The 57,671-nt window shown below is 69.9% G+C and carries 49 protein-coding genes, 1 tRNA gene and 2 pseudogenes (2 of these 52 only partly in view); 38 read left to right on the top strand and 14 right to left on the bottom strand.

Annotated features, from left to right (window positions below; all coding sequences use genetic code 11):
- Positions 1–753 carry the 3' portion of a mitochondrial fission ELM1 family protein gene (locus tag LQ222_RS07240; RefSeq protein WP_230165449.1) on the top strand. It extends 177 nt beyond the left edge of the window, so only the last 753 of its 930 coding nucleotides appear in the window; the start codon falls outside the window, past its left edge; its stop codon occupies positions 751–753.
- On the opposite strand, the gene LQ222_RS07235 is transcribed toward LQ222_RS07240, so the two are convergent.
- Positions 754–1,218, bottom strand: coding sequence for a CAP domain-containing protein (locus tag LQ222_RS07235; RefSeq protein WP_230165448.1), 465 nt, complete (start codon positions 1,216–1,218; stop codon positions 754–756).
- 262 nt (positions 1,219–1,480) lie between these two features.
- Positions 1,481–2,377, bottom strand: a complete 897-nt coding sequence (speB, locus tag LQ222_RS07230) for an agmatinase (RefSeq protein ID WP_230165447.1) — start codon at positions 2,375–2,377, stop codon at positions 1,481–1,483.
- 66 nt (positions 2,378–2,443) lie between these two features.
- Here speB and LQ222_RS07225 point away from each other — a divergent pair, with 66 nt between their 5' ends.
- The 4 genes from LQ222_RS07225 to LQ222_RS07210 all read left to right on the top strand — a co-directional run bounded on the left by LQ222_RS07225 (position 2,444) and on the right by LQ222_RS07210 (position 8,457).
- Complete coding sequence (locus LQ222_RS07225; RefSeq protein WP_230165446.1) at positions 2,444–3,610, top strand: pyridoxal phosphate-dependent aminotransferase; 1,167 nt, start codon at positions 2,444–2,446, stop codon at positions 3,608–3,610.
- Between the two features lie 135 nt (positions 3,611–3,745).
- Positions 3,746–6,814 carry a hypothetical protein gene (locus tag LQ222_RS07220; RefSeq protein ID WP_230165445.1) on the top strand — a complete coding sequence of 1,023 codons (3,069 nt, stop codon included), beginning with the start codon at positions 3,746–3,748 and terminating at the stop codon, positions 6,812–6,814.
- A 66-nt stretch (positions 6,815–6,880) separates the two neighbouring features.
- Positions 6,881–7,075, top strand: a complete 195-nt coding sequence (locus LQ222_RS07215) for a hypothetical protein (RefSeq protein ID WP_230165443.1) — start codon at positions 6,881–6,883, stop codon at positions 7,073–7,075.
- A complete protein-coding gene (locus tag LQ222_RS07210) occupies positions 7,072–8,457 on the top strand; it encodes an amidase (protein WP_230165442.1) in 1,386 nt (461 codons plus the stop codon). Before LQ222_RS07215 ends, LQ222_RS07210 begins: the two co-directional genes overlap by 4 nt.
- Here the strand turns inward: LQ222_RS07210 and LQ222_RS07205 are convergent, their stop codons facing one another.
- Positions 8,458–9,240: an RMD1 family protein gene (locus LQ222_RS07205; protein ID WP_230165441.1), complete on the bottom strand. Its 783-nt coding sequence runs from the start codon at positions 9,238–9,240 to the stop codon at positions 8,458–8,460.
- A 193-nt stretch (positions 9,241–9,433) separates the two neighbouring features.
- Here LQ222_RS07205 and LQ222_RS07200 point away from each other — a divergent pair, with 193 nt between their 5' ends.
- Together LQ222_RS07200 and LQ222_RS07195 are read left to right on the top strand one after the other, a co-directional pair.
- Positions 9,434–11,887: a recombinase gene (locus LQ222_RS07200; RefSeq protein WP_230165440.1), complete on the top strand. Its 2,454-nt coding sequence runs from the start codon at positions 9,434–9,436 to the stop codon at positions 11,885–11,887.
- Between the two features lie 199 nt (positions 11,888–12,086).
- Entirely contained in the window at positions 12,087–12,686 is a 600-nt protein-coding gene (locus tag LQ222_RS07195; RefSeq protein WP_230165439.1) for a HupE/UreJ family protein, read from the top strand.
- 249 nt (positions 12,687–12,935) lie between these two features.
- On the opposite strand, the gene LQ222_RS07190 is transcribed toward LQ222_RS07195, so the two are convergent.
- The gene (locus tag LQ222_RS07190; protein WP_230165438.1) at positions 12,936–14,141 is read right to left on the bottom strand and encodes an MFS transporter; all 1,206 of its coding nucleotides are present in this window, start codon (positions 14,139–14,141) and stop codon (positions 12,936–12,938) included.
- 95 nt (positions 14,142–14,236) lie between these two features.
- Here LQ222_RS07190 and LQ222_RS07185 point away from each other — a divergent pair, with 95 nt between their 5' ends.
- The 3 genes from LQ222_RS07185 to LQ222_RS07175 all read left to right on the top strand — a co-directional run bounded on the left by LQ222_RS07185 (position 14,237) and on the right by LQ222_RS07175 (position 16,337).
- Positions 14,237–14,695, top strand: a complete 459-nt coding sequence (locus tag LQ222_RS07185; protein ID WP_230165437.1) for a MaoC family dehydratase — start codon at positions 14,237–14,239, stop codon at positions 14,693–14,695.
- Between the two features lie 143 nt (positions 14,696–14,838).
- Positions 14,839–15,549, top strand: coding sequence for a metal-dependent hydrolase (locus LQ222_RS07180; protein WP_230165436.1), 711 nt, complete (start codon positions 14,839–14,841; stop codon positions 15,547–15,549).
- Positions 15,546–16,337, top strand: coding sequence for an enoyl-CoA hydratase/isomerase family protein (locus tag LQ222_RS07175; protein ID WP_230165435.1), 792 nt, complete (start codon positions 15,546–15,548; stop codon positions 16,335–16,337). Before LQ222_RS07180 ends, LQ222_RS07175 begins: the two co-directional genes overlap by 4 nt.
- A 65-nt stretch (positions 16,338–16,402) precedes the next feature.
- On the opposite strand, the gene LQ222_RS07170 is transcribed toward LQ222_RS07175, so the two are convergent.
- Together LQ222_RS07170 and LQ222_RS07165 are read right to left on the bottom strand one after the other, a co-directional pair.
- Entirely contained in the window at positions 16,403–18,490 is a 2,088-nt protein-coding gene (locus LQ222_RS07170) for a tetratricopeptide repeat protein (RefSeq protein ID WP_230165433.1), read from the bottom strand.
- A 438-nt stretch (positions 18,491–18,928) separates the two neighbouring features.
- Positions 18,929–20,899: a DUF6212 domain-containing protein gene (locus tag LQ222_RS07165; RefSeq protein ID WP_230165431.1), complete on the bottom strand. Its 1,971-nt coding sequence runs from the start codon at positions 20,897–20,899 to the stop codon at positions 18,929–18,931.
- Positions 20,900–21,054: 155 nt separating this feature from the next.
- Here LQ222_RS07165 and LQ222_RS07160 point away from each other — a divergent pair, with 155 nt between their 5' ends.
- A complete protein-coding gene (locus LQ222_RS07160) occupies positions 21,055–23,574 on the top strand; it encodes a glycosyltransferase (RefSeq protein ID WP_308071571.1) in 2,520 nt (839 codons plus the stop codon).
- Positions 23,575–23,617: 43 nt separating this feature from the next.
- On the top strand, positions 23,618–24,763 hold the full coding sequence (locus tag LQ222_RS07155) for a DUF563 domain-containing protein (RefSeq protein WP_230165429.1): 1,146 nt from the start codon (positions 23,618–23,620) through the stop codon (positions 24,761–24,763).
- Positions 24,764–25,760: 997 nt separating this feature from the next.
- Here LQ222_RS07155 and LQ222_RS07150 read toward each other — a convergent pair.
- From LQ222_RS07150 to LQ222_RS07130, 5 genes are all read right to left on the bottom strand, one after another.
- Positions 25,761–26,978, bottom strand: a complete 1,218-nt coding sequence (locus tag LQ222_RS07150; protein WP_230165428.1) for a glycosyltransferase — start codon at positions 26,976–26,978, stop codon at positions 25,761–25,763.
- A gap of 7 nt (positions 26,979–26,985) precedes the next feature.
- Positions 26,986–28,446, bottom strand: a complete 1,461-nt coding sequence (locus LQ222_RS07145) for a hypothetical protein (protein ID WP_230165427.1) — start codon at positions 28,444–28,446, stop codon at positions 26,986–26,988.
- Between the two features lie 362 nt (positions 28,447–28,808).
- On the bottom strand, positions 28,809–29,789 hold the full coding sequence (locus LQ222_RS07140) for a tripartite tricarboxylate transporter substrate binding protein (RefSeq protein WP_230165426.1): 981 nt from the start codon (positions 29,787–29,789) through the stop codon (positions 28,809–28,811).
- A gap of 29 nt (positions 29,790–29,818) precedes the next feature.
- A complete protein-coding gene (locus tag LQ222_RS07135; RefSeq protein ID WP_230165425.1) occupies positions 29,819–31,315 on the bottom strand; it encodes a tripartite tricarboxylate transporter permease in 1,497 nt (498 codons plus the stop codon).
- Between the two features lie 4 nt (positions 31,316–31,319).
- Positions 31,320–31,805, bottom strand: a complete 486-nt coding sequence (locus LQ222_RS07130; protein WP_230165424.1) for a tripartite tricarboxylate transporter TctB family protein — start codon at positions 31,803–31,805, stop codon at positions 31,320–31,322.
- A 429-nt stretch (positions 31,806–32,234) separates the two neighbouring features.
- Between LQ222_RS07130 and LQ222_RS07125 the strand changes: the two genes are divergently transcribed.
- The 7 genes from LQ222_RS07125 to LQ222_RS07095 all read left to right on the top strand — a co-directional run bounded on the left by LQ222_RS07125 (position 32,235) and on the right by LQ222_RS07095 (position 39,879).
- Positions 32,235–33,863: a thiamine pyrophosphate-requiring protein gene (locus LQ222_RS07125; protein ID WP_230165423.1), complete on the top strand. Its 1,629-nt coding sequence runs from the start codon at positions 32,235–32,237 to the stop codon at positions 33,861–33,863.
- Positions 33,864–33,921: 58 nt separating this feature from the next.
- Positions 33,922–34,968, top strand: a complete 1,047-nt coding sequence (locus tag LQ222_RS07120; RefSeq protein ID WP_230165422.1) for an ABC transporter ATP-binding protein — start codon at positions 33,922–33,924, stop codon at positions 34,966–34,968.
- A gap of 36 nt (positions 34,969–35,004) precedes the next feature.
- Positions 35,005–36,336, top strand: coding sequence for an ABC transporter substrate-binding protein (locus tag LQ222_RS07115; RefSeq protein ID WP_230165420.1), 1,332 nt, complete (start codon positions 35,005–35,007; stop codon positions 36,334–36,336).
- A gap of 59 nt (positions 36,337–36,395) precedes the next feature.
- Positions 36,396–37,352: a carbohydrate ABC transporter permease gene (locus tag LQ222_RS07110; RefSeq protein ID WP_230165419.1), complete on the top strand. Its 957-nt coding sequence runs from the start codon at positions 36,396–36,398 to the stop codon at positions 37,350–37,352.
- A 10-nt stretch (positions 37,353–37,362) separates the two neighbouring features.
- Positions 37,363–38,262 (top strand): carbohydrate ABC transporter permease, encoded by a 900-nt coding sequence (locus tag LQ222_RS07105; protein WP_230165417.1) that lies wholly within the window; start codon positions 37,363–37,365, stop codon positions 38,260–38,262.
- Between the two features lie 28 nt (positions 38,263–38,290).
- Positions 38,291–39,334 (top strand): C-terminal binding protein, encoded by a 1,044-nt coding sequence (locus tag LQ222_RS07100; RefSeq protein WP_230165415.1) that lies wholly within the window; start codon positions 38,291–38,293, stop codon positions 39,332–39,334.
- A 131-nt stretch (positions 39,335–39,465) separates the two neighbouring features.
- Positions 39,466–39,879 carry a DUF3830 family protein gene (locus tag LQ222_RS07095; protein WP_230165414.1) on the top strand — a complete coding sequence of 138 codons (414 nt, stop codon included), beginning with the start codon at positions 39,466–39,468 and terminating at the stop codon, positions 39,877–39,879.
- Between the two features lie 13 nt (positions 39,880–39,892).
- On the opposite strand, the gene LQ222_RS07090 is transcribed toward LQ222_RS07095, so the two are convergent.
- A tRNA-Gln gene (locus LQ222_RS07090) sits at positions 39,893–39,966 on the bottom strand.
- Positions 39,967–40,055: 89 nt separating this feature from the next.
- On the opposite strand from LQ222_RS07090, the gene LQ222_RS07085 reads away from it, so the two are divergent.
- From LQ222_RS07085 to LQ222_RS07035, 11 genes are all read left to right on the top strand, one after another.
- The gene (locus tag LQ222_RS07085; protein ID WP_230165412.1) at positions 40,056–40,583 is read left to right on the top strand and encodes a hypothetical protein; all 528 of its coding nucleotides are present in this window, start codon (positions 40,056–40,058) and stop codon (positions 40,581–40,583) included.
- 92 nt (positions 40,584–40,675) lie between these two features.
- Entirely contained in the window at positions 40,676–41,731 is a 1,056-nt protein-coding gene (locus tag LQ222_RS07080; protein WP_230165410.1) for a Ppx/GppA phosphatase family protein, read from the top strand.
- Between the two features lie 56 nt (positions 41,732–41,787).
- Positions 41,788–42,468, top strand: a complete 681-nt coding sequence (locus tag LQ222_RS07075; RefSeq protein ID WP_230165409.1) for an RlmE family RNA methyltransferase — start codon at positions 41,788–41,790, stop codon at positions 42,466–42,468.
- Positions 42,469–42,816: 348 nt separating this feature from the next.
- Positions 42,817–43,518, top strand: a complete 702-nt coding sequence (locus LQ222_RS07070) for a hypothetical protein (RefSeq protein WP_230165408.1) — start codon at positions 42,817–42,819, stop codon at positions 43,516–43,518.
- A 60-nt stretch (positions 43,519–43,578) separates the two neighbouring features.
- Complete coding sequence (locus LQ222_RS07065; protein WP_230165407.1) at positions 43,579–44,424, top strand: hypothetical protein; 846 nt, start codon at positions 43,579–43,581, stop codon at positions 44,422–44,424.
- Between the two features lie 212 nt (positions 44,425–44,636).
- On the top strand, positions 44,637–44,876 hold the full coding sequence (locus LQ222_RS07060) for a type II toxin-antitoxin system ParD family antitoxin (protein ID WP_230165406.1): 240 nt from the start codon (positions 44,637–44,639) through the stop codon (positions 44,874–44,876).
- Positions 44,873–45,220, top strand: coding sequence for a type II toxin-antitoxin system RelE/ParE family toxin (locus tag LQ222_RS07055; protein ID WP_230165405.1), 348 nt, complete (start codon positions 44,873–44,875; stop codon positions 45,218–45,220). Before LQ222_RS07060 ends, LQ222_RS07055 begins: the two co-directional genes overlap by 4 nt.
- Before the next feature lie 150 nt (positions 45,221–45,370).
- Positions 45,371–46,876 carry an IMP dehydrogenase gene (gene guaB, locus LQ222_RS07050; RefSeq protein ID WP_230165404.1) on the top strand — a complete coding sequence of 502 codons (1,506 nt, stop codon included), beginning with the start codon at positions 45,371–45,373 and terminating at the stop codon, positions 46,874–46,876.
- A 156-nt stretch (positions 46,877–47,032) separates the two neighbouring features.
- Positions 47,033–47,710, top strand: coding sequence for a haloacid dehalogenase type II (locus tag LQ222_RS07045; RefSeq protein WP_230165403.1), 678 nt, complete (start codon positions 47,033–47,035; stop codon positions 47,708–47,710).
- Positions 47,707–49,050 (top strand): RsmB/NOP family class I SAM-dependent RNA methyltransferase, encoded by a 1,344-nt coding sequence (locus LQ222_RS07040; RefSeq protein WP_230165401.1) that lies wholly within the window; start codon positions 47,707–47,709, stop codon positions 49,048–49,050. Before LQ222_RS07045 ends, LQ222_RS07040 begins: the two co-directional genes overlap by 4 nt.
- Positions 49,047–49,604: a GNAT family N-acetyltransferase gene (locus LQ222_RS07035; RefSeq protein WP_230165399.1), complete on the top strand. Its 558-nt coding sequence runs from the start codon at positions 49,047–49,049 to the stop codon at positions 49,602–49,604. Before LQ222_RS07040 ends, LQ222_RS07035 begins: the two co-directional genes overlap by 4 nt.
- Before the next feature lie 21 nt (positions 49,605–49,625).
- Here the strand turns inward: LQ222_RS07035 and LQ222_RS07030 are convergent, their stop codons facing one another.
- Positions 49,626–49,808, bottom strand: a complete 183-nt coding sequence (locus LQ222_RS07030; protein ID WP_230165398.1) for a DUF3309 domain-containing protein — start codon at positions 49,806–49,808, stop codon at positions 49,626–49,628.
- A 97-nt stretch (positions 49,809–49,905) separates the two neighbouring features.
- Between LQ222_RS07030 and guaA the strand changes: the two genes are divergently transcribed.
- The 5 genes and pseudogenes from guaA to LQ222_RS07005 form a co-directional block, all read left to right on the top strand.
- On the top strand, positions 49,906–51,486 hold the full coding sequence (guaA, locus tag LQ222_RS07025) for a glutamine-hydrolyzing GMP synthase (protein WP_230165397.1): 1,581 nt from the start codon (positions 49,906–49,908) through the stop codon (positions 51,484–51,486).
- A gap of 317 nt (positions 51,487–51,803) precedes the next feature.
- A pseudogene (locus LQ222_RS07020) lies at positions 51,804–52,559 on the top strand (tyrosine-type recombinase/integrase); the annotation flags it as partial.
- 51 nt (positions 52,560–52,610) lie between these two features.
- On the top strand, positions 52,611–53,528 hold the full coding sequence (locus tag LQ222_RS07015) for an IS1595 family transposase (RefSeq protein ID WP_230165395.1): 918 nt from the start codon (positions 52,611–52,613) through the stop codon (positions 53,526–53,528).
- On the top strand, positions 53,525–54,484 hold the full coding sequence (gene dinD / locus LQ222_RS07010; protein ID WP_230165394.1) for a DNA damage-inducible protein D: 960 nt from the start codon (positions 53,525–53,527) through the stop codon (positions 54,482–54,484). The genes LQ222_RS07015 and dinD overlap by 4 nt, the downstream gene beginning before the upstream one ends.
- Positions 54,485–54,504: 20 nt before the next feature.
- Positions 54,505–55,050 (top strand): annotated as a pseudogene (locus LQ222_RS07005) (tyrosine-type recombinase/integrase); the annotation flags it as partial.
- Here the strand turns inward: LQ222_RS07005 and LQ222_RS07000 are convergent.
- Positions 55,016–55,294, bottom strand: coding sequence for an AlpA family transcriptional regulator (locus LQ222_RS07000; protein ID WP_230165393.1), 279 nt, complete (start codon positions 55,292–55,294; stop codon positions 55,016–55,018). The pseudogene LQ222_RS07005 and the gene LQ222_RS07000 sit on opposite strands and share 35 nt — an antisense overlap.
- 233 nt (positions 55,295–55,527) lie before the next feature.
- Here LQ222_RS07000 and LQ222_RS06995 point away from each other — a divergent pair, with 233 nt between their 5' ends.
- From LQ222_RS06995 to LQ222_RS06985, 3 genes are all read left to right on the top strand, one after another.
- Complete coding sequence (locus tag LQ222_RS06995; RefSeq protein ID WP_230165391.1) at positions 55,528–56,496, top strand: ArdC family protein; 969 nt, start codon at positions 55,528–55,530, stop codon at positions 56,494–56,496.
- On the top strand, positions 56,493–56,909 hold the full coding sequence (locus tag LQ222_RS06990; RefSeq protein WP_230165389.1) for a hypothetical protein: 417 nt from the start codon (positions 56,493–56,495) through the stop codon (positions 56,907–56,909). The genes LQ222_RS06995 and LQ222_RS06990 overlap by 4 nt, the downstream gene beginning before the upstream one ends.
- 76 nt (positions 56,910–56,985) lie before the next feature.
- Positions 56,986–57,671: the beginning of a ParB N-terminal domain-containing protein gene (locus LQ222_RS06985; RefSeq protein ID WP_230165387.1), read on the top strand. The gene runs 1,435 nt beyond the window's last position; 686 of the gene's 2,121 nt are visible here — the first part of the coding sequence; it begins with the start codon at positions 56,986–56,988; the stop codon falls past the right edge of the window.

Raw genomic sequence — 57,671 nt, 5'->3', positions numbered from 1 at the left:
GCCTTTGCGGGGCCATGGCCGGAACTGGTGGTCTCGGCCGGCCGGCGCTCCGCCCCGGTGGCCCTGTGGCTGGCCGCGCGCGGCGTGCGCACCGTCCACTGCATGCGCCCGCGCTTCGGCGAGGCGCGCTTCGACCTGCTGGTCGCCGGGCGCCACGACACCCCGCCGGCGGCGGCGAACATCCTGCCCATCCTGGGCGCCACGCACCGCATGTCGCCCACCCGCCTGGCTGCCGCGCGGGCGGAATTCTCCACCTTCGCCGATCAGCCCCGCCCGCGCGTGGCCTTGCTGCTGGGCGGCCCGCCGCGCGCCGAGGGCATGGCGCCCGCCACCGCCGCCGCCATCGCCGCCTCCGTCGCCGGCTTCGCGGGCAGCGTGCTGGCCACCGGGTCGCGCCGCACCGGCCGCGCGGCCGAGGACGCCGTGGCGGCCGCGCTGGCGCCCGTGCCGTATCGCCTGCATCGCTGGGGGGATGCCGGGGCGAACCCCTATGCCGGGATGCTCGCCTGGGCCGATGCGGTGGTGGTGACGGGGGATTCCGTCTCGATGCTGTCGGAATCGCTCGCCACCGCCGTGCCGGTGTTCATCGCCGATCCGGGTGGGCTGGGGCCGCGGCACCGGCGCCTGCACGGCAGCCTGCTGGCCGCCGGCCAGGCGCGGCTGCTGGCCGATGCCCCCGCGCCCTTCGCACGCGCCGCGCTGGACGAGACCGGGCGCGTCGTGGCCGCCATCCGTGACCGCGGCCTGGCCTGATCAGCGCGGCGCGGCCAGCACCATGGTCCAGAAATACCGCGGGATATTGCCCGCCATCATCCCCGGCCCCGCCGCGAAGCCGAGCCCGACCTGCGTGACATCGGCGGCCAGGATGTTGTCGCGATGCCCCGCGCTGCCCATCCAGCCGGCCATCGCCTGGCGCAGGTCAGGGTAGCCGGCGCCGACATTCTCCCGCGTGCTGCGCCAGGCATAGCCCGCCCGCGTCACGCGCGCCGCCGGGTCGGATCCGTCGCCGCCGCGATGCGTCAGCTGGTCGCGCCGCAGCATGTCGATGGCATGCGCCAGCGCCGCGCGCGACAGTCGCGCATCGAGCGTCAGCGGCGCGCGGCCGGCGCGGGCGCGGATGGCATTGACCTCCGCCAGCATGGCCTGTTGCAGCGCCGGGTCGGCAGCCTGCGCGGGCAGCGCCAGCAGCATCGCGACAAGCAGGATGATCGCCTTCACGCCCGGTTCCTCGATCGACGCCTCATGCGCCGGTAACGCACGGCGTGCCGATGGCATTCCGATGGCGGCGTCGTTCGCGCGGCGCGGGCGGCCTGTGGTGGCGGTACGGCCAGGCGATGGCAGGCGCCGCTGGCCGTCCGTGGGCCCGTAGCGCGCCAACGGCGGCAGTGTGCCCGGCGCCCATGCGCCAGCCGCGGCGCCAGCCATGGCCGCATCGTGAACCGGCCTGCACAGATCGGCCTGGCCGGCGGTTGGCCTGCCCTCAACCCCGTGCCGCGAGCAGCGCCAGGTATTCCCACCCCATCGTCGCCGCCGCCAGCGCGGTGATCTCGGCCACGTCATAGGCCGGCGCGACCTCGACCACATCGGCACCGCGGAAGTCGATGCCGGCCAGGCGCCGCAGGATGCCCTGCGCCTGCCAGGTCGCCAGCCCGCCGACCTCCGGCGTGCCGGTGCCCGGCGCGAAGGCGGGGTCGAGCCCGTCGATGTCGAAGGACAGGTAGGCCGGCCCGTCGCCCACCACCGCGCGCACCTGCGCGGCGATGGCGGCCGGCGTGCTCTCGTGCACGTCCTGCGCCGGCACGATCGTCACCCCCTGGCCGCGCGTCCAGTCGAACATCTCGGGCCAGGCGGGCGCGCGGATGCCGATCTGGATCATGCGCTTCGGCGCCACGAGGCCCTCGGTGATGGCGTGCCAGAACACCGAACCATGCGCGAAGGACTGGCCGAAATTGTCCTCCGACGTGTCCAGATGCGCGTCGATATGCACCAGGCCGACCGGCTGGCCGATGCGCTTCACCAGGGCGCGCAGCAGCGGCAGGGTCACGCCGTGTTCGCCGCCGAAGGCCAGCAGGTGGTTCAGCCCGGCGGCCTGCGCCTCGATGCGCGCCAGGCTGGCCGGGATGTCGCCCAGCGCGATCTCGAATTCGCCGAGGTCCGACAGGTCGAGCCCGGCGGGGTCGACGCCGGTGACCGGGTGGCGCCCGTCAGTCAGCATGCGCGCCGCGGCGCGGATGGCGCGCGGGCCGTCGCGCGTGCCGGCGCGGTTGGTGGTGCCGATATCCAGCGGGATGCCGGCGACGCAGACCGCCGCGCCGCGGTCGCCCGCCCGCGCACCGAGGAAGGCATGGGGGGCGGCGAAGGTGATGGGCGTGTTCATGGCGCGCTCCATGCCCGCCGGCGGGGCGGCCTGTCCAGCGGGCTCTGCGCCGGCTAGATGCGCCCCATGACGCCCTTCGCCCCCGCCCCGCGCCCCGCCCTCGATGCCATCGAGGGATCATTGATCCGCGAGGTCTCGGAGGCCGGGCGCGGCATCCCCGGCCTGATCCGCCTGTTCTTCGGCGAGCCCGACACGGTGACGCCGGATTTCATCCGCGACGCCGCCAAGGCCGCGCTGGATGCCGGGGAGACCTTCTACGCCCCCAATGCCGGCATCGCGCCGCTGCGCGAGGCGGTGGCGCGCTACCTCACGCGCCATGGCCGCCCGGTGGGCGCGGATCGCGTCGCCATCACCGCCTCCGGCGTCAATGCGCTGATGCTGGTGGCGCAGGCGCTGCTCGACCCCGGCGACCGCGTGGTCATCCCGATGCCGGCCTGGCCGAACATGGACGGCATCGCCCGCGTGCTGGGCGCGCAGGTCGCGCCGGTCGAACTGCGGATCGAAAACGGCGTCTGGCGCGCCGACCTCGATGAACTGCTGGTGGCGATCACGCCGGCCACGCGCATGGTCTTCCTCAACAGCCCGGGCAACCCGACGGGCTGGACGCTGACCGCCGAGGAACAGCGCATCATCCTCGATCATTGCCGGCGCACCGGCACCTGGATCCTGGCCGATGACGTCTATGAACGCCTGTATTTCGCCGGCGATGCCGCGCCGTCCTTCCTGTCGATCGCGACCGACCAGGACCGGGTGGTGTCGGTCAATTCCTTCAGCAAGTCGTGGTCGATGACCGGCTGGCGGCTGGGCTGGATCGTCGCCCCGCCGGCGCTGATGGACGCGATCGCCAAGCTGAACGAGTTCAACATGTCCTCGGCCCCCACCTTCGTGCAGCATGCGGGTGTCGTGGCGCTGGACCAGGGCGATGGCTTCGTGGCGCAGACGCAGGCGCGCTACCGGGCGGCGCGGGACCTGGCGCATGCCATCCTGTCCGCCGTGCCGGGCGTGACCGCGCCGCGGCCGGATGGCGCGATGTACCTGTTCCTGCGCGTGGCGGGCTGCACCGACAGCGTCGCGCTGGCGACATCCCTGCTGCGGTCGGCGGGCGTCGGCCTGGCCCCCGGCGCGGCCTTCGGCGCGGGCGGGGAGGGCCATCTGCGCCTGTGCTTCGCGCAGAGCGAGGACCGCCTGCGCACCGCCTGCACGCGCCTGGCGCAGGCGCTGCGGCCGGGCTGACGGCGCCTGCACACCTTGTGTGCGCCACATCACGGCAGCGTGAAATCATTCATGACACGCCGGCCCTGCAACGGGCATCCTGCACCGTGACGATGGCGTATCGGGCGCCCTCATCACGCAGGACGGAGCGTCTCCATGGCCGTGTTCGCCTTCAGCGCGCTGACCAACCGGCAGCACATCGCGTATGACCCCGCGGTCGATGTGCTGAACATCGACGTGGTGGGCGCGACCGCCGCCAAGGTGCGCTTCGTGCAGGTCGGCGCCAATATCGCCGTCACCTTCGGGGCAAAGACGATCTACCTTGATGGTGTCAGCCTGGCACAGCTCGATTCCGACCTGTTCGCCTTCGCCGGTGGGGGCGACCTGCTGGTGGGCGATGGGCAGCCGGGGCGCTTCGATGATTTCCTCGGCGCCGACTACAGCGGCGTGCCGGCGCTGGCCGGCGGCATCCTGCAGATCCAGGGGCTGGAGGGCGCCGACCTGATCGCCGGCGGTGCCCTGGGCGACCTGCTGGTCGGCAATGGCGCGATGACGCTGCTGACGCATGTGTCGCGTGTCGGGACCACCGGCGCGCCGACCGCGAGCTTCGCGCCCACCATCTCCGCCGATGGCCGCTTCGTGGCCTTCGAGGGCGGCTGGACCGGGTTCGGCAGCACCAGCAACAGCGCGACCGACGTGCTGGTCAAGGACATGACCACCGGCACGGTCACGAACGAACACAAATCCGCCGCCGGCGTGGCGGGGCTGTCGGGTTCGGGCGATGCGGTGATCTCCGCGGATGGCGGCTCGCTCGCCTTCGTCAGCACGTCGCAGCTGCTTTCGCCGGCCGGCACGCCGAGCAACACGGTGTTCGTCGCGAGCACCACCTCCGCCGCGATCGAGGCGGTCTCGCGCAGCGCGGGCGGCGTGCTGGGCAACCTGGGTGGCGCCGCGCCGGACCTGTCGGGCGACGGGCGCTTCGTGGTGTTCGAAAGCCGGTCGTCCAACCTGGTCGCCGGCGGCAACAGCAGCTTCGAGGACATCTTCCTCAAGGACCGCGACACGGGGGCGATCACGCGCGTCTCGACCAGCCTGGCCGGCACCGACGGCAATGGCGAGAGCCGCTTCGCCAAGATCTCCGTCGATGGCCGCTACGTCGTGTTCCAGAGCGCCGCGAGCAACCTCACCGCCGGCGATACGAACGCACGGATCGACATCTTCCTGTTCGACCGCACGACCGGCACGCGCACCAACCTGACCGAGGCGACCGCCGGGCAGTTCGACAGCCTGCGCCCCGACGTGGCCTTCTCCGACGGCTATGGCGGCGTCGTGGTGTTCGACACCACCAAGGCGCTGGAGGCCGGCGACACCAACAACGCGAACGACGTCTATGCCTACGACATCGCGACCGGCGTCTTCACGCGCGTGTCCGAGACCGCCTCGGGCGGGCAGGTGGCGCTCGGCAGCCAGGATGCCTCGGTCTCGGGCGATGGGCGCTTCGTGGTGTTCCGGTCCTTCTCGGACGGGCTGGTGCCGGGCGACACCAACGGCTTCGCCGACGTGTTCGTGAAGGACCTGTTCACCGGCGCGATCGCGCTGGTCTCGCGCACCGCCACCACGCAGGCGAACCAGGCGAGCGGCGCGCCGCAGATCTCATTGGGTGGCGACTGGATCGTCTTTGAATCCGGCGCGTCCAGCCTGGCCGGCACCGACGGCAACGGCACGCTGAGCGACATCTACCGCGTGTCGAACCCGCTGCTGTTCGACACGCTGCGCGGCGCGGCGGGCGACGATACCTATGTGATCAACCGCAAGGACGTGATCGTCGAACTTGCCAATGGCGGCATCGACAAGGTCGAGAGCTCGATCAACTACACGCTGGGTGCCAATATCGAGAACCTGACGCTGACCGGGCGCGCCAACCTGCTGGGCATCGGCAATGGCGCCAACAACATCATCGCCGGCAATGCCGGCAACAACCGCCTGCTCGGGCAGGCTGGCAACGACACGCTGAATGGCGGGCTGGGCAACGATACGCTGGAAGGCAGCATCGGCAACGACCGGCTGCAGGGCGACGGCGGCACGGACAGCCTGGTGGGCGGCAATGACAACGACACGCTCGATGGCGGCACCGGCACCGATACCGCGTTCGGCGGGACGGGAAATGACCTGTACGTGGTCGATGACGTCACCGACATCGTCAGCGAGGCGGGCGCCGCGAGCAACGGCAGCGACACCATCCAATCCTCGGTGAGCTGGACGCTCGAATTCGCGCCGACGATCGAACACCTGGTCCTGACCGGCACGGCCGGCCTCGGCGGCGCCGGCAATGCGGTGGCCAATATCATCATCGGCAATGCGGGTGCCAACGAACTCAGCGGCGCCGACGGCAACGATACGCTGCGCGGCGAGGGCGGCATCGACACGCTGGTGGGCGGCAACGCGGATGACGTGCTGGATGGCGGCGCCGGCGGCGATTCCATGGCCGGGGGCAATGGCAACGACCTCTACATCGCCGACGACAGCATCGACATCACGATAGAACTGGCCGGCCCCGCGGGCGGGATCGACACCATCCAGTCCTCCGTGAACTGGGTGCTGCAGGCCAATTTCGAGCACCTCACGCTGACCGGGATTGCGAGTTTCGGTCGCGGAAACCAGGCCGCCAACATCATCACCGGCACGGCCTTGACCAATTCGCTGGTCGGCGACGCCGGCAACGACACCATCGAGGGCGGCGGCGGCGGCGATTTCCTGACCGGCGGCGCGGGTTCGGACCGGCTGACCGGTGGCACGGGCGTGGACAGGTTCACCTTCGACAGCCGTATCGGCAGCGACATCGTGACCGACTTCGTCTCGGGGGCCGACCGCCTCTCGGTCAGGATGGCCGCCATCGCGATCGGCGATGGCGATACCTTGGTCGAAGGCACGGTGGTGAGGGGCGCGCCGGGGGGCTTCGGCGTGGGGGCGGAAGTGGTGGTCTTCACCGCCAATGGCGGCGCGCTGGACGCTGCCGGCGCCGCGGCGCGCATCGGGTCGGCCACCGGCGCCTATGCGGTCGGTGACAGCAGGCTGTTCGCGATCGACGATGGCGTGTCGAGCGCGCTGTTCCTGTTCACCGCGGCGGATGCGAATGCCGCGGTCTCGGCTGGCGAGCTGTCGCTGGTCGCGACGCTGCAGGGCACGGCGGCGACGGCGCTGACGGACTACGTGTTCTTCCTCTGACCACCGGGCTTCCCCCGCGCGCGGGGGCGTCCATACTGCGGGCTCCCCGTGCAGGAGCCCGCCGCCATGCCCGACCCGATGGACAAGCCGCAATTCGACGCGCTGATGGCGCGCCACGGCATCCCGCTGACCGCGGCCGAGCGCGAGGGCATCCGCGCCGTCTCCGGCCACATCCTGGCCATGGCCGCGCGCGTGCGCACCCCGCGCGAGGCCGGCGCCGAGATGGCCGTGACCTTCGCGCCGCGGGCGGCCACGCCATGATCCCGACCATCGCCGAGGCCGCGCGGCAGATCGCGGCGAGGCAGCTCTCGCCGGTCGAGTTCATGAAGGACCGCCTCGCGCGCGCGCAGGCGCTGAACCCGCAGATCCACGCCTTCATCCGCTTCACGCCCGACGTCGCGCTGGCGCAGGCCAAGGCCGCCGAGGCACGGCAGATGGCCGGTGCGCTGCGCGGTCCCCTCGATGGCATCCCGATCGCGCACAAGGACATCTACGAGACCGCCGGCATCCCCACCACGGCGCATTCGCGCGTGCTGGAACACCACGTGCCCGCGCAGGATGCCGCCGCGGTGCGCGCCTGGGCGGATGCCGGGGCGGTGTCGCTCGGCAAGCTCGCGACGCACGAATTCGCCTGGGGCGGGCCGTCCTTCGACCTGCCGTGGCCGCCGGCGCGCAACCCCTGGGATACGGCGCGCTTCACCTCGGGCTCGTCGTCCGGCACCGGGGCGGCGGTGGCCGCCGGCGTGATCCTGGGCGGCACGGGCTCGGATACCGGCGGGTCGATCCGCGGCCCGGCCGCGCTGTGCGGCACGGCCGGCATCAAGCCGACCTATGGGCTGTGCTCGCGCACCGGCGTGCTGCCGCTGTCGCACAGCCTGGACACGGTCGGGCCGCTGGCCTGGACGGTCGAGGATTGCGCCATCCTGCTCGATGCCCTGACCGGCCATGACCCGGCCGACCCATCCAGCGCGAAGCGGCCGAAGCCCGACCTGCTGTCGGGGCTGAATGGCGGCGTGAAGGGGCTGCGGATCGGCGTGATCCGGCATTTCCACGAAGCCGATTTCCCGGTCAGCGCGGGTGTCGCCGCCGGCATCGCCGATGTGGCGCGGGTGCTGGAAGCGCAGGGCGCCACCGTCAGCACCGTGACGCTGCCGCCGCTGCAGGATTTCAACGCCGCCGGCTGGCTGATCCTGGCCGCCGATGCCTTCGCCGTGCACGAGCCCTGGCTTCGCACGCGGTTCCGCGACTATGGCGAATACCTGCGCGAGCGCCTGGCGCTGGCCGGCACCATCACCGCCGCCGACTACCTGCAGGCGCAACGCCGCCGGCGGGAATTGTGCGATGCCGTGGCGACGGCGATGGAAGGCTGCGACCTGCTGCTGACCGCGGCGCAGCCGTCCGAGGCGCCGCTCATCACCGTGCCCGGCAAGTGGACGTCCTTCGAGGTCGCCAACTTCACCATCCCCTTCAACCTGACCGGCCAGCCGGCGCTGACGGTCTGCGCCGGCTTCGGCGAACACGGCCTGCCGGTCGGCGCGCAGCTGGTCGGCCGGCCCTTCGAGGATGCGACGGTGCTGCGCGCCGGCCATGCCTACGAGAGCGCCACGACATGGCGGTCGCGCCGGCCCGCCATGGCGGGGTGATCAGCGCAGGAAGATCGGCTTCACCGCGTATTCCCACAGGGTGAAGACCACCTCGATCGCCACCAGGATCACCACGGCCGCCTCCAGCCCCAGGGCACGGCGGCCGTGGATCAGCGACAGCACGCCCTCGGTGGTGTCGCCGATCAGCGACAGCTTCCGGTCCAGCGCGGCCGAGCGTTCCTTCAATTCATACTCGTCCGCCAGGCGCGCATGCAGGCGCTCCAGCGTGGGGTGGTCCCACAGCAGTTCGGGCTTGTCCTCGGCCTCGACGCGCGCGGTGGTGCGGCTGCGCGCGGCCAGCGCATGGCCGATCTGCCGGTGCAGCGCGCGCGAGGAGGCGGCCAGCCGCCCCTCGGTCTTAAGCGTGGTCACCACCGGCTCCAGCCGGTCCAGCGCGGCCGCCAGCAGCGCCTCCTGGTGCGCCAGCGCCGCCGACTTGGCCAGCGCATCCGCCACCACCGCCAGCCGCGGCACGGACAGGTCGCGCAGGCGGATCACGCCGTCGGCGTCGATGCCATCCTGCTCGGCGCCGGCCTCGATCGTCGCCTTTTCCTCGATCGGGGCGGGCAGCGGCGCCGTCAGGCGCGGCTTGAGCATGTCGATCACCGCGGCCTCCTGCGCGGCGGTGGCGCCGAAGAAGACCACCGCGCCCCAGCGGAAGGCGAAGGCGGTGAAGCCCTCGGGCGTGGCAAGCGGGACCGGGTCGGCGAGCGGCGCGCCCTCGCGCGGCAGGCCGCGATGATCGAGGCGTTCGCCGAGCAGCAGCGCGCGGGCCTGGGTCATGGTCAGGCCCGCCAGCGGCATGCGTCCGGCGCCCCGGGTGTGCCGCTGATGGGCGAAACGGTGGGCGGGACGGCGGTCATGCGGGGCCTCGGCGGGCGTGGGGGGCGGCCCGGATTGCCGGGCATGCGCTGCCCATGAGGCAGCGTCGCCAAGATGTAGTGCAGGATCGGCCTTCGGATGTCCATATAATGGGGTGCCCCGGCCGATCCGCCGGCTGGTGGCCGAGGAGATGATGGACGGTTTCGCCCCCGCGCCGGCACCGCCGCCGGCGCCCGCCACGCTCGCGCCCCCGCCGGGCGGCGCCTTCGGCATCGCGCCGGTGCCGGCACGCGGTTTCGATCCCGGCATGGGCCTGGCGGTCGCGCGGCGCACCGTGCTGCGCGCCGAGGACCAGGAGGATTTCGGCCGTGTCGCCGCGCGCGTCGCCGCCGGCAACATGGGCCTGCTGGGGCGCGCCCTGACCGCCGCCGACCTGGCCGAGCAGGCGCAGCTTCGCAATGCCATCGCCGCCGGCGCGCTGGTCACCTCGGGGCGGCACCTGCAGCACGGCGACACCAGCCAGCCGCGGCGCAACATGGAGGTCTTCACCAACTGCGCCACCGCCGGCGCGTCGTTCACCAAGTTCTACCTGCTGCTGAACGGCGCCGGGGTGGGGCGCGCCTATGACGATGCGTTGTGCCCGGTGGATTGGGCGCAGGCGCCGGACGTGCTGCTGTATCTCGCGCCCACCCACCCCGACTGGCCGCAGGGGCGCGCCGCGCTGCACCGCTTCGGCGTCGAATTCGGCCTGCTGCGCTGGGGCATGGGCCCCGACGCCTTCGGCGACATCGAGGAAGCCGACGTGCGCGGCTTCCTGGCGCGCGAATTGGTGCACGACCTGGCGCGCGTGCCGGCGGATGCGGTGCGCCACCGCATCGCCGACACGCGCGAGGGCTGGGCGCGCGCGGTCGAGATCCTGGAAGGGATGGCCCACCAGGGCGCACGCGGGCGCACGCTGCTGCTCGACCTGTCGGAGATCCGCCCGCTCGGCCAGCCGATCCAGGGGATGCAGGGGCGGCCTGCCTCCGGCCCGCTTGCGTTGCTGCGCGCCTTCATCATGCTGCGCCGCGACGTCATCGAGGCGGCGCGCGACAGCCAGGCGATGCACCCCTGGGAACAGGCGTTGCGCGCCGACCACATCCTGTCCACCGAGGTGCAGGTCGGCGGCGCCCGCCGTGCCGCCCGCATGGCGACGAAATCCTGGCGCGACCCCGGCGCGCTGCGCTTCGTGCGGCTGAAGGCGGAGGGCGGGCTCTGGACCGCGAACCACTCGCTGATGGTCGATGCGGAATTCTGGGACCGCGCCGCGCGCACGGATGACGAACCGCTGACCCGCCATGCGCGCGCGCTGTTCGATGCCGCCACGGCCTGTGCCTACGTGAATGGCGAACCGGGCTTCATCAACGGCGACCGGCTGGAGGATGCGCGCACCGGCTTCGCGCGGCAGAAGCCCGCCACGGCCGAGGCCGGTTCGTCGCGCTATCGCGTGCAGGACGGCGCGCCCTTGCTGGCCGATGTGGCGCGCCGCGCCGCCACCGCGCATTTCCCGGTGACCACCAACCCCTGCGGCGAGGTCGTGCTGCACGTCACCGGCGGCTATTGCGTGATCGCGGACTTCGCACCGCTGCTGGCCTGCCCGGTGGCGCTCGACACGCTGGCGCCCGGCGCCGTGCCGCCGGATGTCGCGCGCGACTGGGATGCGCGGGTGGAAGCCGCGATCCGCCTCGGCGTGCGCCTCCTGATCCGGGTGAACCGGATGGATGCGCTCTATGCCGCCGAGGTCGCGCGCACCAACCGCATCGGCATCGGCCCGACCGGGCTGCATGAATGGGCCTGGGCGCGCTTCGGCCTGGCCTTCCGCGACCTGCTCGACGACGCGCGCGCGCAACCCTTCTGGGACGCGCTGGCGCATCTGTCGGATGCCGCGAAGCAGGAGGCGACGTCCTATGCCGCGGCGCTCGGCATGGCCGCGCCCGCGACGGTCACCACCATCAAGCCGGCCGGCACCACCAGCAAACTGTTCGGCCTGACCGAGGGCGCGCACCTGCCGGCGCGGCGGCAATACCTGCGCTGGGTGCAGTTCCGCGGCGGGCCGGACGGCCAGGGCGGCTGGCTGCCCGGCGGCGATCCGCTGATCGCGGACTATGCCGCGCGCGGCTATCCGGTGCGTGCGCTGGAGACCTTCCCGGGTGTCTCGATCGTCGGCTTCCCGACGCTGCCGCTGATCCAGCGCCTGGGCATCGGCGATCGCCTGGTCACCGCACCGGAAGCCACGCCCGCCGAACAGTATCGCTGGCTGATGCTGCTGGAACGCCACTGGATCGGCACGCAGCGCGGCAACCAGGTCTCCTACACGCTGAAGATCGCGACCGATCGCGTCGGGCTGGAGGAGTTCCGCGCCATCCTGCGTGCCCACCAGCCGCATCTGCGCTGCTGCGCCGTGCTGCCGTCGCGGCCCGACCGCGACCTCGGCTACGAATACCTGCCCGAGGAGGAGGTCGATGCCGACCGCTTCCGCGCCATCGCGGCCGCCATCGACGATCCCGGCGTGGCCGAGGCGGTCGACCTCGCGCGGCTGCAATGCGAGGCTGGGGTCTGCCCGATCTGAAGCCGATTGCCGATCGGATGTTCCCCGCCGGTCGGCAGCCGCTTCAGCGCCGCCAGGGCCGGCCGCACCATGGCGAAGGCGACAGGCCGGCGCAGCGGTTCCTGCGCGCGCATCGCCCGCCTGCGGCGCGCCGGCGCGCGGCGAACCGGCTCTTGCCGCACCGCCCGCGCGGGGGGACGATGCGGCAAAGGAGACCGCCATGCCCTATCGCCTCGCCCTGGTCCTTGCCCTCGCGCCGCTGCCCGCGCTCGCGCACCACCCGATGGGCGGGGAGGTGCCCTCCACGCTGTGGCAGGGCTTCGCCTCGGGCATCGGGCATCCGGTGATCGGGCTGGACCACCTGGCCTTCCTGCTCGCGGCGGGGGTGCTGGCGGCCACGCTCGGCGCGCGTCGCGGCTCGCTGGCGGTGCTGGCCTTCGTGCTGGGCGGCCTGGGCGGCAGCCTGGCGCATGTCGCCGGCATCGGCTTCGGCCCGGTCGAGGCGCTGGTGGGGCTGAGCGTCGTCGCGGTGGGCCTGGCGCTGCTGTGGCGCGGCGTGCCGGCGGCGCTGGTGCCGGCCGGCTTCGCGCTGGCCGGCCTGGCGCATGGCCATGCCTTCGCGGAGGCGATCATCGGTGCCGAGCAGGGCCCGCTGGTGGCCTACCTGCTGGCGCTGGCGCTGACGCAGGCGGCGATCGGGCTCGGCGCGATGCTGGTGGCGCGGCGGATCGGCGCCGATGCGCCGCGGCTGCGCCTGCCGGTCGGCGCGGTCGCGACCGTCGCCGGGCTGGTCTTCCTGGCCGGCGCGCTGGCGGCCTGAAGGACCGTTTGGGAATGCGTCGCTCGGCAGCCTCGCGCCAGGCCGTGCGCCCGGCGCGCCGGAGGGGGACGCCCGCGACCGCGTCGGGCGGCGCGACGATGCGCCCTCGCGGGCGTGGAACAGCGCGCACCCCTCGCGCGGCTGCACGCAGGAGGCGCTGGTGAGCACCGGCGGCGCCGGCCCGTTCATGGGCTTCGCGATCGACTGAGGCGGGCGGTCGAGAGCCTCGGCCGCCCGCGTCACGCCACATCACGCGGCCCGGCCGAACCACCGCACGGCGGCGAAGCCCGCCAGCACGACCAGCGCGACCTGGCCGAAGGCGAGCCCCCAGGCCAGCGCGCCGGTGCCGCCGGCGGCATCCAGCACCACGCCGGTGAGCAACGGCCCGGCGAAGCCGCCGGCATACCCGGCCATGGAATGCAGCCCCATGGTGGCGCCGCGGATCGCCGGGTCGGCGGCCTGCACCGTGCCCGCGGTCAGCGCCGAACTGTCGAGGTAGATCGCCGCGTTCCAGGCGAGGACGAAGCCCACCACGACCAGCGGCGACGATCCCATCGCGAAGCCCGTGACGGCCGCGAAGCCGGCGCCGCCCAGCATGGCGACCGCCACGACGCGCCCGCGGCCGAGCCGCACCGATGCCTCGTTGCCCCATAGCGACACCGCGATGCCGAGCAGCCCGGCCAGGGTGAACAGCATGGTCGGCCCTGGCAGCCAGGCCGGCGGCGCGTGGATGGCGAAGGACGCGGCCAGGAAGGCGACGGCCCAGGCGCGCAGCACCGCCATCTCCAGCGTGTGCACGCAATAGCCGGCGATCCAGGCCATGGCGCGGCGATTCGCCAGCACGGGGCGGAAATCCAGCAGCCGGCCGCCGCCGGCGCGCGGCGGGGGCGGCGTGTCGGGCAGGATCAGCAGCGCGATGGCGAAGGCGCCGGCGGCCAGCACGCCGCCCAGCAGGAAGGCCGCAGCCGGTCCCGCCAGCGCGGCGGCGGCGCCCGCCAACGCAAAGGACATCGCGCCCGCAACGCCCACCCCCGCCGCATGCCAGCCCACCGCGCGCGACTGCGCGGCGCCGGACAAGGGATCGGCGATCGCCTTCAACCCCGGCATATAGGCGCCGGCCCAGCCGATGCCGGCGAGGGCGCGGAAGGCCAGCGCGCTCCAGAACCCGTCGGCCAGCAACCCGAAGCCCAGATGCGCGAGCGCCGTCGCCCCCGTGCCCACCAGGTAGATGCGCCGCGCCGGCACGCGGTCGGTCAGCGCCAGCAGCACCGGCACCGCCGGCACATAGGCGGCGAAGAAAATGCCGATCAGCCAGCCTGCCTCGGTCCCGCTCAGCGACCAGGCGTCGATGTAGCCCGGCAGCAGCGCGGGCAGCGTGAAGGCGCCGATCTGCGTCAGCACCTGCGCGGTGACCATGGCGGCGATGAAGCGTGGCGTGCCGGGGGCAAGGGCCATGCGCGACGCTACGGCGCCCGCGCGCGGGCCGGAAGCGGGGTTGATCCCCGCCGCGCCGCGCCCGACACTCCGCCCGCACATGCAGGAGGAAACGGATGCGCGTGGTGGAGACGCCCGAGGCGCTGAAGGCGCTGGCCGGCCAGGAACTCGGCGTCGGCGAGTGGCTGGAGGTGACGCAGGAGATGATCGACCGCTTCGCCGATGTCACCGGCGACCACCAGTGGATCCATGTGGATGTGGAGCGCGCGCGCACGCAGATGCCCGGCGGCAAGACCATCGCGCATGGCTACCTGCTGCTGTCGCTGCTGCCGAAGCTCGGGGCGGGGGTCTACAAGGTGGCCTGGCCGTCGCGCACGCTGAACTACGGGTCGGACAAGGTGCGCATCGTGAACCCGGTGCAGGCCGGCGACCGCGTGCGGCTGCGCCAGGCGCTGGTCAATGTCGAGGACGGCGCCAGTGGCACCCACCGCATCGTGGTGCGCCAGACCATGGAGATCGAGGGCAAGGAGAAGCCGGCCCTGGTCGCCGACACCATTCGCATGACCTTCCCCTGAGAGCCTTCCTCGGGAACGCGCCTGTCGGCGCATCCTGAAGTCCGGCACCGGCCCGCTCCCCCGCCCGGCCACCCACGTCAGTATCCTCGAAAGGCTGGCCGGGCGGCGGAGCGGGCCTTCCCAAGCAGACGGAACCCCACGCGATGAAGATCACCTGGTTCGGCCATTCCGCCTTCCGGCTGGAATTCGGCACCTCGGTCGTGATGATCGACCCCTTCCTGACCGGCAACCCGTCCTTCGGCGGCGATGCCGAGGCCGCCAGCGCGGGCGCCACGCACGTGCTGCTGACGCACGGCCATGGCGACCACATCGGCGACACGGTGGCGATCTGCAAGCGCACCGGCGCCAAGCTGGTCACCAACTTCGACCTGGCGATGTATCTGGCGCGGCAGGGGCTCACGGCGCTCGACCCGATGAACACCGGCGGCACCACGGACCAGGGGGACTTCACCGTCTCGCTCACCCCGGCGCTGCATTCCTCGGGCGAACTCGATGCCAATGGCGTCTCGCATGCGCTGGGGCTGCCCAACGGCATCGTGGTCAGCCCGAAGGACAAGGCGGAGCCCGTGGTCTATCACCTGGGCGATACCGACCTGTTCTCCGACATGGCGCTGATCGACGAGATGTATCGCCCCTCGGTCGCCATGGTGTGCTGCGGGGACCGCTTCACCATGGGCCCGCGCGGCGCGGCGATGGCGGTGAAGCGCTTCCTGCCGTCGGTGCGTGTCGCGATCCCGTGCCACTACGCGACCTTCGGGATGCTGCTGCCCGATGCCACCGGCTTCGTGCGGGAGATGGAAGGCGCCAATGCCCGCGTGCTGGTGCCCGAGATCGGCAAGGCCTTCACGGCATGACCGCGCTGCCCGGGATCGAGGACCTGACCGTCCTGCGCGTCGATGTCGCCGAGGGCGTCGCGACCGTCACCATCGACCGCGCGCCGGTGAACGCGCAGAACGGCGTCTTCCGCGAGGAGATCGTGCGCGTCTTCGACGTGCTGCACGGCAGCGATGCGGTGCGCGCCATCGTGCTGACCGGCGCGGGCAAGACCTTCTCGGCCGGCGCGGACCTCAAGGACCGTCCGGATGCGTCGCGCCCCGGTGCCTTCCCGCGCCATTCCCGCGCGGTGCGCGCCGGCTTCGACTGCGTGATGGAATGCTCCAAGCCGGTGATCGCGGCGGTGAATGGTGCCGCGATCGGTGCCGGCTGCGTGCTGGCGCTGGTCTGCGACATCATCCTGGTGGCCGATGATGCCTTCATGTCGATGACCGAGGTCGATGTCGGCCTGGCCGGCGGCGTGGCGCATGTGCTGCGCCATTTCGGCCAGTCCGATGCGCGGATGTTCCTGCTGACCGCGCGGCGGCTGTCGGGCACCGAGCTGGTCCGCATGAACGTGGCCTCCGGCTGCTTCCCGAAGGCCGATCTGCTGCCCGCGGCGCAGGCCATGGCGCGCGAGATCGCGGGCAAGGTGCCGCTGGCGGTCGAGGCGGCGAAGCGTGCCTTCACGCTGAACGAATACATGCCGCTGCGCGAAGGCTACGTCTACGAGCAGACGCAGACCGCGCTGCTGGCCAAGACCGAGGACACGCAGGAGGCGCTGGCGGCCTTCGCGCAGAAGCGCAAGCCGGTGTTCAAGGGGCGCTGAGGGCGTGTTGCGGAAGCTGCCGTTCGGCGCGTCCCCGAAGGGTCGCTGAGCGCCGGCGCCGGGCGTCAGAACCGGCGCAGCGCCGCGGCCTCCGCCGGGTCGCGCGCCATGACGCGGTGCGCCGCCGGCGCCCGCGCCAGGCACAGGCGCCGCACGATCGCGGGCGCCTCGGCGATCGCCGACGCGGTGGCGCGCGCGAGCAGCCCGGGGCCGGACAGCAGCCACGGATGCTCCTCGTCACCCCGGGCGAGCGCAGTCACCACCAGGCTCGCGGCCCGCACGACAACGGCCTGCCCGGCCACCGCGCCCAGCAGCGTGGTGTCGGGGGCACCCCAGGCGCCGAGCGTCGCGAAGAACCCGGCACCCGCGCCCTCGGTGGTGCCGAGCGGCGCCAGCGCGCGCGCGCCTGGCGGCACCGACCAGCCGCCGACCGCGGCGAGCCAGCACAGCCGGGCCAGGTCGGCGCGCACCACGCCGGGCGCCGCGCGGCGCCAGGCCTGCCGACCTAGGGCGCCGAACTGCGCCTCGACCAGCGCGGCGCCGCCGATCAGGTCCAGCTCGACCCGTTCAAGCCCGGGATTGGCGGCCTGCCAGGTATCGGCCGCGGCTTCGCAGGGCGCCGGGCCGCGCGGGCGCAGCCACAGCAGGCGCGCCGGGATGGCGTCGGGCCCTGGCGGCGGCGACGCATCGAGCGCGCCCGACTGGCGCAGCGCGATCAGCAGGGCCAGTGCCGCTGCCGTCGAATCGGGTTGCTCGCGGACCAGCATCAGCAGCGGCAGGATCCGCGCCGCCGGCGGCAGGGGCAGGATGTCGCGCAACGCGGCGCTCCCGACACGGTCGAGCCTGAACTCCAGTGCGATCTGGCCGGTCTCGGTCTGGCTCGGATTGCGGGATCGGCCCTGGCTGGCGCGCAGCGGCGCTTCCGCGCGCGCCTGCCGCGCCAGCCAGGCGCGCGCACCGTCGTGGTCCATGCGCATCGCGGCGATGCGGGCCAGCCCGTCCAGCGCGCCGCTGTCCTCGGGCAGCAGGCCCAGCAGCGCCCCATGCGCGGCCTCGGCGGCGGCCGCGTTGTAGTCGGATTCGGCCGACAGCGCCGACAGGCGATGCAGCGTGGCCTGCTGCGCCGGCGTGGCGGGCGCGGCGGCATCCAGTGCGACGGCGCGCTCGGCCGGGGTGCCGAATTGCAGTTCCAGCCGGCACCAGGCTTCCCATCGCCCGAAGCGGCCAGGGTCTTCGGCGACAAGGCTCCCGCGCAGCAGGTCGCGTGCGGCGTCCGGGCGGGCCTGCGCGCGCAGCACCGCGGCGCACGCGCCGAGCAGGTCGACGTGCCGCCCGAAGCGCGCCTCGGCGGCATCGAGGGTCGCGGCGGCCTCGGCCACCTGGTGCAGGCGCAGCTGGCACTGCACCAGGCCCGTGACGGCGCTCATCGAGGCCGGATCCGTCGCGATGGCGTGCCGGAAACTCTCGGCTGCCGCCTCAGGGGTATCGGTCGCGAGCAGCAGGTAGCCGCGCAGCACCGCGATGCCGCGCGCCTGCGGGTCGCGCGCCTGCGCCTCGTCGAGCAGGCGCTGCGCCGCGGCGTGGTCCTGGGCCGCCAGCGCCGCCTGCGTCAGCGCCAGCAGCGGCGCGGCGTTCCCCGGGTCGTGGTCGGCGGCGCTGCGCAGGGCGGCGCCTTCGGTGCGCCGGTCGCCCGCCGCCGCGGCGGCCTGCGCCAGGGCCATCCAGGCCGGTGCGAAGCCGGGGTCACGTTCGGTCGCGCTGCGGGCGGCCTCGATCGCACGGGCGAGGTTGCCGGCCAGGCGGGCCTGCTGGGAGATCGCGACCAGCGCCCGCAGAGGGTCGCGCAGATGCGGCGCCGCGGTCTCGAAATGCGCCAGTGCCGCGGCATGCTGCCCCTTGGCCGCCTTGGCCCAGCCGGCTTCCATATGCGCGGAGTGATTGGTGGGCGCGGCTTCCAGGATGGCCGTCACCGCCGCGATCGCGGCATCGATCCGGCCGGACTGCGTCAGCGTGCCGGTGTGTTCGAGTTGCGGCTGGAGCCGGCCGGGCGCCATCGCCATGGCCTGTTCGAACAACCCGAGGGCATCGTCGAAACGGCGTTCGCGCCGCGCGTCGCGCGCTGCGGCCATGATGTCATCGAGGGACTGGCTCATGTCCGGGCCGCCGTGTTTTTCATCGACCGTCCGCGGAGGCGCTCCCGGACGCGCATGGAGGCGCGCCGCCGACGATCGTTCCCGCCCCGAGGCGCCGTCCAGGATACCGGTGCGGGTTGCCGGATGGCGGTGCGGGCCGGCATACGCGAACGGTCTCGCAGGCCTGCGGCGTCCGGTGATGCGTCAGGCTGCGCCACGGCCGGTGCGGGCCGGGCGGGGCGTCGGGTCGCCGCAGCCTGGCGCGATCTGCGGCGCCGCCGCGGTGGGGACGGGCACAGGGGCGTCTCCTCGATACGTTCGGCACTGCCCTGCGGTGGCGCAGGCAAGCTGCGCGAACCCGGTGCGAAAACGTTACGGAACGCGGCAGCGAGGGTCAAATGCGCCGTGCGGCACATCGCGGGCTGTGGTGCGGCGCATCCAAGGTCGCGGCGGTGCGGCTCAACCACCCGCCATCGGATCCGCGGCCAACCGCTCCGCCAGCCGGGCCGCCGCCGAGGCGCAGGCACCGGCCTCGTCGGCCTCCAGCACCTCCTGCACGATGCGCGGCATGCTGCCGGCCAGCGCCGCGACCAGCGTGCCATCGCGGCCCGGCGCCACCAGGTCCAGGCCGATCACCGCGCCATCCGTCACGACCAGCACGAACTTGTCGCCATAGGCGTCGCTCTCGGTGCCCGGCCAGGTTTCGAAGGCGCGCGGCCAGGATGGCGCGCGGCGGAATTCCAGGATGACGTTCGGGCCCGCGATGCCGAACTTGAACTTCAATTCGCGCCAGCGCTCGCCGCGGAAGGCAAGGCCGCGCAGGCGCAGGTCGAGCAGCTCCCACCCGCTGCCGCTCTGGCGCGCATCGAGCACCACCTCGGCGAAGCCCGCGACGCGCTCCATGTCCTGGGCGGGCGCGGTCAGCAGCCCGGCACCGCCGCCGCCCGGCGCCTCGGCAGGCGCGCGCGGCTGGGCAGGCAGAGAGGTCTCGCGCGGGTAGGCGCCTTCGAAGGCGCGCAGCGGCGGGGCGGTGATCACCCGGGCCACCGGCGCGGCGGCGGGCGGCAGCGCGGATGGCGCGGCAGCGCCCGGCAGACGCGGGAAGATGACCGGCGGCAGCAGGGTCAGCGTGGCCGCACCGGTGCCGCGAAACTCCAGTGCGAGCACGGGCGCGCCCTGCGGGACATGCAGCGCGATCGGGCGGGCCTCGCCAGGCACCAGCACGCGCCATCCGGTCGCCGCATCGGCGCCCTCCAGCACCAGCCGCGCCTCGAGCGCCGCGCCTTCCAGCGCGATGTCGCAGCGCACCGCGGCGCCATCTGCCGGCAGCGCGCCCAGGGCGATGCGCGTGGCGCCCCAGGCCTCGGGCAGGTCGATCCGCAATGCGTGATCGCCCGCCGGGCCAAGGCTGCCGGGCCCGTCCAGCCGGGCCTCCGCCAGCGCCTGGCACGGCGCGAGGCGCGGAATGCCCGGCGGCGCATCGTCCTGCCAGGCCGCCCAGTCGATATGCAGCGGCTGCACCAGCCGCGCGCCGGGCGGCAGCGTCGCGACGATGAGCGCAGGCTCGCCGGGCAGCGAAACCGCCCGCGACAACGGCACCACGCCGGGCGCCCCGGTCGCGGCTTCGCGCGCGGCCAGTCGCAGCAGCAGGGTCTCGGGCCGGCCGGGCAGGGGTTCGGGCGTCTCGAGCTGCAGCCAGCCCTCCGCCAGGGCCCCGGCCGGCACCCGCCAGGCGGCCAGGATCCGGCCGGATTCGGCGCCGATCACCTGGACCGCCAGGTCCGCCGTCGCGCCGCCGGCCAGGTGGAGCGACAGGCTCGCGATGCCGGCGGTCCTGAGCCCAGGCTCGACCAGCAGCGGGCTGTCGCCGGAGGCGAGCGGCAGCGCGGGCCCCTGCGTATCAGGCAGGGCTTCGAGGCGGTGCTCCGGCGTGGGCGGCGGGTGGCCGCCCAGCGTGGTCAGCAACGCCGCGACCGCGCCGCGCAGGTCCTCGGCCTCGGCCCGCAGGGCCGCGACCTGCTGTTCCAGCGCGCAGACCTGGCGCGCGGCGTGGTCCGCGGTGCCCAGCACGGCCGCCAGCAGCCCCGGCAGGGCGGCCAGCCCACTTTCGGCCACCACCACCAGCGGGGCGGGCATGCCATGGCGCGGCCACCATTCGACCAGGGTCGCCATGCCGCGCGGGGTTGGCGTGACCAGGCCGATCACCGTGGCCGGGGCATGGTCGATCGTCACCAGCGCCTCGTCGGCGGCCGGGCGGCCCAGCCGCAGCGTGATGCCATCGGCGCTGAATTCGGCACGGCACAGCCGGGCCCCGACATCGTGCAGCGCCACGCCGTCGGGCAGCCTGCTGTCGGCGATGATCAGCGGCCGGCCGTCGAACAGCGCAGCGAGCTCGTGCCGCGGCGCCCGCAGCTCGGGCAGGGCGATCACGGCGCTGCCACGGCGCTGCGCCGCCGCGCTGCGGTTGCATGAAGCGCGTTCAACACACGTGCTAACCACATGCTATTGTTTGCCACAGCAATTGTTGCCACTTCTGCCCCCACTGCCGATGCTGCGCCGGGTTTGCGCAAGCCGGAGACGCCGGAATGGACGGAACTCGTTTCGCCGACACGATGGACTGTGATATTGCCGTTATTGTTCCGCTTTTTCGGCAGCCCGCGCTGTTTTCGGAGGCAATCGCGTCGGTCCTGGGCCAAATATCGCCTCCGATACTTCGCATCGTCATCGTGCTCGATGGCTGTGTTTATCGGCAGTCGCTGGAAGTCGCAACGGCCTGGGCGCGGGCCAACCCATCGCGCATCGTCATCCTGCCGCAGGCGAATGGCGGCGTGGCGGCCGCGCGCAACGCCGGGACGCGCTTCGCGCTCGAAGCCTGGCCGGACTGCCGCGCGCTGTTCTTCCTGGACGCCGACAACCGCATCGGGCCGCACATGCTGCGCCGCGCCTGGGACGCGCTGGCGGACGCACCGCCCGAGGTCGGCTGGGTCTATCCGGATTTCGACCTGTTCGGCATCGCCGGCGCCTGGTCGACCGCCGGGCGGCACCACCTGCTCCAGCACCTCAGCGAAAATGTCTGCGACGCCGCGGTGCTGGTGCGCCGCGATGTCTGCGCGGCCGGCATCGCCTTCGACGAGACGCTGAAGGCCGGCTTCGAGGATTGGGACTTCTTCCTGCGCGCCGCCGGCGCCGGCTTCCGCGGCGCCCACCTGCCGCAGGCCGGCTTCCAGTACCGCCGCCGGCCCGAGAGCATGCTGCGCGACGCGCGGCGCGACGGCGCCGCCCTGTTCGCCGCGTTGCAGGCGCGCCATCCGGCCCTGTATGCGCCACGCCGCGTGCTGGAACTCGAAGCCGCCGAGGCTCCGCGCTTCGCGGTCTTCACCGCGCAGGGCGCGCTGGCCTGCCTGGATCCGGTGGCGATGGACGCGCCGGGGCCGCCGCAACCGCTGCTGGACCGCCTGGCCGCGGCACGCCGCGCGCCGGGGCGCGAACACGCGCCGGCACTGTGCGTCTTCGCCGCGCAGGGCGCGATCGAGGCGCTGCGCGATGCCGGACTGCTGCGCGCGACCCTCGCGCATGCCGAACGCCTGACCGAGGCGGCGCCGCTGTGCAGCGTGACGCTCTATCCCGCCGCGGACGGGCGCCTGGGGCTCGAGCCCGAGATCGGGCCGGCGATCGACGCGGCGCAACTGATCGTCGCGCGCAGCGCCGCCCTGCCGGCGCGCGTGAACGACGCACCGCTGGCGGCGATGGCGATGCGCGGCCTGGCGGCATCGATCCCGGCGGCGGTGCCGCCACCCGGCGGCGCGCTGGCGATCGGCGAGGCGATCGCGGCCGGCTTCGCGCAGGCCCTGGCCGGCCAGCCGCCATCGCGCATCTGGCGCCCCGATGGGCGGGTGGGGCGCGACCAGGCGGCCCGGCGCGTCGCGCGGTCGGCGCTGCGCGCCTGGCCGCTGCTGCCCCTGGAGCCCGACCCGGTGCGGCGCGACATCGCCTTCGTCACGCCGGTCTTCGACCTGGGCGGGGTGGAGCGCGTGCTGGCCTGCCTGGCGACCGAATTGCGCGCGCTGGGCTGCCGGACCCACCTGGTGGTGACCGGGGCGGAGCGCATTGCCCGCCCGCCCGCCGGCGCCTTCGACGGGGTGGTGCTGCTGCCCGCCTTCGACAGCGAACGCCATGGCGGCGGGCGCAACGCCTATGCCGGCGCCGCGACGTCGCTGCTGGCGGAGGATTCCGAGGAAGCCGACGCGCTGATGGGCCTGCTGGCGCCGATGCAGGCGGTGGTGACGACGCATGCCTTCGCCGGCCACGCGCTGGCCGGGCGGCTGCGGCGGATGGGCGTGCGCACCGCCTGCGCGCTGCACCTGGCCGAGCGCGGGCGCTTCGGCGAGCCGATCGGCAACCCGCACAGCGCGCTGGCCTATGAACATGCCTATGACCTGTTCATCGCGCATTCGCGCCGGCTCGCGACCTGGTGCGCGGCGGCGGGCGTGCCGGCCGAGAAGGTCGTGACGCTGGAGAACGCGCCGGGCTACCCGGGCGATGCCGAACGGATCGCGGCGGCGCGCGCGGCGCGGCAGGCGCGCGCGCCGGGGCCGCTGCGCGCGCTGTTCCTGGGGCGGCTGGACCGGCAGAAGGGGCCGGACCGGCTGCCGGCGATCATGGCGGCGACCGGGGCGGCGGTGGAATGGCGGGTGGTGGGGCGCGCGGTGCTGGACGAACCGCCGGTGCTGCCGGTGCCGGTGGAACCGCCGGTGAGCACGCCGGCGGCGCTGGATGCGCTGTATGCCTGGGCGGATGTGCTGGTGATGCCCTCGCGCTTCGAAGGGGTGCCGCTGACGGTGCTGGAGGCGCAGCGGATGGGGTGCATCCCGGTGGTGACGGATGTGGGCGGGGTGCGGGAGGCGGTGGAGGATGGGGTGGATGGGGTGGTGGTGCGGGATGGGGGGGATGGGGAGGTGCAACGGGCAGTCGTGTGCGAATTGCTGAGGCTCAGGCAGGAAGATACGTTGGACCTTGCGGAAGGCTGCATCTTGCGCGCGAATGCGCGCTCTTGGATGTTCGAGGCTAAGCGCCTGCTAACATCATTGACGCCATCGCTGGGGTAGTCGGCGATTGTGGTAGTGATTTTGAAAGAACACGAGGATTCAGATGAACGAGTTATTCGTTTCTATTCTCGGAGATGTTAATATTCCGACTTATGAGTGCGACATTACAATTTTAAAAAATAAAGAAAAAAAGAATATCCCATCTGTTTTAACTGGATTTCTAGAGCCGGCGGGGCTGATCCCAGCGTATGCGATGCTTCAACTAAAGCCAAGAATAGCTGATATTGCCCCGGTTGGTATGGCGTTGCTAAGAGATTGTTACGTACTTCCGTCCGGAGTGATCTTGACTGGTGATAGAAAGGTCATTGTCGAGTCAATTTATCCTATGAGCGTAACTGAATTCAGTGATCGAATTCACGTGCCCGATCAAGAAGCAATTAGCGACATCAAAGAACAGAGACGAGATAAAATTGTTGAGTTGGATCAGGCGATTCATTGTCGTGAGATTGGAGAGGGTGGCTATTATCATTGGCTGACCGCTGTAATGCCGAGAATGAATTTGGCGCGAACTATAATTCCGGATGCTTCGATACCGTATTTGGTTGAGGCGTGGAAGGAGTTTGCGGCTGATTGGTTGGCGTTTGCATTTCCGGATTTTCGTGTGCAGCGCTCGGCCGGACGAGCCCTTTTTGTTAGGCGGCTACACTATCCCCTGCCAGCGCAAATTGGATCATCGCACTTTACAAGAAACAAGTATTTGATTGAAATATTTAGAGAAAATGTGCTTGCTAAGCTGCGTAGACATGCAGAGACCGACTCGCAAGTGATCAAGCGCGCGTATATCTCACGAAACGATGCGCCAATGAGAAAAATAGCAAATGAAAATTATGTTATGAATTTGCTAGAAAAGTTAGATTTCCAGAATATTCGCCTGGACGGAATGTCAGTACCTCAACAAATTAGACTATTTTGTGACGCAGAAATTATAATTGGTCCGCATGGGGCGGGTCTATCCAATATAATTTTTTCAGACAAGAAATCCTCTTTGATTGAAATACTGGGCGTGCAGCGAGTTTGGCCCACCCACCGTGTTTTGACGTCTTTCTCTGGTGCCTTTTACGCGCCTTATGTTGCAAGCTATTACGATGCTGGCCAGACGCCCGAGCGGGGGATCGGCAATGAAGATATCAAAATAGACGCTGATTGCCTCGCGCAGTTTGTGAGTGCGGTTTTGGGGCGCGAACCGTGAAGGCTCTAGTAGTGCTGTTCGGCATGAACCGTTGCGCAGCAAAAACTCAGAGATCTATAGAGGAAAATTTGATGGCACCATTGAGGAGTGTCGTAAGTTCGCACAAAATAATATACTGTCTTCATGCTCCGACGAGCGTAAAAAATCCTAGGACTGGGGAGTTGGTGAACGATAACCAAATTTATTCGGACTTGCCAACGGAGGCAGACGCGTTAATAACCTGCCGCGATTTCGGGGGGCAAATCGAAAAGAAGCTTACGTGCGCCCAAAAATTTTCTGATATATTCGACAATAATTGGTATTCAACGCGCGCATTGTTAAATCAACTTCAGACAATAGAGACAGCTTGGCGTCTATATCCTCTATTTTGTGGAGATGAATTCGATTTCTTTGTATTTGCGCGGCCAGATTTATTGTATTTAGATCAGTTTCCGTTTGCGGATTTGGCTCCGGCTCTCCTGGGGGACGCAAACGTAGTGGCGCTGCCGGTTTGGCATAGTTACGGCGGATTCAACGATCGTTTTGCGGTAGCGAGCCGCTTAGGTGCCCAAGCCTATGCAACGCGGGGAAGCATTCTCGAGGAAAGTTGCCGAATACGCGGTGGGCTGCATTCAGAGTCACTGCTCCGTCATGCGCTAACAAGATCAAACACGAAAGTGCTTGGCCTTCCAGTCCGTGCAAGTCGTGTTAGGTTAACTGGGCGAGTTGAAGATGAAGATTTTAGCCGAGCGGTCATTAGTCTCCCGCAGGTGGGTAGCACTTAGCTGTCCCGGCGCGCGCTTGGCTTTCGGATTGGAACAAGGCTATTCGACGCGAAGTCCGACTTATAAAAATTGCATATCGTTGAGCCAAAACCGATGCGCCTAGCGACAACAGATGCCGCTTAGATGTCTCCATCTAATGAAATTATGCAATGATGCGGTCCCTTCATTGCAGTTCGTTCGAAACCAATTTTGTATAAAAATTTCCAAAATATTCATAATCGAAAAAGAGGCCTCTATCGTTCGAGCGTCGAACCTAGCCGCTCTAAAAATGCTTTCTGCCCCAAACTGTCCCCGATCGTCCCAACAACTCTCTCAAACACCTCCACCCCCGCCGCCACCCTCAACACCCGCGCCAAATCCTGCACCGACCCTCGCTTGAAATGCAGCCCATCCACTCCCGGCCGCACCTTCTCCGCCATCCCCCCGATGTCCGAGACCACCAGCGGCGTCCCCGCCCGCTTCGCCTCCTGGATCACCACCGGCGAATTCTCCCACCAGATCGACGGCACCACCACCCAGCCCACCGTCTGCATCAGGTCCAGCACCTCCGCCTGGTCGTAGCGCCCGAAGAACGACACCGCCGCCCCCGCCTGGTCCAGCGCGCCGGCCACCTCTGGGAACATGCGTATCACATCCTCCCGTTCGCAGCCGAACACCGCCAATGACAAGCCCGGCATCGCCGCCAGCGCCAGCGCGAAGCCCCGCACCAGCACGTCCAGCCCCTTGAACGGCGTGGGCTGCCCGAAGAAGGCGAAGCTGCCCGCCAGCGATGCATCCGCCGCCACCCGCCGCGGGAAGGCCGCCAGCGCGTCGCCCAGGTAGTTCTCCAGCACCACCTCGTGCGGGCCCACCAGCCCCCAGTCGCGAAAGCGCCCCCGCACGAAGTCGGACGGATACACCACCGCGTCGAAGCGCCGCAGCACCGCCAGGAAGGCCGCCCGGCGAAGCGCGAAATGCCGCGCGGTGCGTTCGGGGAAGCAGCCGGCGCATTGCGTGGGGGCGAAGGCGCGGCACAGCTCGCGCCCGCGCGTGCGGATCATCTGCCCGTGATGCGCGCAGATCGCCAGCATCTCGTGCAGCGTCACCACGAAGCGCGCATCCGGGCGCGCCTCCATCAGCTCCGTCACCAGGTCGATGCCCACCCGCCACAGGTGGTGGAAATGGAACACGCCGACCGGCTGCGCCGCCAGGAAGCGCACCAGCGCGCGGCGGTCCGCGATGTCGGACCACCACAGCCGGTCCTCGCTCATGCCGCCGATCGCGAACAGGTATTCGTCGGCGGCGTGGCGCAGGATGAACTCGCTGCCCGCCCCGGTTTCCGCCGCCGTCACCAGCGCGGCCGGGCGCCCGGCCCCGCGCAGCGTGGCGAATTCGCGATACGCCGCGGTCTCGCCGCCGCCCTTCGAGAAATCGGGATGCGCGTGCGCGACGATGCAGACCGCCTCGGTCATGGCGCGGTCAGGCCGGAGCATGGGCGGCGGTGGCGACGAAACCCGGCGCGGCATCGCGCCAGAAGCCGGCCAGGTGGTCGCCCAGCAATTGCCCGAAGGCGCCCTCCGCCCGCCCGAAGCGCAAGGCCTCCGCGCCGCCGTCGAGCAACTGCGCCAGCCGCGCCAGCGTCTCCGCCCCGTCCATGGTGCCGGCCACCGCCGCCAGGCGCAGCAGCGCCGGCAGCGCGGCCCCGTCGATCCGCCGGTCGAACAGCGCGTCCACGCTGCCGGCGACCAGGGCATCGCCCAGCGCCAGCGTGTCGATCGGCACCAGCGCGGCGCGGGCATAGGTGCCGCGCCGCGCCGCCGCGGCCAGGTCCAGGCTGGTGCGCGCGGGAACGCGCCCGCGCTGGAGGAAGATGTCCGCCACCGCCTCGGCCGCCGGGCGCGGGCCGACCACCAGGATCTCGGCGGCATGGCGTTCGATCTGTGCCGCCGCCAGCAGCACCAGCCGGGCGGCGAAGGGGTCGTCGATGGCATGCAGCACCGCGACCACCGGGGTGTCGGCCGCCAGGGCCCGCGGCGCCGGGCAGGCCAGTGGCGCCAGGCCGTCCTGGCGGTCCTCGAGCACGGCGCGAAGCCAGCCGAAGCTGTGCATGGTGTCGCCGGCCGCAGCCGCGCCGGCCAGCTGGCGCAGCGTGGTCAGGAAGGCGGGCGCGGGCAGGGCGCGCGGGCGGGTGCGGAACCACGACCCGCCGCCGGGCTGGCGCAGCTCGACCACCAGCTTGGGCACTGTCATGGGCAGGGCGACCTCGGGCGGCAGCCGGCCATACAGCGCGAGCAGGCTCTCGCCGCGCAGCGCGGCGGGGCCTTGCAGGCGGTGCAGCCGGATGCTGCCGCCCTCGCCGGGCAGCACCGCCACCGCGCGCAGCTCGGTGCCCTCGGGCATCGGGCCGGGCAGCGTCACGGCCACGGCGCATTCGCCCGAGGGCGCGGCGATGGCGTCGATGCGGCGCAGCCCGTGCTGGTCATCGGCGCCATGCGGCACCAGCGGCACGGTGTCCAGCCAGCGGCCGAAGCAGCCCGCGCGCAGCAGCCAGTCGAGCCCCGGCGCGTCGGCCGCCGCTTCCAGCAGGTCGAACACGATGCGCCAATGCGACTGGCCGAGCATGTCGGCGACCGAGGGGCCGAGATTCGCCTCGGGCAGCGGCTGGGCGCAGGTCTCGCGGCCCGACTGCACCACCAGATCGAGCGCGGTTGCCGCCCGCGCTTCGTCCAGCGCGGCGATCAGCAGGAAGCCCTTCGCCACCAGCGCATTGCGCGCGGCGCCCTGAATGTCGGGCCGTTCGTGCAACGAGGCCAGCCGCGTCGCGAGCGTGGCGCCGCCGCATGCCACTGCCAGGTCGGGGGCGGGGCGCGCCTGCGGCCAGGTCAGCCAGCCCTGCACGAAAAGGTTGGATCCGACACGCTGCAGGCAGTCCAGCGCCAAGTGAACGCCGTTCCCGAGACTCGCCTGCATCGTTGCGCTCACCACTCCGGCCGGATGCATGATCCTTCCCTCCTCGATAGCGGAAGAAGGCACGGTAATCACGCGCGACGCGAAAATTTAGCAATCGCCGTGCCATGCCGCAGGCCGGTCCGCCCTGCGCCCTGCGCCCTGCGCCCTGCGCCCTGCGCCCCGCGCCGCGGGACGCTGCCATTCATTGCCTCTGCCGATCGGATATGCCGATCCGATGCCGTGCTGCCCGACAGCCGCCTGCGCCCGCCGCGGCGCGCCACACCGACCCTGGGTCGCTGCGCGGCCGCGGGCGGGTTTCGCGCGCCAGCGGTCCCCTTCGCCCGGGCGCTGCGCTACCCGCGCACCAGGCCCGCCGCGCGCATGGCCGCACCCAGCGTCGCATCGGTGCGCTCCATGTGCTGCGCGAAGCCGGCCGCATCGCCCCACACCATCCCGAAGCCGCGGGCGTTCATGAAGTCCTTGAACTCCTGCCCGTTCCAGATCTTCTGCAGCGCGGCCGTGAGCTGCTGCGCGATCGGCGCCGGCAGGTTCAGCGGCGCCGCGATGCCGCGCCAGGCGCCGACGCTGTAGTTGATGCCGAGCGTTTCGTTCAGCGTCGGCACCTGGGCGAATTGCGGGTTGCGCGCGGGCGCCATGATCGCCAGCGAGCGCGCGCGCCCGGCCTCGATGATGGCGCGCGCCTCGGGCACCGAGCAGGTCACGATGTCCACGCCGCCGGCCGCGAGGTCCTGCATCGCCGGCGCCGCGCCGTTCGACGGCACCCAGCGCACATGGTCGGCGGCAAGGCCCATCGCGCCCAGCCAGCCGGCCAGCGCTAGGTGCCAGATGCCGCCCTGGCCGGTGCCCGAAGCCTTGAACTGCCCCGGCCGCGACGCCTTGATCGCATCCGCCAGCGCCTTGATGTCGCGATAGGGCGAACTGGCATTCACCTGCACGCCCGGCGGGTCCTCGTTCATCAGCGCAAGCGGCGTGTAGGAGGTGCGCTTGAGCTCGGTCAGGCCCTGCCAGTGCATCATGCAGATCTCGACCGTGATCATGCCGATCGTGTAGCCATCGGCCGCCGCGCTCGCGATCGCGGAATGGCCCACCACGCCCGACCCGCCGGTGCGGTTCACCACGTTGAAGGGCTGGCCCAGCTCCTTCTCGAGCAGCGAGGCGACGATGCGCGCGGTCGCGTCGGTGCCGCCGCCGGCACCCCAGGGCACCACCACCTGCACCGGGCGCGCCGGATAGCGCGGCTGTGCCAGCGCGGGGCGGGCGACCGTGGCAAGCGCACCGGCGGCGAGCGCGCCGCGGCGGGTGATGATCGGCATGGTTGTTTCCTCCTGGTGGTTGATCGACGCTATATTGCGGCCTGCGCCCGGCGCAAGCGCCGCAGCACCCACACGCCGGCGGGCCACAGCAGCGCGGTGATGGTCAGCGCCGCCAGGCCCGAGGCGACCGGCCGCTCGAAGAACGGCAGCACCTCGCCATCCGACTTGATGAGGGAACTGACCAGGTTCTGCTCGACCATGGTGCCCATGACGATGCCGAGCACCATGGCCGCCACCGGGTAGCCGTTGCGCTCCATCACGAAGCCGATGACCCCGAAGGCCGCGACGATCACCACGGCGAACAGGTTGTTGCCGATCGCGAAGGCGCCCACGGCGCACAGCAGCAGGATCACCGGCATGGCCGCCGACCGCGGCGCGCGCAGGATGTTCTTCGACAGCCGGATCATCGCGATGCCCAGCGGGATCATCAGCACGTTGGCGACGAGGAAGACGATGTACAGCGCGTACATGCTGCTCGCCTTCTCGGTGAACAGCGTCGGGCCCGGGTTCAGGCCCTTCATGTAGAGCACGCCGATGGCGATCGCGGTGATGGTGTCGCCCGGAATGCCGAACAGCAGCGCCGGCACCCAGCCGCCGGCCAGCGCCGAATTGTTCGCCGCACCCGATTCGACCAGCCCCTCGGGATGGCCGGTGCCGAATTTCTCGCGTTCCTGGGAAAAGCGCTTCGACGTCGCATAGGCGACCCAGGCCGCCATGTCCGCCCCCGCGCCCGGCAGCGCGCCGATCAGGATGCCGATCAGGTTCCCGCGCCACATCTGCTTCTGGTAGCGCTTCGTGAGCGCCCATTGCCCGCCCAGGATCGACCCCAGCCGGCGGTTCGGGATGGGCGGCGGCGGCGCGCTGGCCACCGCGCGCATCACCTCCGACACGGCAAACACGCCGATCAGCGCGGGCAGCGCCTCGATCCCGCCCAGCAGGTCGGTGCTGCCGAAGGTGAAGCGCGGCACGCCGCCCGGATTCTCGATGCCGACGCAGGCGACCAGCAGCCCGAGCAGCGCCGCCGCGATCGCCTTGATCGGCGACGATCGCGCCACCAGCGTCGCGCACATCAGCCCGAGCAGCGACAGCCAGAAATATTCGTAGGTCGAGAAGGACAGCGCGACCTCGGCCAGCGCGGGTGCCAGGATCATCAGCGCGACGGTGCCGACGATGCCGCCGATGGCGCTGAACCACAGCGACGCGCCGAGGGCGAGTTCCGCCTGCCCCTTGCGCGTCAGCGCATAGGCTTCGTCGGTATAGGCGGCCGAGGCCGGCGTGCCCGGGATGCGCATCAGGCAGCCGGGGATGTCGCCGGCGAAGATCGCCATGGCCGAGGATGTGATGATGGTCGCCACCGCCGCGATCGGCGACAGGTAGAAGGTGATGGGCACCAGCAGCGCGATGGCCATGGTGGCGGTCAGGCCGGGCAGGGCGCCGATCACCATGCCATAGACCGCGGAGGCGAGGATGGCGACGGCGACCTCGAAGGTCGCCACCATCAGGAGGCCGTCGAGCAGCGCGGTCATCGGATCACCACGGCGCCGCCAGCAGGCCTTCGGGCAAGGGCACCCGCAGCAGCTTGTAGAACACCAGGTGGATCACGGGCGGCGCGCAGACCGCGACGCCGATCGCCAGCCGCCAGGACGCGCCGAGCGCCAGCGTGGCGACCAGCACCATGGCCGCGCCGGTCAGCAGGAAGCCGAGCGGTTCGACTGCGACGACATAGAACAGCAGCAGGGCCGGCGGCAGCAGCGCGGCCAGCGTGCCGTAGCGCCCGAGGCGTCCGGCCAGGCCGGGCAGGGCCTCGGTGGCGTCGTCCTCCGGCGCCTCGAACGACCGGCCGATGCCCAGCGCGATCAGCGCGCCGCACAGCACCAGGCCGCCGCCGATCACCATGGGAAACACTGCCGGCCCGACATCCTGCCCCGGCACGCCGGGCAGGCGCGACCCGCCCCAGAAGGCCAGCGCGCCCAGCAGCACCAGGAACCCGCCCGTGATCCGGTCCGACAGATGCATGCGCCGCTTCTCCCCCTGCGCGGACGTTGCCGCGGGCGCGACGCTAGACCATTCCGGGCGGGCTTGGCACCAGCCCCGCGCCATCGCGGATGCCGGCGTCGGGCGCGCGGTCGCGCTGCCGGCGTGGCGCGACCATGGTCGCGGCCCGGGGTGTGCGCTGGCGGCGGTGGCGGCGCAGCGGCTGGGCGACGCCGCTGCGGCTGCCAACCGGCGGCAGCGGGCGGAGCGCGGCGCATGGGCGCAGGCGCGGCAGTGGCTGAAGCGGCAGTGGCTGAACCAGGCGCTGCGCGCCGCGCCCGAGCGCGCGCGACACCTGACGCCTTGCGGGCGTCAAGTCGCAAGCGGGGGGTTGCCCGCGCCGCGTCGCGGTGTCTAGGCTGCTATAGCAAGCCGGGCCTCGTGAATGCCGGCGAATGAGGAAACGGCACGATGAAGCTTGGCGCGGCCATCGCCGAGATCATGAAGCGTGAGGGAATCCAGATCCTCACGGGCTATCCGGTGAACCACCTGATCGAATACGCCGCCGAGATCGACATCCGCCCGATCATGGTGCGCCAGGAACGCATCGGGCTGCACATGGCCGATGCGATCAGCCGCGTGACCTCGGGGCGCATCATCGGCGCCTTCTGCATGCAGCATGGGCCGGGTTCCGAGAACGCCTATGGCGGCGTGGCGCAGTGCTACGGGGAGAGCATTCCCGTGCTGGTGCTGCCGATGGGCTATCCGCGGCGGCTCGCGCATATCGACCCGAACTTCAATTCATCCGTGCAGATGCGCGGCATCACGAAATCCGCCGAACCGATCATGTCGGCGGCCGAGGTGCCGAACATCCTGCGCCGCGCGTTCAGCAAGCTGCGCAACGGCCGCGGCGGTCCCGTGCTGGTCGAGATCCCGACCGACATGTGGAACGAGGAAGTGCCCGAGCCGCTGGCCTATACGCCGGTGATCGCCACGCGCTACGGGCCGGACCCGTCCGACGTGGCGCGCGCGGCGGAGATGCTGGCGAAGGCCAAGCGTCCCGTCATCTATGCCGGCACCGGCGTGCATTGGGCGCGCGCCTGGCCGCAGTTGAAGGCGCTGGCGGAACTGCTCGCCGCGCCGGTGACATCCAGCCTGGGCGGCAAGTCGTCCTTCCCGGAGGATCATCCGCTGGCGCTCGGGTCGGGTGGCCTCGCGATCCCGAAGCCGGTGCGGCATTTCCTCGACAATGCCGACCTTATTTTCGGCATCGGCTGCTCCTTCACCGAGACCAATTTCGGCGTGAAGATGCCGGCGGGGAAGACAATCATCCACGCCACGCTGGACCCCGACCACCTCAACAAGGATGTGGTCTGCGAGGTCGGGCTGGTGGGCGATGCCGCGCTCACGCTCGATGCGCTGCTGGCGGACCTCGCGGGGCGGGTGAAGGCGCCGCGCGACCACGCGCCGGTCGCCGCCGAGATCGCGCAGCACCGCGCGGAATGGCTCGCCGCCTGGGCGCCCAAGACCGACAGCGACGCCGAGCCGCTCAACCCGTACCGCGTGCTGCGCGACCTGTGGCGCACGGTCGATGTGGACAACACCATCATCACGCATGATGCGGGGTCGCCGCGCGACCAGCTCTCGCCGTTCTGGGTGGCGCGCACGCCGCTGTCGTACCTGGGCTGGGGCAAGACCACGCAGCTCGGCTATGGGCTGGGCCTCGCGATGGGGGCGAAGCTCGCCGCCCCCGACAAGCTCTGCATCAACGTCTGGGGCGATGCGGCGATCGGCTTCACGGGCATGGATTTCGAGACCGCGGTGCGCGAGCGCATCCCGATCCTGTCGATCCTGCTGAACAACTTCTCCATGGCGATCGAGCTGAAGGTCATGCCGGTCAGTACGGAAAAGTATCGCTCGACCGACATTTCGGGCGACTATGCCGCGATGGCGCGCGCCTTCGGCGGCTATGGCGAGCGCGTGACCAGGATCGCGGACATCATCCCCGCCATCCGGCGCGGCATCGAGCAGACACGCAATGGGACCCCGGCGCTGCTGGAGTTCATCACGTCCAAGGAAACTTCCGTCTCGCGCCTGTAGCGCGTAGCACGGCCAGGAGGCGGGACGCATAACCCGCCCGCGACGAAGGGGAGGCTGAATGGCGACGGTCGACATCCGCGACGTGCGGAAGAATTTCGGCACCACGAAGATCCTGCACGGGGTCTCCGTCGCGATCGAGGATGGGCAGTTCGTCGTGCTGGTCGGCCCGTCGGGCTGCGGCAAGTCCACGCTGCTGCGCATGCTGGCGGGGCTCGAGAACATCACCGGCGGGGACATTTCCATCGGCGGGCGGGTGGTCAACAACGTCCCGCCCAAGGACCGGGACATCGCCATGGTGTTCCAGAACTACGCGCTCTATCCGCACATGACCGTGTTCCAGAACATGGCGTTTTCCATGAAGCTCGCCGGCGCGCCGCGCGAGCACATGGAGAGCGAGGTGCAGAAGGCGGCAAAGATCCTGGGCCTCGGCGAATTGCTGCATCGCTTTCCGCGGCAGCTCTCGGGCGGGCAGCGCCAGCGTGTGGCGATGGGCCGCGCCATCGTGCGCAACCCGCAGGTGTTCCTGTTCGACGAGCCGCTGTCGAACCTCGATGCCAAGCTGCGCGTGCAGATGCGCTCCGAAATCAAGGAACTGCACCAGCGCCTCAAGGTCACGACCGTCTATGTCACGCACGACCAGATCGAGGCGATGACCATGGCCGACCTGATCGTGGTGATGAACCATGGCCGCATCGAGCAGGCCGGCGCGCCGCTCGAACTGTACGACCGGCCGGCCAACCTGTTCGTCGCCGGCTTCATCGGATCGCCCGCGATGAACATGATCGACGGGCGGATCGAGGGCGGCGCCTTCCACGGGCCCGGCGGCGTGGCCTGGCCGCTGCCGCCTGGCGCGCCCGCTTCGGGCGACGTGATCTACGGCATCCGCCCCGAGCACCTGCGCCTTGATCCCGATGGGCTCGAGGGCGTGGTGAACGTGGTGGAGCCGACCGGGTCCGAGACGCAGGTCGTGATGCATGTGGGGGGTGCGCATCTGCTCGGCGCCTTCCGCGAACGCATCCTGACCCGCCACGGGGAGGTGCTGCGCGTCAGCCCCGACCCGGCGCTGATCCATCTGTTCGACAAGGCCACCGGGCAGCGCCTCTAGCTGACCCGGGCCATCAACAAGGGAGAGGGAACGACCATGGCGAACATCATCACGCGGCGCAGCATCCTGGGCGCAGGCGCGGCGCTGGCCGCGGGCGGCAATGCCCTGGCGCAGTCGGCGGTGCAGGTGGCCTCCGGCGTCGCCGCGCCGAACCTGCCGATCGAAAGCGGCGCCACGCTGCGCATGCTGCGCCCGGTGCGCTTCGTGGCGCCGGACGAGGAAGTGTTCCGCGCCAACTGCGCGCGCTTCACGCAGCAGACCGGCGTGCAGGTGCGCGTGGACTTCGTGGGCTGGGAGGACATCAACCAGCAGACCGCGGTCACCGCGAATACCGGTGCCGGGCCCGACGTGATCGTGGGCTTCGGCGATGCGCCGCACATCTACGCCGGCAAGCTGGTCGAACTGAGCGACATCGCGGAATACCTCGGCCGCAAGTATGGCGGCTGGATGTTCGCCGCGGACAAGCTGGGCAAGCGGCACGGCAGCAACAACTGGATCGGGCTGCCCTTCGGCGGCACGGCGGGGCCGTTGGTGTGGCGCAAGTCGGCGGTCAACCAGGTGGGCTTCCAGACGCCGCCGAACGACCTGCCGGGCTTCCTGGACCTGTGCCGCAAGCTGCGCCAGGCGGGCAAGCCGGCCGGCTTCGCGCTGGGCAATGCGGTGGGCGACGGCAACGGCTTCGCCAACTGGCTGATGTGGTCGCACGGCGCGTCCATCACCGACGAGGCCGGCGGCGTGGCGGTGAACAGCCCGCAGACGCTCGCCGCGCTGAACTACCTGAAGGAACTGTACCCGACCTTCGTCGATGGCGGGACCATCTCGTGGGGCGACATCTCGAACAACCAGGCCTATGCGGCGAACAACTGCTGGCTGACGTCGAATGGCGTGTCGCTGTATTTCGCGCTGAAGAACGACCCGGCGACGCGGCCGATCGCCGATGATACGGAACACTCCTTCCTGCCCTTCGGCGCCGCGCCGTCCTGGCCCTCGGCGCCGCTCACGCTCAATGCCATGCTGTTCCGCCATTCGCGCTTCCCGAATGCGGCGAAGGCGCTGCTGGCCTTCCTGATGGAGCAGCCGCAATACGAACCCTGGCTGAACGCCAACCTCGGCTATTGGGCGCAGCCGCTGAACGCCTATCGCGATGCGGGCGTCTGGGGCAGCGATCCGAAGATCGCGATCTTCCGCGACACCATGAACAACCGCTTCTGGAACGGCTACAAGGGGCCGATCTCCGAGGCCTCCGGCCAGGCCAATGCGGAATACGTGCTGGTGCAGATGTTCGCCTCGGTCGCCGCCGGCCAGGCGACGCCCGAAGCGGCGATGCGCGAGGCCGAACGCCGCGCGCGGCGCATCTTCCGCCGCTGACGTGACTGCGACCGGCGGCGCCGCGCAGGCGCCGCCGATTGCCCCAGGAGGGATCGCCGATGTCCGCCGTCGCCGAAGACAAGGTCTGGGTCCGCCAGGCAAAGGCGCAATCCGCGCTGTCGAAGCTGTTCGACTGGAAGCCCTTCCTGGTCGCGATGTGCATGCTGCCGGCACTCGGCCTGCTGTTCGTCTTCCTGACCTACCCTCTCGGCCTGGGCATCTGGCTCGCCTTCACCGACACCACGATCGGGCGATCCGGGCGCTGGGTCGGGCTCGAGAATTTCGAATACATGCTGGAAGACCCGATCTGGTGGAACGCGGTCTTCTTCAGCGTGTTCTACACGGGTGTCGCCACCATCGGGAAATTCGGCCTGGGGCTGTGGCTGGCGCTGCTGCTGAACAACCACCTGCCGTTCAAGTCGATGCTGCGCGCGATCATCCTGCTGCCCTGGATCGTGCCGACGGTGCTGACCGCGATCGCCTTCTGGTGGATCTACAACCCGCAATTCTCGATCATATCGTGGATCTTCATCGAACTCGGGCTGCGGACCACCAATATCGACTTCATCAACACCGCCTGGCCGGCGCGCTGGTCGCTGATCGGCGCCAATATCTGGCGCGGCATTCCCTTCGTGGCGATCTCGCTGCTGGCGGGGCTGCAGACCATCTCGCCCAGCCTGTACGAGGCTGCGCTGCTGGATGGCTCCACCGGCTGGCAGCGCTTCCGCTACATCACCTTCCCGATGCTGCTGCCGATCCTGGCGATCGTGATGACCTTCAGCATCATCTTCACCTTCACCGACTTCCAGCTGGTCTATGCCATCACGCGCGGCGGGCCGGTGAACTCGACGCACCTGTTGGCGACGCTGGCCTTCCAGCGCGGCATCCCTGGCGGGCAATTGGGGGAGGGTGCCGCGATCGCGGTGTCGATGATCCCCTTCCTGGTGTTCGCGACGCTGTTTTCCTACTTCGCCCTGGCGCGCCGGAAGTGGCAGCAGGGCGAGTCGAACGACTGAGGGGCCGGCCATGAGCGCGACCACCGAACCGCAGCAGACCAACGCCGCCACCGCCCAGCCCGAGACCATGACCTGGGACAGCAAGACCCGGCGCATGGTCACGATCTACGTGCCGCTGGCATGCTTCCTGATCATCCTGTTGTTCCCGTTCTATTGGATGACGATCACGGCCTTCAAGCCAAACGCCGAGCTTTACGACTACAACACGCACAACCCGTTCTGGATCACCTCGCCGACGCTCGATCATATCCGGCTGCTGCTGTTCGGCACCGCCTATCCGCGCTGGCTGATGACGACCATGATCGTGTCGGTCTGCGCCACTGTCCTGTCGCTGCTGTCCTCCACGCTCGCGGCCTATGCGATCCAGCGGCTGCGCTACAAGGGCAGCCAGTATGTGGGCCTGGCGATCTACCTGGCCTACCTGGTGCCACCGTCGATCCTGTTCATCCCGCTGGCCACCATGGTGTTCCAGCTCGGCCTGTTCGACAGCCCGCTGGCGCTGATCCTGGTCTATCCGACCTTCCTGATCCCGTTCTGCACCTGGCTGCTGATCGGCTACTTCAAGTCGATCCCGTTCGAGCTGGAGGAATGCGCGCTGATCGATGGCGCGACGCGCCTGCAGATCCTGTGGCAGATCACGCTGCCGCTGGCGGTGCCGGGGCTGATCAGCGCGGGCATCTTCTCCTTCACGCTGTCCTGGAACGAGTTCATCTACGCGCTCGCCTTCATCCAGAGCAGCGAGAACAAGACCGTCCCGGTCGCGATCCTCACCGAGCTGGTGACCGGCGACGTCTACCAGTGGGGCGCGCTGATGGCGGGCTCGCTGCTGGGCTCGCTTCCGGTCGCGATCTTCTATTCGTTTTTCGTGGACTACTACGTCTCCTCCCTCACCGGCGCGGTGAAGGAATAGGGGCGTCCGCACATCAGGAGAGAGAGTCTTGGCGAAGTACACCATCCTCACGCCCGCGGGCGCGTCGTTCACCACGCAGGGCGGCGGCTACGACCACGAGATGGAGGCGCTGGAAGGCACCGGCGCCGAGATCGTGGAATGCCCCGCCACTGAAGCCGGCTTCATCGAAGCCGCGCCCACCGCGGATGCCGTCTATGCCAAGGGCATGAAGTTCACCGCGGCGATGATCAACGCGCTGACCAGGTGCCGCCACATCGCGCTCGGCACGGTGGGCGTGGACTACGTGGATGTCGCGGCCGCCACCGCGAAGGGCATCCCGGTCACCAACTGCCCCGACACCTTCATCGAGGAAGTCGCCGACCACGCGATGATGCTGCTGCTGGCCGCCCACCGCCGCTGCATCGAGCAGGACCGCATGGTGCGCGAGGGCCGCTGGTCCGAAGGCCGCCCGCAGCTGCTGCAGATCCCGCGCCTGATGGGCCAGACGCTCGGCTTCATCGGCTTCGGCCGCGTCGCCCGCGCCACCGCGCGCCGCGCCCGCGCCTTCGGCCTGCACATGAAGGCCTTCGACCCGTATGTGGAGGAGCTGACTCTCTCCGCCCTCGGCGTCGAACCGGCATCGCTGTCCGAAGTGCTGTCCACGTCGGACTTCGTCTCGATGCACCTGCCCGACACGCCCGAGACGCGCGGCTTCCTCAAGGAACACCACTTCCGCCAGATGAAGAAGACCGCGATCTTCGTCACCACCGGCCGCGGGCCGACGGTGAACGAGGCCGCGCTGATCCGCGCGCTGGAAGAAAAGTGGATCGCCGGCGCCGGCCTCGATGTCTTCGAGGTCGAACCCACGCGCCAGGACAACCCGCTGCACCGGATGCCGCACATCATCCTGTCGCCGCACAACGCCTCGGCGTCGTCGCGCTTCGATCCCGCACGCAAGCGGCGCGTCGGGCAGGAACTGGCTCTGACCATGCAGGGGAAGTGGCCGATGTCCTGCGTGAACCCGACCGTGCTGGAGAAATCCACGCTGCGGCGCTGGCAGCCGTATTCGATGGAACGCGGGCCGAACTCGTAAGGCGCAGGGGCGCCGCCCCTCCGGACCACCCCGCCAAGGGCCGAAAGGCCCTTGGATCCCGTCACCTGGCGTCTTGCGCGAAGCCACACCGTCGCCTAACCGCGGACGGCACCACGCACGAAAGGCGCATCATGGCCGACGTTATCATCGACATCGCGGGCGAGATCTTCGAAGCCACCTACGAGACCAAGGACGCGCCCAAGACCGTCGCACGCTTCCGCGACTTCATCCCCTACAGCAACCGCATCATCCATGTGCGCTGGTCCGGCGAGGCCTGCTGGATTCCCATGGGCGACTACGACCTGGGCCTGTCCTTCGAGAACGCCACGTCGCACCCCGCGCCCGGCCACGTCATCGTCTATCCGGGCGGGGTCAGCGAGACCGAGATCCTGATCGCCTACGGCCCGACGGCCTTCGCCTCCAAGGCCGGTCCGCTCGCGGGCAACCACGTGCTGACCATCACGGGCGGTCTGGATCGCCTCGCGGTGATCGGGCGCTCGGTGCTGTGGGATGGCGCGAAGCCGATCACGTTCCGGCCCGCGTAAGACCGCGGGAGCTTGGCTGGGGGACCTGGATTCGAACCAAGAATGCCCGAGTCAGAGTCGGGAGTTTTACCGTTAAACTATCCCCCAAGCGGGACCGGCACTGGCCGGGGGCGCGCATGTAGCACCGCTGCCCGACCTCGGCAATATTGCCCGTGACGAACCCCGGAGACCCACACATGTCGCTGCCGCGCACGGCGTTCCTCCTCGCCGCCCTGGCCGCCGCCGCGCCCGCCCTGGCGCAGGAGGCCAACATCGCCACGCTCACCTGCGCCGAAGCCATGGCCGAGGGCGCCGCCCTGCCGGGGATGCACCTTCCCGCCGCTCTGGCCGGCGCCATCGCCCTGCGGGCCGGGCGGACCGAGGTCAATCTCGGCCTCGGCCCGGCCCTGCGCGAACCGCTGCGCGAGGCCTGCCCGCAACCAGCCAATGCCCAGCGCACCCTGATCGACCTGGCCGCCGCCGTGCCGGCACCCGCGGATGGCCCCACCATCGACCTGGCCACGCTGACCTGTGCCGCCCTCGCCCCGCGCTGGCGGCAGGAGGCCCGGGCGATCGTGCCGGCGATCGTCGTCTTCCTCGCCGGGCCTGGCGGGCGCATCTCCCGCGCCGCCTTCGACCGGGTCGGCGAGGGCCTGCCCCGCCAATGCCGCGACCCCGCGAATGCCGACCGGCGCGTGCTGGAACTGGCCGCCGCCCTGCCGTGACCGCCCGGGCGGGTGGAAACACCTTGCCCGCCGGCCCACATCCCGGGAACACTTCCTGATCGACCGGCGGTCCCGCCGGTCCGGACCCCGAGATGACCGAGCACGCGCCCCACGCCCCCGCCACCGCCCCGCCCGAGACGGCGGCGCCGGCGGTGCTGCGCGCGGAACACGGGCCGCCGCCCTTCGCGGCGCTGGACCTCGGCACCAACAATTGCCGGCTGCTGATGGCCGCGCCCACCTCGAACGGCTTCCGCGTGGTCGATTCCTTCAGCCGCATCGTGCGGCTGGGGGAGGGGCTGGCGAATACCGGGCGGCTGGGTGAACTGCCCATGGAACGCGCCGCGGCCGCGCTGCGGGCCTGCGCCGACAAGCTCGCGCGGCGGCCGGTGCGGCGGCTGGAAGCGGTGGCGACCGAGGCCTGCCGCCGTGCCGAGAATGGCGCCGCCTTCCTGTCCCGCATCACCGCCGAGACCGGGCTGCGCCTGCGCGTCATCTCGCCGCGCGAGGAAGCCGAACTGGCGATGGAATCCTGCGCGCCGCTGCTCGAGCCCGGCGACCGGCGCGCGCTGCTGTTCGACATCGGCGGCGGATCGACCGAGATCGCCTGGATCCGCGTGACCGCCGAGGGCTCGCCGGAACTCATCGGCTATGTCTCGCTGCCGCTTGGCGTGGTCACGCTGGCCGAGCGCGCCGGCAAGTCCTGCTTCACCGAACACGGCTTCTTCGAAGTGGTGGACGAGGTCGCGGCACACCTGGCGCGCTTCGACCAGGTGCATCGGATCGGGCAGGAAATCCGCGCCGGCGGGGTGCGGCTGATGGGAACCTCGGGCACTGTCACCACGCTGGCGGGGGTGGCGATGGCGCTGCCGCGCTACCGGCGGCCGCTGGTGGATGGCAAGACCTTGGATTGCGAGGCGGCGGACCTCGCCCTGGGCGATCTGTTCGCGCTGGGGCGGGAAGGCCTGGCGCAGCACCCCTGCGTGGGGCCGGAGCGGGTGGAATTCGTGCTGCCGGGCTGCGCGGTCTATGCCGCGATCCGCCGGGTCTGGCCGACGCCGCGGCTGACCGTGGCCGACCGCGGGCTGCGCGAGGGGATGCTGACGCGGATGATACGCGCGGAGCGCGCGCTGCGGCGCAAGGCGCGCTAGACAGGCGTGCCGGCCGGCGGGATGCGAGCGCCGGCGCGCGCTGGGGATATGTGAACATGGCGAAGCAACCGCCCGGCGGCCGGGGCATGTCCACGCGGCTCAAGACCGCCGAGGGCCGGTCCAGCGCGTCGCAGCGCTGGCTGACGCGGCAATTGAACGACCCCTATGTGAAGGCGGCGAAGGCGCGCGGGCTGCGATCGCGCGCCGCGTTCAAGCTGCTGGAGATGGATGAGAAGCTGCACCTGCTCAAGCCGGGGATGCGGGTGGTGGACCTCGGTGCCGCGCCGGGCGGGTGGACGCAGGTGGCGGTGCAGGCGGTCGGGCCGCGCGGCCAGGTGGTCGCGATCGACATCCTGCCGATGGACCCTGTGGCGGGGGCCACCGTGCTGCTGGGCGACTTCCAGGAGGCCGAGGCGGAGGCGCGCGTGATCGCGGCGATGGGCGGGCGGGCGGACCTGGTGCTGTCGGACATGGCGCCGAACACCACGGGGCATACCTCGACCGACCATCTGCGGATCATGGGGCTGGCGGAGATCGCGCTGGATTTCGCGCGGCGCGTGCTGGCGCCGGGCGGGGCGTTTGCGGCGAAGGTGCTGCAGGGCGGGACGGAGGCGGAGATGCTGGCGGTGCTGAAGCGCGACTTCGCCGGCGTGAAGCACGTGAAGCCGCCGGCGAGCCGGAAGGACAGCGCGGAGATGTATGTGGTGGGGGTCGGGTTCCGGGGGGTGGGGCTTTAGGGTTTTAGGACTTTAGGCGGGCGCAGAGGCGCGTTGCTTTCGGACAAATTCCCCAGGGCCGAGCGGGCGGGGTGCCTGGGGGAGCGGATGGGGGTCGGGTCAAAGAGCGGGTTGGGCACTGATCTAAGGTTTTTTTCCTAACACGATTGGCGCTGGAAAGTCCAGGGTTTGGTGCCGGGCGGTGCCAAGAAGATGTCAAAAGCCCGGCGTCGATCGCGCGGAGGTTGTGGTGTACAAGATGCCCAGGTTTCCTGGAGCGGGGATGCTGTCGATCCTCCTGCTTCGCCCTTCGTGGCTGTGCCTTGCGCGCCGTTGGGGCGACGCACTGGCGTCCCGTAGGCGCGGGCCATGAAGGTTACGGAGCGCCTGGCAGTCCCACGCCGCTTGCTGGGCGCCTTCGCGATGGCGGCCTTTGGCGGCGTTGGGTCGCTTTCAGCGCGTCGAGCCGATGCACAGATCATGGGGGCGCCCGGACCCCTTGTGCTGTGGCTCGATGGCGTGCGGCACATCAGCGTCAGTGCCCGGGTCCAGGTACAGGATGCCGGTGACCGGGGCTGGCACGGATTGCGACCAGAGATCGTCAGCGGCGATCCGCCACAGGCCCGGGCCGATGGATTGATCCGCAACGATCTGGCTGGCGATTTCTCTCGCCCGTCCGTGATCGACCAACGCGCCAGGGCGCTGGGTCAAACCTTGCTTTCGGTGCCGCGTTCACCGTCAAGCATACGCTCGGCACCCCGTCCCGTGCCTTTGCCGTTCGACGTCCTCCTCCCGCGAGCCGAGCGCGACAATGCCCTGCGCATCGAGATCCAATTCTACATTCGCGACATCAGCCAGGATCTGATCGTGCCTCCGCCGGCCCGGGTCGCGACGGTGCTGCTCACCGAGGTAATCCTCTACCGGCGACACAGCCAGACACCGCCCCTGTGGCCCAGCGGCCCTTCGGTGTCGGTCGAAACCGTCGTCCGTTCTGGCGCAACTGCATGGATGTTCGAGAAGCTCGACGCGGCCGTGACGCGGGTACTGGAGCCCTGGACGACAAATTGGTGATGCGCTTCTGCAATGTCTTGGCAGGGAGTAGAGCATGCCGCCGACTGAAATTTCACAGCCATGCAGGTGATGTCGCAACAAGGTCGGGGACTGGTCTGGCGGTTGGTCCTGATGCTGGGCGTGCTGCTGGGCGTGGGCCTGGCGGCCGGGTCGGCGCGGGCCGAGGCGGCGCGGGCGTGGGAACGCCTGCCGGATGGGCGGGTGGTGATCGAGATTTACGGGCACCGGTTTGCGTTCCCGCCGGACATGCCGGTGGGGCGAGTGCAGTTCATGCATGGCTACCGGCGGGACCCGATCCAGCCTTTGAAGACAGTTGCCCGGTCCGCCTCGCTGGCAGACGTGGTCGCCGATCGTGCTGCGGCGGAGCTCTGGTGGGCCGGGCCGTTCAGCGATCGCCCCGTGTCCATCTTCGTTCAGGGAACTGGGGCCGAGTCATGGTTCTACGACGGTCCTGCATCGTCGGGTCGGGTATCGAGACCAGAAGTACTGTTCGCCCTCGAAGTATATAGAGACAGGGCTCGCACGCACTGCAACAGCCAGGAATTCGAGAGCGGACGCCGATACTGCGCCACCATGTTGGACCGCTCTCGCAACGTGGCAGCAGCAGATGCAAGCGGATTCGTGGTAGATCGACGAGATCCGGGCATCAGATATTTTTGGTTCACCGACCAGGAGCAGCGCTCGCAACCCGGCGATCCCACGTATATCAGAATAAATTCGTGGCCAAGTACATTTGAATACCGCAATGGAGCGGGAGATAGGGAGGGGTATTTTCTATTTCCTGGTGTTGTTCTTCGATATAGATACATTACCAGAAAGGAAAATCAGGTAGATATACGCCAGATCGATGATCTGTTTCGCGCAACGGCCGCACGATTCTATCTCGGTGAAGCCGAGAGACGCTGACCCGCGGAGTCCGGCGTATCGGGCAAAGCCAAGCGAGTCTTGCTCACTCGTCGTGGTACCGGCACTGCATCAGGTCGACCCGATGGTACCCGGCCTGCGGCCCCTTCAGCGGTTTCGGCTTGCCGAACCCCGTGACGGGATCGTCGCGGACAGGCCGCAGCGCAGGCCAAAAAACCTTGCCAAATTTTGCCAAGCCCGCTAGGTCCGACCGCATGACCACCATGAACGTCTCCCTGCCGGACGCGCTCAAGGCCTTCGTGGACGACCAGGTCACCGCGCGCGGCTACGGCACCAGCAGCGAGTACATCCGCGACCTCATCCGCAAGGACCAGGATCGTGAACGCCTGCGCGGCCTGTTGCTCGATGGCGCCGCCTCGCCGCCGACGGCGCCGGCGGATGCCGCCTATTTCGACGCGCTGCGCGACGGCCTGCGCCAACCGAAGCGGGCGTGACCGACAAGCCGGTCATCCTGCGCGAGGCTGCCCGGCAGGACATCGACCAGGCGATTGCTTATCATGCCGCAGAGGCCGGCAATTCGGTCGCGCTGGCCTTCATCGATGCGCTGGAGCGGGCTTTCCGGCGGATGGCGCGGCATCCGGCCGCCGGCTCGCCGCGGTATGCCGACGAGTTGCGCCTGGACGGGCTGCGCGCCTGGCCGCTGCGGCGCCATCCGTACCTTGTGTTCTACCGCGCGGGAGCGGACCACCTGGATGTCTGGCGGGTGCTGCATGCCCAGCGTGACATCCCGGCCTGGATGCAGGACCCCGGGCGCCCTGAGGACGTGGGTGCTTCCTGACCGCCCGGCGCTCCCGCCCAACGCCCCAAAGAAGGGAGGGGGATTCGGGGGAGGTTCTCCTCCCCCGACCTTTCTTGTTTCCTTCCCTTGCCCCGCCCCCCCCACACGACTAAGGAGGGCCGCCAAGGTACGGACACCGAAAGGTCCCCCATGGCCCCCGACACCACCCCCCCTTCGTCGCGCAGCGGCCTCAGCCGGATCGAGGAGGCCTATGCCTTCGACGACGTGCTGCTGGTGCCGGCCTATTCCACCGTGCTGCCCTCCCAGACCGACACGCGCACGCGCGTCACGCGGGAGATCACGCTGAACATCCCGCTGATCGCGGCCGCGATGGACACGGTGACCGAGGCGAACATGGCGATCGCCATGGCGCAGGCGGGCGGGCTTGGCGTGATCCACAAGAACCTGTCCCCCGAGGACCAGGCCGCGCAGGTGCGCCAGGTCAAGAAGTACGAATCGGGCATGGTGGTGAACCCGCTGACCGTGCATCCGGACCAGACGCTGGCCGAGGTGCGTGCCCTGCAGGACCGCCACCGCATCAGCGGCATCCCGGTGGTCGAGCGTGGGTCGGGCCGGCTGGTCGGCATCATCACCAACCGCGACGTGCGCTTCGCCACCGACCCGAACCTGCGGGTCTATGAGCTGATGACGCGGGAAAACCTCATCACCACCGGCCCCGAGGTCACGCCCGACCAGGCCCGCGCCCTGCTGCACAAGCACCGGATCGAGAAGCTGCTGGTGGTGGACGATGCCTTCCGTTGCGTCGGCCTGGTCACCGTGAAGGACATGGACAAGGCGCACGCCAACCCCAATGCCGTGAAGGACGCGATGGGCCGGCTGCGCGTCGCGGCCGCCACCGGGGTCGGCGAGGACGGGCTGAAGCGCGCCGAGTTGCTGGTGGCCGCCGAGGTCGATGTGGTGGTGGTGGACACCGCCCATGGCCACTCCCACGGCGTGATGGAGGCGGTCGAGCGCATCAAGCGCCTGTCGAACCACGTGCAGGTCGTGGCCGGCAATATCGCGACACCCGAGGGCGCTCTGGCGCTGATCGACGCCGGCGCCGATGCGGTCAAGGTCGGCATCGGGCCGGGCAGCATCTGCACCACGCGCATCGTGGCCGGCGTGGGCGTGCCGCAGCTGACCGCGGTGATGGAGAGCGCCGCCGCGGCGCGCGAACGCGGCGTGCCGGCGATTGCCGATGGCGGCATCCGCACCTCGGGGGACCTGGCCAAGGCGCTCGCCGCCGGCGCCGATTGCGCGATGATGGGCAGCGTCTTCGCCGGCACCGACGAAGCCCCCGGCGAGGTCTTCCTGTACCAGGGGCGGTCCTACAAATCCTATCGCGGCATGGGCTCGCTGGGGGCGATGGCGCGCGGTTCGGCCGACCGCTACTTCCAGGCCGAGGTGCAGGACAGCCTGAAGCTGGTGCCGGAAGGCGTGGAAGGGCGCGTCGGCTACAAGGGACCGGTGGGGGCGGTGCTGCACCAGATGGTGGGCGGGCTGCGCGCGGCGATGGGCTATACCGGCTGCGCGACCATCCCGGACCTGCAATCCAATGCGCGCTTCCGCCGCATCACCGGCGCCGGCCTGCGCGAAAGCCATGTGCATGACGTGGCGGTGACGCGCGAGGCACCGAACTACCGCGCCGAGGGGTAGGGCGCCACCGCGCCGGGATCGATCACGACCCTTGGCGCGGCGCGGGCATCCGGTTCATCCTGGCCGCGCAGTCTTTCGCGCGCAGCCGCCACACCAACCCTGCGCGCATGCCGGCCGGCCCTTCGGTCGGCCGGGATCACGCCGGGGAACCACGCCATGTCCGCGCCGGAAGCGGTCATCTTCGATGCCTATGGGACGCTGCTCGACATCAATGCCGCGATGGCCGCGCAGGCCGCGCGGCTTGGCCCGCGCTGGGAGGCGCTGTCGGCCGAATGGCGGGCGAAGCAGCTCGAATACACCTGGGTGCGGAGCCTGACCGGCGCCGCCCATCACGAGGATTTCTGGTTGTGCACGCGTGATGCGCTCGATTTCGTCTTCGCCCGCCATGGCATCGCCGACCGCGCCCTGGCGGTTGACCTGATGCAGGCCTATCGCACCCTGCCGCCCTATCCCGAGGTTCCCGCGATGCTGCAGGGGCTGCGCGAACAGGGCATCGGCACCGCCATCCTGTCCAACGGCACGCCGGGGATGCTGGCGGATGCGCTGGAGGCGGCCGGGATCGCGCCGCTGGTCGACGAGGTGCTGTCGGTCGAGGAGGTCGGCGTGTTCAAGCCCGACCCGCGGGTCTATCGCCTGGCCACGCGGCAATATGGCTGCCCGCCGGACCGCCTGGTGTTCGTGTCGGCCAATGCCTGGGACGCGCAGGCGGCGCATGCCTTCAACATGCGCGTGGTGCGCGTGAAGCGGGCCGCGGCGCCGGACGAATACGGGCTCGATGCCGCCGGGGTGCCGGTGCTGCGGGATCTCTCCGGCCTGCAAGACCTGGTCGCGTGACCCCATCGGCACGAGTGGCGGCAGCGATCGCGCTGCTGGGCACGCTGGAGGAGCACTGCTTCGCGCCCGGCGCGCGGCGGCGCCCGGCGGATGCGGTGGCGGCGGATTTCTTCCGCGAGCGGCGCTTCATCGGCGGCGGCGACCGGCGCGCGGTGGCGGAACACGCCTGGGGCGTGGTGCGCCAGCGGCTGCGGCTGGAGTGGCACCTGGCGCGGATCGGCATGGCATCGACGCCGCGTCTGCTGCTGCTGGCGCAGATGCTCCTGGCCGGGCAGGGCGACGACCACGGCCGCGCCCGCCAGGCGGTGGAGGCGGTGTTCGACGGCACGCATTACGGCCCGCCGGTGCTCGATGCCGGGGAACGGCGCGCCGCCGCGGCGCTGGCCGGGCGTGCGCTGGTTGACCCGGCCATGCCGGATGGCCCGCGCCTGAACCTGCCCGATTGGGTGCTGCCCGCCTTGCGCCGGCGCTTCGGCGCCGCCCTGGCGGCCGAGGCGGCCGCGCTGGAAGGCGATGCCCCGGTCGACCTGCGCGCCAACCTGCTGAAGGGCGACCGCGGCCGCGCGGCGGCGCTGCTGGCGGCGGAGGGCATCGGCAGCACGCCGACGCGGTTTTCGCCCTGGGGGCTGCGCCTGCCGGCGCGCCGCCCGATCACCGGCAGCGCGGCCTATCGCGAAGGGCTGGTCGAGGTGCAGGACGAGGGCAGCCAGCTGATCGCCCTGCTGGCCGATGCGCGGCCCGGGATGCGCGTGGCGGATTACTGCGCGGGGGCCGCCGGCAAGACGCTGGCGATGGCCGCGACGATGGGCAATCGGGGCCGGATCACCGCCTGCGACACCTCCCCCCCGCGGCTGGAGGGCGCGGCCAAGCGCCTGAAGCGCGCCGGCGTGGACAATGCGGAACGCCACCTGCTGGCGCCCGGGGACCGTTGGGCCAAGCGCCGCGCGGGCAGCTTCGACCGCGTGCTGGTCGATGCGCCCTGCACCGGCACCGGCACCTGGCGGCGCAACCCTGATGCGCGGCTGCGGACGCAGCCGGAGGACCTGGCCGAACTTGTTGCGGTGCAACATGATATTCTCGCCAGGGCCGCAGAATTGGTGCGCCCGGGCGGTCGGTTGATCTACGCTACCTGTTCCCTCCTGCCAGAGGAGAACGAGGAGCAGATGGAACGCTTCCTGGCGCGTGGCGAAGGTCGCTTCGTGCCGGTGCCGATCGATGGTCTGTGGACGGCGCTGGTGCCGGGTGTCGCCGCGCCCTGCGCGGGGCCCTTCCTGTCGTTGTCGCCCGGCGCCCAGGGGACGGACGGCTTCTTCTGCGCGGTGCTGGAGCGCGCGGCGTGATCAGCATCCGCCGCGCGCGGCCCGCCGATGCACCGGCGATCGGGGAGATCCACGCGCAGGTGTGGCGGTCGAGCTATGCCGGCATCCTGCCCGAGGCCTACCTGGCGTCATTGAGCGCGGTGCGGCTGGCGGGCTTCTACCAGCGCGCCATCCTGGACCGGCGCGAGGGGCATGCGGTGTTCGTCGCCGTCGCCGGCGGGGCGGAGGGCGCGTCGGCGGTGGTCGGCTTCGCCTCGGGCGGGCGGTCGCGCCGGCCCGGCATCGCGGATGGCGAGGTCGAGACGCTGTACCTGCTGGAGGATTGGCGCGAACGCGGCGCCGGCCGGCGGCTGATGCGCGCCATGGGGGCGCATCTGCGCGTCATGGGCTGCCGGTCGGCCATGCTGTGGGTGCTGCGCGACAACCCGACGCGGTGGTTCTACAGCCATCTGGGCGGGCGCGAAGCGGCGCGCGAAGGCATCCGCGTGGGCGGCCAGGCGGTCGAGCAATCCGCCTATGTGTGGGACCCGATCGAGGCGCTGCTGGCGGCGACGGCCCCGGCGCAGGATAGGTAGCGCCGCCGCCGGGCCGCGCGGTCAGCGCATCACGGGGCCGGCCGCGAAGCCGCCGCCGAACACCAGGTAGAGCACCAGCACCACCACCAGCAGGCCGAGGATGCCGCCGAAGCCGGTGCCGCCGTAGCGACCCGACCGGTAGCCATAGTACCCGCCGCCGCCGAACATCAGCAGCACGACAATGAGGACGATCAGCGTGGTCATGGCGGTTCTCCAGGATGCCTGGAGTCCAGCGCATGGCCGCGGCGATGGTTGCGTCGCGGCGTCTTGCCCGCCGCGCCGCGGTATGCTTCACGCCGCCATGGCCCACCCCACCGCTTCCTCCCCCCCCCGCCACGACCACATCCTGATCCTCGACTTCGGGAGCCAGGTGACGCAGCTGATCGCGCGCCGCCTGCGCGAATCCGGCGTCTATTGCGAGGTCTGGCCGTTCAACAAGGCGCCGGAGGAGCGCATCCGCGCCTTCGCGCCCAAGGGCATCATCCTGTCCGGCGGCCCGGCCAGCGTGAACGAGGGCGAGAGCCCCCGCGCGCCCGATGCCGTCTTCACGCAGGGCGTCCCGGTCATGGGCATCTGCTACGGGCAGCAGACGCTGGCCGCGCAACTCGGCGGCGTGGTCGAGGGATCCGACCACCGCGAATTCGGCCGCGCCTTCGTGGACGTGACCGGCGAATGCGCCATCACCCAGGGCGTCTGGGCGAAGGGCGCGCGCGAGCAGGTGTGGATGTCGCATGGCGACCGCATCACCGCGCTGCCGCCGGGCTTCCGGTCGGTGGCCTCCAGCGAGGGCGCGCCCTTCTCGGTCATCGCCGATGACGAGCGCCGCTTCTACGGCACGATGTTCCACCCCGAAGTCGTCCATACGCCGCACGGCGCGGCGCTGCTGCGCAACTTCACCCATGGCGTGTGCGGCTGCACCGGCGACTGGACCATGGCGGGCTTCCGGGCCGAGGCGGTGGCGCGCATCCGCGCGCTGGTGGGGTCCGGGCGCGTGGTCTGCGGGCTGTCGGGGGGGGTCGATTCCTCCGTCGCGGCGGTGCTGATCCATGAGGCCATCGGCGACCAGCTCACCTGCATCTACGTGGACCACGGGCTGATGCGGGCGAATGAATCCGCGCAGGTGGTGGCGACCTTCCGCGACCGCTTCAACATCAAGCTGATCCATCGCGACGCGTCCGACCTGTTCCTCGGCCAGCTCTCCGGCGTCACGGACCCGGAGGTGAAGCGCAAGACCATCGGGCGGCTGTTCATCGAGGTCTTCGAGGAGGAGCAGAACAAGCTGGGTGGCGCGGATTTCCTGGCGCAGGGCACGCTGTATCCGGATGTGATCGAAAGCGTCTCCGCCACCGGCGGGCCGAGCGTGACGATCAAGTCGCACCACAATGTCGGCGGGCTGCCCGAGGGCATGCGGATGCAGCTGGTCGAACCGCTGCGCGACCTGTTCAAGGACGAGGTGCGCGCGCTGGGCCGCGAACTGGGCATCCCGGAGGAGATCGTGGGCCGCCACCCCTTCCCGGGGCCTGGCCTGGCCATCCGCATCCCCGGCGAGGTGACGCGGGAGAAGGCGGACCTGCTGCGGAAGGTGGACAGCATCTACCTGGAGGAGATCCGCGCGGCCGGGCTGTATGACGCGATCTGGCAGGCCTTCGCGGTGCTGCTGCCGGTCCGCACGGTGGGCGTGATGGGTGACGGGCGGACCTATGACATGGCTTGCGCGCTGCGCGCGGTGACATCCACCGATGGCATGACGGCGGAGTTCTACCCCTTCGACATGGGGTTCCTGGGGCGCGTGGCGAACCGGATCGTGAACGAGGTGCGCGGCGTGAACCGCGTGACCTATGACATCACGAGCAAGCCGCCGGGGACGATCGAGTGGGAGTGATGCGATAGGTTTCGGCATGGTTCGAGACCTATCGCGCCAACGGCGCTAAGTATCGAAAATTATTGAGATTACCTTGCGATATGCTTCGCGATCTATCGCGCGCAAGCGAGTTGATCTGACGGCATCATTGACGGTATCAACTGGCGGGTAGTGTCGGCGTGTTGAAGCTTGCCCGCCTGGAGATCCATCAAGCTCGATCCAGTTTTTACGGACAAAGCTCGGATTTTATTGATCATTTCAATTGGCTTGACGGTATCGGCTCTGACGGTATGGATGGCCCTGGCGCGGGGCGTATCGTAGTCGCTGAGGAGGATGCCATGCTCACCGATATCGCCATCAAGAGGCTGAAACCAAAAGACAAATCGTACAAGGTTGCCGACCGTGACGGTATGTATGTCGCGGTCCTGCCATCAGGAGCGATCTCGTTCCGCTACGACTATCGGCTGAACGGGCGCCGCGAAACGCTGACCCTCGGCGCCTACGGACCTGGCGGACTGACGCTTGCCGAAGCCCGGGAGCGCTGCCTCGTTGCTCGGAAGACTGTTTCGGCCGGACAGTCGCCCGCCCAGGAGAAGCAGCGCGCGAAGCGCCGCGCAGCAGAAGCACTCACCATCGCGGCCGCCGGAGCGCGCTGGTTCGAGGGCGCACGCATGGCCGACAGTACACGGTCCATGCGCAAGGCGATCTTCGACCGAGATATCCTGCCGTCGTGGAAGAACCGGCTCCTGTCGGAGATCACGCCCGACGACCTGCGCGGGCTCTGCGCCAAAGTGAAGGAGCGCGGCGCGCCCGCGACCGCGATCCATGTTCGCGACATCGTCAAGCAGATCTACGGCCACGCGATCCTGCATGGCGAGAAGATTGCGAACCCGGCCGACGAAGTGGGGCCGGCATCAATCGCCACCTTCGTGCCGAAGGATCGTGCGCTTTCGCCGTTAGAAGTCCGCATTCTGTTCGACCAGATCGAACACGTCGCGACTCTGCCGACCATACGGCTCGGGCTGCGCCTCGTTCTTCTGACCATGGTGCGCAAGAGCGAGCTGCTCGATGCGACCTGGGACGAGGTAGATTTTGGTAGTTATATACATGCTTGACCTAACCGGCTTGGTCGGTTAGAAGGAGGCATGGCCGAATTCCGCACCCTCCTGGAACTCTTCGACGCGATCCCGGATGAGGACGCGGCAATCGCGCACTTCACGTCCGTACGGTGGCGCGGCGGCGCCTTTTGCCCCCACTGCGGCGGCCTCAAGGTCTACACCTTCGCCGACAAGAAGACGCACAAGTGCGCCGCGTGCGGCAGCCGGTTCAGCATCAAGGTCGGCACGATCTTCGAAGACAGCAAGGTTCCGCTTCGGAAGTGGCTGGCGGCGATTTGGCTGCTGACCACGCACAAGAAGGGTGTCGCCAGCACGACCCTCGCCCGGGACATCGGCGTCACGCAGAAGACCGCTTGGTTCATGCTGCACCGGCTGCGGGCCGCTGCTGAAACCAAGTCGTTCAACGGCCCCTTGGGCGGCTCCGGGCCTGTTGAGGCTGACGAAACCTTCGTCGGCGGCAAGGAGAAGAACAAGCACGCCAGCAAGCGCACCGGAGGCACTCAGGGCGGCAAGGGCAAGGCCGTGGTGTTCGGGATGGTGGAACGGGGCGGCGAGCTTCGGGCGATGGTTGTGCCTGACCGCAAGGCCAGCACGGTTCAGGGCATCGTCACTTCCCACGTGGCTCCCGGCGCGACGCTTATGACAGATGAGTTTACAGGCTTCCGGGGCCTCGGCGCTCGCTACACACACCACACCGTCAACCACGCCAAGGGCGAGTATGTTCGGCACTACACCCTGCACACCAACACGATTGAAGGCGCATGGTCCCTGCTGAAGCGGCAGATCGTGGGCATCCATCACTTCGTCTCGGCAAAGCACCTCTCGCGGTATGTGGACGAAGCGACGTGGCGCTATAATCGGCGGGCCGCCGTCGAAGGGACTCGGGTGGACGCCCTGATCGCTGGGGCGGATGGGCGCCTCACCTACAAGGCATTGATCGCATGAGCGACGACGCAGACCGATCCCGCAAGCTCGCCAACATGGCGTTCGGCGAGGCCCTGGAACGCCTTGCGCGCACCAATCCAGCCGAGGTTCGGGCAGCTGAAACCCTTCGGGCGTCCGATGAGACAATCGAGAAGCTGATTGAGGCGTTCGAAGCAGCCGGACAGACTGACGACGACGGCAACGAGTTTTGGTACGCCCGCGATATCCAGACCCTGCTTGGATACACCAAATGGGACAACTTCCTGGGCGTGGTCACCAAGGCACGCGAAGCCTGTCAGCAGGCAGGACACGACTGCGCCGACCATTTTGCCGGCGTCGGGAGAATGGTCGCCATTGGCAGCGGGGCCGAGCGGGAGATCGATGACATCGTTCTAAGCCGATACGCCTGCTATCTCATCGCTCAGAACGGCGACAGCAAGAAGCGACCCGTTGCCTTCGCGCAGACCTATTTCGCTATCCAGACTCGACGCCAAGAGATCGCCGACCAAGAGGCCCAAGAATACCGCCCATTGTCCGAAGAGGAGAGGCGCATCCTCCTTCGGGACGAGATCAAGGTTCACAACAAGAACTTGGCCAGCGCGGCCCGGAATGCTGGCGTGCGCGAGGGCATGGACTTCGCGATATTTCAAACGGAGGGCTACAAGGGCCTATATGGCGGGCTCGACGTGCCGGGCATCAGGCGCAGAAAGGGCCTGACGCCTCGGCAGGCCATTCTCGACCACATGGGCAGCACGGAACTGGCGGCAAACCTGTTTCGCGCGACGCAGACGGAAGACAAGCTTCGGAGGGAAGGCATCAAGGGGCGAGATGCGGCCAATCGCGCCCATTACCTAGTCGGCGCCAAGGTACGCCAGACCATCAAGGACATTGGCGGCGTGATGCCTGAGAGCCTTCCGGCGGCCGAAGACGTGAAGCTGGTCGGGCGGCGCCTAAAGAAGGGGTTACCCAAGCCGTAAGGTGCGGCAAGGTCATACACGTATATAGGCACCTAGATTTTGAGAACGCTGTCTGGACTATTCCGAAGGAGCGCATGAAGCGCTCGCGCGCGCACAACGTCTATCTCGCGCGACAGGCACTCGACATCATGGTCGCGCTGAAAACCTGCGCTGGCAATTCACCCTATGTGTTGCCCTCTCGCTATGAGGCCGACCAGCCGATGTCCCGTGCGACCTTCAATCGCGTCATCTACGCGGTTGTCGGGCGTGCGAAGACCAGCGGGCTGCCGTTGGGCGCCTTCACGGTGCACGACCTGCGGCGCACTGGCGCGACGTTGCTGAACGAGCTCGGCTTCAACAGCGACTGGATCGAGAAAAGCCTTGCCCATGAGGACAATCGATCATCGCGCGGTGTCTACAACAAGGCGGAGTATGAGCCGCAGCGTCGACACATGCTCCAGGAGTGGGCGGACATGATCGACGCATGGTGCAGCGGACAGAAGCGGGTGCCCACGCTCTATCCGCCGGCGATGCAGCTTGGGCCCACAGACGTCATGCCTTCACAGGCCGTGTCCGCCGCATCCTGACATCGGGTATTGGCGCGCGCATTGATGCGCCACGGTCAGTGCCGTGCCGCCGCTCCGCGAGCCATGCTGCGATTTCTGCGTAATCCCAAGCCACGCAACGCGGCGTCAGATGGAAGCGTCGTGGAAACTCGCCCCTCTGCTCCAGCTCGTAGATCGTCGTGTCCGATAGTGGGACGAGATCCCGAAGCTCGTGCCGTCGAAGGGTTCGGCGAAGAGCGGGGAAGCTGCGCTGATTCTCGGACATGTGCCGCTCCGTGACGATCGCTATCGCCATGCAGCGGCATCTATCGAGCAGAGAAAAGCCGAGATTGAACGCCGTAGTGCCGCGTCGCGTCGCTGCGTGCAAATCGGATGGTGATCCGCTGGCAACGCAAACGTCTGACCGCGCCGAAGAGTGTGAGAGTTTGGCGGCTATCGCCGTGACGGGTTTCGGGGCCGAGAGAGAGGCTCGAGGCCGGCCCGTCATGGAGAACCACCATGACCCGCTCCGCGACACGGCCGGCCCCGAGCGGCCGAGCCTCGGGTGACCGCGCGAACCTCTACGACGAGATCACCGACAGGATCATCGCCGAGCTCGAGGCCGGGCGCTTGCCCTGGGTGCAGCCCTGGGGAACCTCCGGTGTCGCCGCACCAATCGCGCTGCCGAAGAACGCCGTGACCAGTCGACGCTACTCCGGGATTAACGTGCTGATCCTCTGGGGCGCCGTCGTCGAGCGCGGCTACGCCGGCCAGAGCTGGCTCACCTTTCGCCAGGCGCTCGCGTTGGGCGGCAGCGTGCGCAAGGGCGAGCGCGGCACGACCGTCGTCTACGCCGACCGCTTCATCCCCGGCGAGGAGCGGCAGCGCGCGCAGGAGACGGGCACGGACGCCCGCGCGATCCACTTCCTCAAGCGCTTCACCGTCTTCAATGTCGAGCAGTGCGACGGCCTGCCGCCCGAGCTCGCCGCGACGGCGCCGCCTGCGGATACCTCGCTCATCGAGCCGCGGGTCCAGGCGCTGATCGCTACCTCCGGCGCCGACCTTCGCATCGGTGGGGAGCGCGCGTACTACGACGTGCTAGGCGACTTCATCCGCGTGCCGCCGCCGCAGGCCTATTTCCAGCCGATCGACTGGCACCGGACCGCGCTGCATGAGCTCGGCCACTGGACGGGGCAATCATCTCGCCTCGGCCGCGAGATCGCCAACAGCTTCGGCTCGAAGAAGTACGCGCAGGAGGAGCTGGTCGCCGAGATGACCGCAGCCTTCACGTGCGCCGCGCTCGGCATCGTGCCGACGGTGCGGCACGCCGACTATGTCGGCTCCTGGCTGGAAGTGCTGCGCGAGGACAATCGCGCGATCGTCCGCGCGGCGAGCGCGGCATCGAAGGGGGCGGACTACCTGCTCGCCTTCGCGCCCGAGACCGAAGCGGTCAACGCCGACGCGGACGCGGCAGAGGTGGTATCGTGACCCGCGGGCGCAACGCCACTGCCCCGCTCATCCTGCCAGAGGCGGAGGAGCGCTACGGCCACTACATCCGCGAAGCACTGACCACGGAGGGGGGCCACCTCGCTATCGGCCGCGGCGGCTTCACCCTGTACTTCGCCCGCGGCGCATTTCTCAGCGGGCATGACTACGAGACCATCAAGACGGCCTGCATCGCCGCTGGCCTGCCGGTGATCGACAGCCGCGCTCTCCCCTTCGAGGTCGTCTGCGATCTCGCGGTACGCGGCCCAATGGTGGCGGTCGGTGAGCCCGCAAGCGCACCGCCTTGGGGTGCCTTCTCCTACGCGCCGCTCGCGGCTATCGCGGATGCCTATCGCGCGGCCGGCGCGGAGGTGTGGAACCTGCCTCCCGTCGTAATGGCGGCGCGGAGAGAGTGAGAGGGCCGAGGCGGTCTTCGTGACGGGTTGAAGGTCAGGAGAGAGGCTCCCGGCCGGCCCGTCATGGAGAACCCCCATGTCGAAGCCCGCCCCGAAGGTCGCGCTCTCCGCCTCGCGCGACATCCCCTTCAACCGCCTCGTCCTCAGCCAGGCGAATGTCCGCCGCATCAAGGCCGGCATCGCCGTCGAGGAGCTGGCCGAGGACATCGCCCGGCGCACCCTGCTGCAGAGCCTCACCGTCCGCCGAGTGCTGGACGAGGACGGTCGCGAGACCGGCATGTTCGAGGTGCCCTCCGGCGGCCGGCGCTTCCGCGCGCTCGAACTGCTCGTGAAGCAGAAGCGCCTCGCCCGCACCGTGCCGATCCCCTGCATCATCCGCACCGAGGGCATCGCCGAGGAGGACAGCCTGGCCGAGAATGTGCAGCGCGCCCCGCTGCACCCGCTCGACCAGTTCCGCGCCTTCCAGGCGCTGCGCGAGCGCGGCCGCTCGGAGGAGGAGATCGCCGCGGCCTTCTTCGTCTCGGTCGGCGTGGTCCGGCAGCGACTACGCCTCGCCGCGGTCTCGCCGCGCCTCCTCGACCTCTACGCCGAGGACGGGATGACGCTCGAGCAGCTGATGGCCTTCACCGTCAGCCCCGACCACCAGCGCCAGGAGCAGGTGTGGGAGGCGCTGCAGCGCTCCTACGCCAAGGAGCCCTACCAGATCCGCCGCCTTCTGACCGAGGGCGCCGTGCGTGCCTCCGACAAGCGGGCGCGCTTCGT

The sequence above is a fragment of the Roseomonas sp. CECT 9278 genome (assembly GCF_918698155.1).
GTDB lineage: Bacteria > Pseudomonadota > Alphaproteobacteria > Acetobacterales > Acetobacteraceae > Neoroseomonas.
This window is presented reverse-complemented; position numbering and strand designations above follow the sequence as displayed.

Bases quoted from the DNA above. Each gene is read 5' to 3' on its own strand.
- LQ222_RS07130 (WP_230165424.1), bottom strand. From the start codon at position 31,805: ATGCATCTGTCGGACCGGATCACGGGCGGGTTCCTGGTGCTGCTGGGC.
- LQ222_RS07170 (WP_230165433.1), bottom strand. From the start codon at position 18,490: ATGAGCCAGTCCCTCGATGACATCATGGCCGCAGCGCGCGACGCGCGG.
- LQ222_RS07215 (WP_230165443.1), top strand. From the start codon at position 6,881: ATGCCCGACCCGATGGACAAGCCGCAATTCGACGCGCTGATGGCGCGC.
- LQ222_RS07175 (WP_230165435.1), top strand. From the start codon at position 15,546: ATGACCGCGCTGCCCGGGATCGAGGACCTGACCGTCCTGCGCGTCGAT.
- LQ222_RS07190 (WP_230165438.1), bottom strand. From the start codon at position 14,141: ATGGCCCTTGCCCCCGGCACGCCACGCTTCATCGCCGCCATGGTCACC.
- LQ222_RS07150 (WP_230165428.1), bottom strand. From the start codon at position 26,978: ATGACCGAGGCGGTCTGCATCGTCGCGCACGCGCATCCCGATTTCTCG.
- dinD (WP_230165394.1), top strand. From the start codon at position 53,525: ATGAGCGACGACGCAGACCGATCCCGCAAGCTCGCCAACATGGCGTTC.
- LQ222_RS07180 (WP_230165436.1), top strand. From the start codon at position 14,839: ATGAAGATCACCTGGTTCGGCCATTCCGCCTTCCGGCTGGAATTCGGC.
- LQ222_RS07065 (WP_230165407.1), top strand. From the start codon at position 43,579: ATGCAGGTGATGTCGCAACAAGGTCGGGGACTGGTCTGGCGGTTGGTC.
- LQ222_RS07115 (WP_230165420.1), top strand. From the start codon at position 35,005: ATGGCGAACATCATCACGCGGCGCAGCATCCTGGGCGCAGGCGCGGCG.
- LQ222_RS07195 (WP_230165439.1), top strand. From the start codon at position 12,087: ATGCCCTATCGCCTCGCCCTGGTCCTTGCCCTCGCGCCGCTGCCCGCG.
- LQ222_RS07125 (WP_230165423.1), top strand. From the start codon at position 32,235: ATGAAGCTTGGCGCGGCCATCGCCGAGATCATGAAGCGTGAGGGAATC.
- LQ222_RS07160 (WP_308071571.1), top strand. From the start codon at position 21,055: ATGGACGGAACTCGTTTCGCCGACACGATGGACTGTGATATTGCCGTT.
- LQ222_RS07105 (WP_230165417.1), top strand. From the start codon at position 37,363: ATGAGCGCGACCACCGAACCGCAGCAGACCAACGCCGCCACCGCCCAG.
- LQ222_RS07135 (WP_230165425.1), bottom strand. From the start codon at position 31,315: ATGACCGCGCTGCTCGACGGCCTCCTGATGGTGGCGACCTTCGAGGTC.
- LQ222_RS07060 (WP_230165406.1), top strand. From the start codon at position 44,637: ATGACCACCATGAACGTCTCCCTGCCGGACGCGCTCAAGGCCTTCGTG.
- LQ222_RS07045 (WP_230165403.1), top strand. From the start codon at position 47,033: ATGTCCGCGCCGGAAGCGGTCATCTTCGATGCCTATGGGACGCTGCTC.
- LQ222_RS07220 (WP_230165445.1), top strand. From the start codon at position 3,746: ATGGCCGTGTTCGCCTTCAGCGCGCTGACCAACCGGCAGCACATCGCG.
- LQ222_RS07110 (WP_230165419.1), top strand. From the start codon at position 36,396: ATGTCCGCCGTCGCCGAAGACAAGGTCTGGGTCCGCCAGGCAAAGGCG.
- LQ222_RS07185 (WP_230165437.1), top strand. From the start codon at position 14,237: ATGCGCGTGGTGGAGACGCCCGAGGCGCTGAAGGCGCTGGCCGGCCAG.
- LQ222_RS07030 (WP_230165398.1), bottom strand. From the start codon at position 49,808: ATGACCACGCTGATCGTCCTCATTGTCGTGCTGCTGATGTTCGGCGGC.
- LQ222_RS07155 (WP_230165429.1), top strand. From the start codon at position 23,618: ATGAACGAGTTATTCGTTTCTATTCTCGGAGATGTTAATATTCCGACT.
- LQ222_RS07075 (WP_230165409.1), top strand. From the start codon at position 41,788: ATGGCGAAGCAACCGCCCGGCGGCCGGGGCATGTCCACGCGGCTCAAG.
- speB (WP_230165447.1), bottom strand. From the start codon at position 2,377: ATGAACACGCCCATCACCTTCGCCGCCCCCCATGCCTTCCTCGGTGCG.
- LQ222_RS06995 (WP_230165391.1), top strand. From the start codon at position 55,528: ATGACCCGCTCCGCGACACGGCCGGCCCCGAGCGGCCGAGCCTCGGGT.
- guaB (WP_230165404.1), top strand. From the start codon at position 45,371: ATGGCCCCCGACACCACCCCCCCTTCGTCGCGCAGCGGCCTCAGCCGG.
- guaA (WP_230165397.1), top strand. From the start codon at position 49,906: ATGGCCCACCCCACCGCTTCCTCCCCCCCCCGCCACGACCACATCCTG.
- LQ222_RS07205 (WP_230165441.1), bottom strand. From the start codon at position 9,240: ATGACCCAGGCCCGCGCGCTGCTGCTCGGCGAACGCCTCGATCATCGC.
- LQ222_RS07015 (WP_230165395.1), top strand. From the start codon at position 52,611: ATGGCCGAATTCCGCACCCTCCTGGAACTCTTCGACGCGATCCCGGAT.
- LQ222_RS07225 (WP_230165446.1), top strand. From the start codon at position 2,444: ATGACGCCCTTCGCCCCCGCCCCGCGCCCCGCCCTCGATGCCATCGAG.
- LQ222_RS07070 (WP_230165408.1), top strand. From the start codon at position 42,817: ATGAAGGTTACGGAGCGCCTGGCAGTCCCACGCCGCTTGCTGGGCGCC.
- LQ222_RS07140 (WP_230165426.1), bottom strand. From the start codon at position 29,789: ATGCCGATCATCACCCGCCGCGGCGCGCTCGCCGCCGGTGCGCTTGCC.
- LQ222_RS07120 (WP_230165422.1), top strand. From the start codon at position 33,922: ATGGCGACGGTCGACATCCGCGACGTGCGGAAGAATTTCGGCACCACG.
- LQ222_RS07095 (WP_230165414.1), top strand. From the start codon at position 39,466: ATGGCCGACGTTATCATCGACATCGCGGGCGAGATCTTCGAAGCCACC.
- LQ222_RS07085 (WP_230165412.1), top strand. From the start codon at position 40,056: ATGTCGCTGCCGCGCACGGCGTTCCTCCTCGCCGCCCTGGCCGCCGCC.
- LQ222_RS07000 (WP_230165393.1), bottom strand. From the start codon at position 55,294: ATGTCCGAGAATCAGCGCAGCTTCCCCGCTCTTCGCCGAACCCTTCGA.
- LQ222_RS07080 (WP_230165410.1), top strand. From the start codon at position 40,676: ATGACCGAGCACGCGCCCCACGCCCCCGCCACCGCCCCGCCCGAGACG.
- LQ222_RS07210 (WP_230165442.1), top strand. From the start codon at position 7,072: ATGATCCCGACCATCGCCGAGGCCGCGCGGCAGATCGCGGCGAGGCAG.